This window comes from Pigmentiphaga sp. GD03639 (genome assembly GCF_029845405.1).
GTDB lineage: Bacteria > Pseudomonadota > Gammaproteobacteria > Burkholderiales > Burkholderiaceae_B > Pigmentiphaga > Pigmentiphaga daeguensis.
In genome coordinates this window covers 1-45,663 of sequence record NZ_JAOCLR010000039.1, presented here as the reverse complement: position 1 = coordinate 45,663, position 45,663 = coordinate 1, and the positions used below count along the sequence as shown (strand labels likewise).

Genomic DNA, 45,663 nt, shown 5'->3' with positions numbered 1-45,663 from the left:
ACTACCGTTGCCAGCACACCGGCCAAACTCCATCGTGTGAATTTACACACCTCCAGGCGCTTTACCTCTGCAAGCAGCACCACGCAGCGTTTCGAATAGACAAGAACGAGAAACGCCGGCAATTTTGCGACGAAGCAGAGCCACTCCAGAATGCTGCAGACGTTACAAGAACGGCACCCTACGAATCCCCTTGATGAGGCTCCTCGCGATCCGCGCGAAGTTATGGAATAGCAGCTATTCACGAGCCAGCACTTCTCCAAGCGCTATTGATCCGTTCAAGGCAGGTGGTGATTGCAGACTTTGCATGCCCGAGCAGTGTGTAGGAGCCTTTGAAATCCGCGAGAGCGTTGCCGTGCCCGAAGCAGCTAGCAGCAGCAACTCGACGACCTGTTTGTTCATCTACTGCCTCGAACTCCAAACTGGCTCCGCCGGTTGTCACTGGCCCAACAAGCAACGTCGTTAGGGTATTGACTGCTCGATTAGGTGTCTCAATGGCCGTAATTGCCACACGCACACGTATGCGGCCTGACGAGGAGGGAGCTTCGGACTTGGTTTGGAGGTGTCGCAGTTCACTGTTGACATGATCGAGAAGCTCACGCACTTGCTCCGAGTCAAGACCATCAATGCGTCCAGTTCCCGTCACTATCTGAGCACCCTCGACTACTATTTCCCGGTAATGACGGGGCTCAAAGCCAGGCGCTTTAAAGAGTAAAACGTTCTCGTACTTCGTTTTTTCCAATGCATCGTAATTACCAAGAAACGCAGATCTCGTCATTCCGTTTGATGCACAGCCAGACAAGGTCGCAGCAAGGCTTAGCACCAGAAGGAGCCGGGCCGGTGAAATAGAGGTATTCATAGAAAGTTTCGCTTATCCCATTTTCAAACAGACAATTCCGGAGACAACAAGCGCAATGCCGGCCCAACGTATCAAGGAAGCCGTGTCACCGAACACATACACACCCACAAGAAATGCACCTAGTGAACCGATGCCGGTCCAGACCGCATAGGCTGTTCCCATGGGAATATGCTTGAGTGATAGCCATAGGAAAAATCCACTGGCTGCCATACAGGCAACCGCAATGGCCGGCCCCACGTAGCGCATCGCCACATTGATTGCACCCAGCTTGAGGCCGAGTGGCCAACCTATTTCGAAAAGTCCAGCAAGCAGAAGCACTAGCCATGGATTCCACATCAGCGGGTTCATGTATTTCTCCAAATCTATTCAGAAAAACTTAGCCATCCAACCATCGACAAAATCGGCAGGTTGGCGACAGTTAGTTTTATTCCTAGAGTCTTTCCAATAACGCTGAATCAGCCCCCTGCGTTGCCCCAGCTACGGGACATGACGGGGCCTAACACGTTGATCAGATGGTTTAAATCGGCTGCGTCGGATGTCGCGTCGCTTCTTGACGCTGCTTTCTGCCGGGCCACTTCATCCCAAACAGCACTTCGTAGAGCAGCGGGATCAATCCCAGCGTCACGAGAGTGCCAAGCGCTAAGCCACCAATCATGGCGATGGCCATGCCCTTCCACAGCGGACCTGCAAACAACATCAGTGGCACCAGACCGGCGATACAGGTCACCTTCGTCATCACGATCGGACGCAGCCGCTGCATCGCCGCCCCCACCAGGGCCTCATGCCGCGCGAGCCCTTCCGCGAGGCCCTGTTCAATGCGTTCGAGCAGCAGAACAGCGTTGTTGACGATGATTCCAAAAAGCGCGAGCACACCAAAGGTCGCCATGAAGCTGAAAGGCGTCCCTGTCGCCTTCAATGCAATCACGACACCAATCAACGTGAACGGAATGGTTGCTAGGATGACGATCAGCTTGCGGAACGAGTTGAACTGCCAGATGAACAGCAGCAGCATCGCCAGAAGAGCAAACGGCATGTAGTGCGAAAGCGAAGCATTCGATTCAGCTGATTCTTCAATTTCTCCACCAAGCTCTATGGCATAGCCTGCAGGTAGTTCGATTGCAGCGATCCTAGGTGCGAGATGATCCACGATCTCTTGCGCGGTGTATGCCGTGTTCTGCCCCTGAACCGTAACCGTACGAATGAGATTGCGGCGTTGAATAACGGACGGCTCGCTGGACAGCGTGACATCGGCCACTTGAGCAAGAGAAACGGGTTGTCCACCCGACGCAGGATAGATGGTCGTCGCACCTACGTCTGCAGTACTGCGCCGATCACTGGACGTCCCACGCATCACGATTGGCACGCTGGTATCACCATCGCGGATCACCGAGATCGACTGGCCGATGTAACGGGTGCCAAGCCAGGCGGCGATGTCGTCGGTGGTAACGCCAGCACGTCGCGCACGGTCTTGATCGACTCGAACATCGAGACGGCCGACACGAGTGTCCCAGTTGTTCTTGATGTTGGCAGTTCCAGGCAAATCCCGAAGTGCGGACTCGATCTTTGCCGCTGCATTCATGAGCACCTCATGATCCGGCCCGCTGACCCGGTAGACGGCTGTGCCAGCTTCGGTAGTACCTAACGAGAACCGCTGAGGCTCTGCGCGTACCTCTCCATGATGCTGGGCGAAATAAGCCCGCGTCCGGGCAATCACCGCATCAATGTTGGTGCCTGTCTTGACCGTCACGACGAAGTACGCAATGTTCGATGCTGGGAACGGTGGATTCAATCCGAGGATGAAGCGCGGTCCACCGTCAGCCACGTAGCCAATGTGATCCGTAATTTCGGGGTTGATTTCTTGATCGCCGAGCCAGCCACTGACCTCCTTCACTTTCGCAAGCGTGAGGCGTGAATCCGTTCCTGGTGCGAGTTGAACAAGTATCTGGAATTGCACACGGTCGGACTTCGGCAAGAAGTCGTATGGCAGTGTCGTAAATCCGTACAGAGCGACGGCCAATGCGCCCGTCATCACACCGACGTAGATCGCCTTGTGGCCGAGTACCCACTCAAGCACCTTGCGATAGCCGCGATAGAAGCGTGTGTTGTAGGTCTGCGCGTCGTCTGCTGGCTGATGGTGCACTTTGGCGAAGTGGTAGCACAGCAGAGGTGTGACGGTCAGGCAGAGCAGCCAAGATCCGAGCAAGGTGAGCGCAAGGACGATGACCAGAGAGCGCAGATATTCACTCGTCGCACTCTGTCCAAAAAAGAACGGTGAAAAAGCGATGACGATGACCAAGGAGGACGTCAGCAGTGGCAGTGCAAGCGTGCGGCCAGCTTCGAGACAAGCCTGTTTGCGGTCTTCCCCAGCAGCCAGGCGCCGTTCAATGTCTTCGGCAATCACGATGCCGTTGTCTACCAAAAGACCCAGCGCGATGATGATGGCGGCCATCGAAACGCTCTGCAGTTCGATGTTCAACGCGCGCATCACGATCAGTGCCCCCAGAATGGTAAGCGGCACGATCATCCCGACGATGAATCCTGTGCGCCATCCCAGGAAAAGGACGACGACGCCGAGCACGATGACAATCGTTTCGATCATCACCTGGTTCATCTTGCCCATTTCACGTTTGACGACGTCTGCCTGGAATGTCACATAGGAGAGCTCGAAACCTGCGGGCAGAAGTTTCTCAAGCTCGGCCACACGGGATTTGAGGGCTACGCCGAATTGCTCCACGTTCTGGCCCGAGGTCATGGACACTGCCATCACTACGGCAGGCTGGCCCTTATAGACTGCAGCAGACTCGGGAGGATCTGCAGGTTGAACCTGCACCTGCGCAAGTTCTCCCAGTGAAATTGAAGGAGCAGGAGAAGCACCGCGCACACCCTGAGCTTGCGCCATCATGATCGGCAATGCGCGCAGCGATGCAGCGTCGCGAACCTCTCCACTAACGGCCAGCGAAGCGTTGATGCCACCGATGGCGATTTGCCCGCCTGAAAGAACGACGTTTTGTTTAACGAGTTGATCGATCACCCCTTGAGGGGTCAATCCAAGCTGGGCTAGCTTGGGCCGGTCAAATTCAAGATAGACGCGCTCTTCCTGCAGACCATAGAAGCTGATGCGATCAACGCCAGGAAGCGCGTACAGGCGGTCGCGCATCTCTTTCAGCGAAACCCGCATCTCGCTCATGGAGTAGCCTGGAGCAGTCACAGCAATGGACGCCACGGCAACACGGCCAAAGTCGTCGTTGACAAACGGCCCCAACGTTCCCTGGGGGAGCATCGGTTGAGCATCGGCAACCTTTGCACGCACGCGCTGCCAAATGGGGGCTAGGTCGGTGTACCGCTCCCAGATCGTGACTTGTATGACGGCCCCGCCCGCGCGAACGGTCGTGGTTACGCGCTTGACCTCGGCCAGCTCCCGCAAGCGCTCCTCGATCGGGCGCGCAATCAATTGTTCGACGCGTTCAGCCGGCATGCCAGGGTTCAGAACGGCGACAACCGCATCTCGAATCGTGACCGATGGCTCTTCCTGCGAAGGGAAATTGAGGAACGTGGCAATGCCGGCAACAAGAATGATGACCGCGGCAAGGTAGGTGAGTCTGCTGGCGCGCAGCGCCATTTCTGTGATCTTCATAGCGACGTCTTCCTATAGCGCGTCAGCGTCCGGCCAATTGAGTCGTGGCTTTGAGTGGAGTGACTTGTTGTCCGTTCGTCAGCCAGCCCGCGCCAGCCGCGACCACCATCTCGCCCCGCTTCAGGCCACCCACGACGCGAACGTTGTCGCCGCCTGGCTCGCTCTGGAACTGCACTTCCCTGCGGTGCACCTTCTTTCCGGTCACGTCATACACAAACACTGCGGCTTGTCCCGCTTTCTCACTGAGCACCAGTGCCGAATAGGGAAGCATCAGGCGGTCTGGTGAGGCATCCTTCGCTTCCGGCGCCTTCAGCAATACTTGAACGGCTGACCCGGGTCGAAGACTGCGCGCCTGAGTGGCATCTTGAGGAACGAGCACGACAGGCAAAAGTGAGCCATTTTCTGCACGCAAGCCAATGCGTTGTACCGAAGCACGAACGGGACTTGCTGACTCGCTCAGACGCAGTTCTGCGACTTGCCCAACTTTGATGTGCACTGCTTGGGTCGTCGATGCAGTCGCAAGGACTTCTACGCCGCTGCGCAGTCCATCCACTTGAAGCACGGGCGCTCCGGCTGCAATATCAGTGAAAGGCAGAGCGAGCTTCTCCGCGACGACGCCGTCAAATGGCGCATGAATGGCGGTACCCCGTCTCGCACGCTCGGCGAGGCCCAATGTGGCCTTTGCATTGCGTACCTGGCCTTCAGCAGCAACCAACTGTGCTTTCACACTCTCGAATGCCGCGGGGGATATCACGTTGCCCTCAAGCAGCCCCCGTTGCTGCGTTGTTTGAACGATTCTGTCTGCCAATGCGGCTTCCGCTGCAGCGAGTGCCGCCCGAGCCTGTTCTAGGCGGAGTTGCGCGGGCTGAACATCCAACTCAGCCAGAAGCTGTCCGCGAGAGAAGCGGTCTCCCACGTCCACATGAAGCTTACTGATCCGCCCGCCAGTCTCGAAGCCTAAGGTACTCCGCTCACTGGAACGAGTTAGGCCACTCAGTTCAATGCGATTGGCTACAGAAGCTACATCACCCACGGTAAGCAGCTTGACCGCTCGCGGTGGATCGGAAGCAGGCTCCTTCTGACTACCACAGCCGGCAAGCGATGCGAGCAGAACAAACGCGAGGCCGACTTTCTGCATTTGCCAGGACTGGGATTTAAAGGGAGTGCAAGACACGGGAAGGCCTTTCATCAGCGTTTATCAATAGGGGTGAGTTCCAGTTCGCCGCGGGCGAGCGCCTGGAGGGTGTGCATGAGTCGAGAAAGGTCTTCGGCAGCAAACGTCGGAAAACCCATCATTTCGGCGAGGAAGACTCCGTCCAAGGCAAATAGAACGATTCCGGCGATATCGGTGCCGCGTGGAGATTTGCTCGCGTTCTCGTACTGCCTGCGGTACCAGCCGCGCACAGGCTCAAGCAGCGTGGGGTCTTCAGCCACGGCCGCCAGCAATGCAGCGCTCATCTTTTGCATCCCGCCGTCAGGCATAGCCGAGACCTGGCTGGATAGCCAAGGGTCTGGATTGCCGACGAATGGCAGCTCTCGCTCTTCCTGCCCGCCATCAAACGCCGAGACCTGGTCATCAATCATCGTGAGGAGCAGATCGCGCTTGGTCTTGAAGTGGTACAGGAACGCACCTTTGCTCATTCCTGCCCGTGCAACGACCGCGTCAAGCGTTAGGTGCCCGGCACCTCCCTCCATGACTACGTCACGCGCAGCTTGAAGGATGCGCTCCCGTGTTTGTTGCGCTTTCTTAGAGATGGAGGGGGCTTCAGCGCCGTTGTCCGCCGAATGCGACTCCTCTGGGCTTGATTTCATACGAGTTGCCATGGTGAAACTCCAAAGATGCTTGATTTTTGAATCGTCTGGACGGTATAGTACACGCCATGAACTATGCCCGTCAAGACGGCCTCCTCAATTCACAACCTAGTGGCTCAACATGTCCGATCCCTACGCCCGCCGCGGCCTTACTGCTGTTGCATTCCTATCGATCACGCTTCTCGCCGCGTGCAGCCACTCGCCTCACAGGGTGGAGACATCACGCGTTGAGGTTCCGGCCAAATTCATGAACGAAGCGGGTCTGGCTGTGCAGCAGGTGCCAGCACAAGCACTCCCGGCCGAGTGGTGGACGGCGTACGGTGATCCGCTGATTGACGCGCTGGTGCGCAACGCGCTGGAGCACAACACCGATCTCGCTATTGCAAGAGCGCGGATTGATGAAGCTGTGGCGATCACCCGACGTACACGCGCTTCAATGTTCCCTAGCTTGGCGCTCACGCCCCAAGCAACGCGCGCGCGCGACTTTTCTTTGGCACCGACCATCAGCAGCGATGCCAGGCTTCCGCTGTCGGCTTCATGGGAAGTTGATCTAGCGGGCCGCCTCTCGCATGCCGCTGATGGCGCACGGATGGACGCAGTTGCTGTCGAACAGAACTGGTTCGCGACACGTTGGCAGATCGCCTTTGAGACAGTGTCCGCTGCACTGCAGCAGCGGCAGGCGGCAGAGCTGGAAGATCTGGCAAAAGAGCGACTTCAAGTCGCCGAGCGCCTTGAGCGTCTGACAGAGCAGAAGTTCAAGGCAGGTCAAGCTACGGGCTTTGACATTGAACGCACGCGTTCCGAGGTCATCGCCCTCCGGGTGGAGCAAGAGCAGTTGCGACGCGTACGCGGCGAAGCAACGCATGCCTTGGATGTGCTCGTTGGCCGGATTCCGGGGGCGCTTGGCAGCGGTCCTGCGCTTGCCTCTCTCACCATGCCCGATTGGACTCCCCGAAGCGTGCCTGGCGAGTTGCTGCAGCAGCGCCCCGACGTCCGAGCCGCGCAGGCGCGCCTTGCGGCGGCGACGGCGCGATGGAACGCTGCAGAAGGCGAGCGGTTCCCCAAACTTGTGCTCGATTTGAGTGGTGGTCGCCAACGCTTCGAGAACAACGGAACCCGTGTGGCGGGGAACATTTTCTCTTTGGGCTTGGGTGTGACGCTCCCGATTCTTGACGGTGGCGCAATACAAGCGGGAATCGACGAGGGCTCCGCACGCAGTCGCGGCGCACAAGCTGACCTGGACCGCACGGTGTTGCTCGCACTTCAGGATGTGGAGAACGCTTATCTGGGCTGGCAGACCCAGCGGACCTCCCTGCAGCATCAGGTCGATGGTCTTGCCGTCGCTGATCGACTCCTTGACCGCAGCCGACGCCTATTTGAAGCGGGACAGGTGGACGCGACCGTTGTCGCAGAAGCGGAGCGTGGCACCTTGTCTCAGCGAGCGGCTCTGGTCCGTGCTCGCGCCGAAGCAGCAGTGCAATGGGGTGTTCTCGCTAAGGCGCTTTCTGGTTCGCCAGAGCATGTGAATTTGCAGTCTTCACCCTGACTCCTTGAGTTGGAAGAACGCAGCAAGGCAGCGCATCTTGAATACTGAATAGATTAACGATTGGCAGGGGCGCATGGAAATCCGACATCTACGTTGTTTTATGGCGCTCGCCGAGGAACTTCACTTCGCTCGCGCCGCTGCGAAACTGCATATTGAGCAGTCCCCACTGTCTCGCACGATCAAAGAACTCGAAGAGGAGTTAGGAGCACAGCTCTTTATTCGGAACACGAGAAGCACGCGTTTGACACGAGCTGGGTTGATGCTCATGGAGCACGCACCTCGGGTGTTCGCATCCTTGCAACAGGCGCGGGACTGCGTGAAGGCAGCAAAAAATGGCTTTCATGGACAACTCCGCGTCGCCTTGTCAGACGGCGCAACACTACTGTGCTTACCAGCCCTATTGGCGTTGTGTCGCGAGGAGGAGCCCGAGGTTGAGATTCGCTTTTTTGAGGTGCCACTATCCCAACAAATCAAAGGATTGCACGACGACCTGTATGACGTCGGCTTTGCACAGTCCGACGACGTAGGTGATGGAATCGTCGCACTTCCCGCGTGGACTGACACGCTTATGGTGGCGCTGCCAGCTCGGCATCCGTTGCTGGCTCTTAAGCGAATTCCATTGGATGAACTGCTGCGCTACCCGCTAGCAGGCTGGTGAGAAACCCTTGAATCCTTCCGGATCATGTCCTTCCGATCATTTTTTCCGGCACCGGAAGTGCGCCGTGGCGTGTGATTCAGGGTTCTCTCACCCTCGCATTCCGCTGTTCGCCGGGCAGCGGACGCATCTATCCCTGCTACGCGGCAGCCGACCGCATCAGGCTCAGCATTCGGGTCAGGTTGTACGCCGCGAACGCGAACAGCGCCTGACCCGAGAGCTTTTCCAGCCCCTTGTGCCGCGTCTTGCGCAGACCACCCACCGTCTTGATCCAGCCGAAGGCCTCTTCGATCATCTTTCGCCTGCGCAGACTCATCGCGTAGCCCTTGCCACGCGCGGTGCGTCCATCGACGGCGCTGCCGCTGACCTTGCGCGCCACGTGCGCCCTGATACCGCGCCGTTCGAGCGCAGCCACGAATTCCGCCGTGTCATAGCCCTTGTCCGCACCCACCGTCGCGCCCGGCTTGCGCACACTGCGGTCGATCATCCGGATCGCCGCTTCCCACTCCGCGCGACCCGTGGCCTGCGTGCTCTCGACATCGACGACGAGCCCGTTGCGGTTCTCCGACAGCGCGTGCGCCATGTAGCGCAGCTTCGCCTCAGTGAATTCGCCCTTCTTGTACAGCCGCGCCTGCGGGTCGGTCGTGCTCTGGTGGGTCGCGTTGCTGCGCTTGTTGCCTTTGAAGTCAGTTTCCGGATTGCGCCCGGCAGGCTTGTCCGGACCACTGCCGTCCTTGGGCACAAAGCTCTTGTGGCTGGCCCAGGCCTCGATCATCGTGCCGTCGACGCTGAAGTGCTCGTCGGACACGAAACCCTGCCACTCGGCAAGATGCAGTACGCGACGGAAGAACTGGCGTGCGACGTCGGTGCCGAGCAGACGGTCGCGATTGATGCTGAAGACGGTGCGGTCCCACACCGCGTCATCCATGCCCAGGCCAACGAACCATCGGAACAGCAGGTTGTAGTCGAGCTGCTCGACGAGCTGGCGCTCGCTGCGGATCGTGAAGAGGATCTGCACGAGCAGCGCACGCAGCAGCTGCTCGGGCGGAATCGACGGGCGCCCGGTGTGCGAGTAACGCTCATCGAACAGCGCACTCATGTTGGCGAGAATGCCGTCGACCAGCGCACGCAGAGTGCGCAGCGGGTGGTCCTTCGGCACGCGTTGTTCCAAGCTCACGTAGCTGAACATCGACGCCTGGGGATTCTCTTGGCCGCGCATGGGAAATCGGGAAAAGCAGAAAGACGATTCGAGGCAGGAGTCTGCCTCAAAATCCGCGCCACGAGCAGCGAGCGGGGTTTCTCACCAGCCTGCTAGTGCTATCTGATCCTCAAGTGTGCGAGGGCCACGCCAAGCACATTGAGCGAGTACTTAGCCGGGCTGAAATGCAGCCTCTAGTTGCCGAGCGGGTTACCACTTTCGACCTGATGATGGCGTTGGTATCTGCCGGTTTTGCACTCGGACTTACAGGGGCTGCACACATTGCAGCCTCCCGAGAGCCAGGAGTCGTGGCGAGGCCGCTTTCGACACGCGTACCACCTTTGACGACCTATCTACTCAGACTTGAAGGCGATCCGTTTGACGAGCTTGCGCGCTTCATTCAGCGAGTACAGGCCATCGAATTGCCAGAGTTTCTCAGGTCAACAAAAAGCCGAAATCCCGATCTTCCGGAGGAATTGATGCCATGAGACTCGCCATCACGCTCGTCGCTGCAATGCTAGTCGCATGCGGTCAATCTGATAAACCGCACAAAGCCACTAGTGCAGAAAAGAAAACCCCGACAGTAGAAGAGCTGGTGGCAGACCCGGAACAGCTCAAGAAGTTGCGCCAGCAATGCAAGACGGATCGGCCTACTTTGGGCGAACTGCTTTGCAACCGGGTAGCGGAGGCAACACGTAAGCGGTTCTACGGTGACGGAAAAACGCCATACACACCGCCCAAAGAATCCCCCAAATTCTGAAATTCAGCAATTCAGCAATTCAGCAATTCAGCAATTCAGCAATTCAGCAATTCAGCAATTCAGCAATTCGCTAGTCTGCCTGAATCTTCTGTTCGGCACGCTGATATTCGCCGGCGCTTACGGAGTCACTCCCTGGCTAGACACAGCGCGAATTCATTCTTTCTTATCGACCTTTCTGCCCCAAACGGTCTTTGACCGGCACTAAGCCAGCACCGATCCTGACGCCTGCGGCACATTTCTAAGCCGCGTTTCCCAAGGGAATCAGCGTAGGAGAGATTGGAGGCGGGGCTATGCAAGGTACGAATGTGCTGTTCGGTCAGATAGCCGTGGTATTCGGCATCGTGATCGCGGGTGTGTGGGGCGCCACACAATGGACGGCAGCAGCCCTTGGCTATCAGGTACGCCTTGGCTCCCCCTGGTTTGATTTCCTCGGCACACCGATCTACCTCCCGTGGAAGCTGTTTGAGTGGTGGTTCTTCTTCGATGCCTACGCGCCACGCGTTTTCGACACGGGCGGTGCCATAGCGGGTGGCAGTGGCTTGCTGGCGGTGGTGGTCGCAGTCTGCATGTCGATCTGGCGCTCTCGTCAATCACGCCTAGTCACGACCTATGGCTCGGCACGCTGGGCAAGTACGGAGGACATTCGCAAAGCCGGCCTTACGCAGCCGATCGGCGTGTTCCTCGGTCAGCACGATGGCAAGTACCTTCGGCATGAAGGCCCGGAACACATCCTCACTTTCGCGCCCACGCGCTCAGGCAAAGGCGTCGGCCTTGTGGTGCCGACGCTGCTTTCTTGGCCTGCATCCGCCGTAGTCCACGACATCAAGGGCGAGAATTGGCAGATCACCGCAGGTTGGCGCTCACGCTACTCACACTGCCTGCTGTTCAATCCGACCGATGCGAAGTCGGCGGCCTACAACCCGCTGCTAGAAGTTCGGCGCGGCGCACATGAAGTGCGTGACGTACAGAACATAGCCGACATTCTGGTCGATCCAGAAGGCGCGCTTGAGAAGCGCAACCATTGGGAGAAGACTTCGCACGCGCTGCTGGTCGGGGCCATCCTGCATGTGCTCTACGCGGGCGAGGACAAGACGCTGCGCGGCGTCGCCAATTTCCTCTCCGATCCGGCCAGCCCCTTCGAGCTGACCTTGCACCGGATGATGACCACACAGCACCTCGTGAACGTGGAAGGTGGTGGCCCGCATCCAGTCGTCGCTTCGGCGGCGCGCGAAGTGCTCAACAAGTCGGACAACGAGCGTTCCGGCGTGTTGAGCACCGCCATGTCGTTCCTGGGCCTCTACCGCGACCCCACGGTGGCCGAAGTCACCTCGCGCTGCGACTGGCGTATCGCCGACCTGATCGCGTCCGAGCATCCGGTGTCGCTTTATCTGGTAGTGCCACCTTCGGATATTTCGCGGACGAAACCGCTCATTCGCCTGATCCTCAACCAGATCGGCCGACGGCTCACCGAATCGCTCGACGGCAGCGACGGCATCGAACGCCGCCACAAGCTGCTGCTGATGCTCGATGAGTTCCCGGCGCTGGGCCGCCTGGACTTCTTCGAGACGGCGCTTGCCTTCATGGCGGGCTACGGCATCCGCAGCTTCCTCATTGCGCAGTCGCTCAACCAGATCGACAAGGCGTATGGGCAGAACCACTCCATCCTCGACAACTGCCATGTGCGCGTGACGTTCGCCACGAACGACGAGCGCACCGCCAAACGGATTTCCGAGACGCTGGGCACCGCCACCGAGCTGCGCGCGCAGCGCAACTACGCGGGCCACCGGCTCGCGCCGTGGCTGGGCCACCTCATGGTGTCGCGCCAGGAAACCGCGCGTCCGCTGCTGACGCCGGGCGAAGTCATGCAGCTTCCGCCTGATGAGGCCGTGGTAATGGTGTCCAGCGTGGCGCCCATCAAGGCGAAGAAGCTGCGCTACTACGCGGACGCCAATTTCAAGCGCCGCGTGCTGCCGCCGCCCACGCTGGCGGACGGGCAGTACGCCGACGCGCCGCCGGCCCGCGCCGATGACTGGAGCGGGCTGGCAATTCCTGCGGTGCCGGCACCTCTCGTCGCGGAGACCGTTGGCGACCTTGGCAGCGCCGATGACGGCGGCCCGCGTCGCCAGCCCGAACTCTCCGAAATCGCCGCCTACGACCCCGAGCTGGCCGCGCCTGCGGCCGACCTTGGGTTGCTCGATGACGACGACCTGCCGCTTCCCCTTCCTCGCCAGCTCGACCCTGCCCTGCAACGCACGGCCCGGCTGGCATCCCTCGACCCTGATGACGGAATCGACCTATGACCCAACACCGCCTCAACGTGTTCATCCAGCCGGAGCATGGCAAGCGGCTCGACGAACTGGCCGCCAAGAAAGGCGTATCCAAGTCCAGCATCGTCGCTGCCGCCTTGGCATCGTGGCTGTCGCCCGATGCCGCCGACCAGCGCGAGGCGGCGATTGCCAAGCGCCTGGATCGCCTGTCGCGCCACGCCGAGCGCATGGAGCGCGACCAGAACATCCAGATCGAGACGCTGGCACTGTTCATCCGCTACTTCCTCACGGTGAGCACGCCCGTGCCCGAAGCGCATCAGGACGCAGCGCGCGCCCAGGGCAAGGCGCGCTTCGAGCAGTTCGTCGAACAACTCGGGCGGCATTTGCTGCGCGGTCGCAGTCTGGTGCGAGACGTGGTGGAAGAACTGCATCCAGACCCGGCACGCATGGACGACGCGCAGGAGCGCGCGTCATGAGCGCCGTTCCTTCCTTCACCGCCGTTTCACTGGATCGCCGCATCCAGATGCTGCGCACGGCGATGGGGCCACTGATCGCCGCCGCGCTGGAAGACCCCGACGTAGTGGAAGTCATGCTGAACCCGGATCGCACCTTGTGGATCGACCGGCTTTCGTCGGGCCGCGCGCCGATGGGTGTGGAGCTGTCCGAGGCCGACGGCGAACGAATCATCCGGCTGGTCGCGGCCCACGTCGGCGCCGAGGTGCATCGCGGCCAGCCGCTCCTGACGGCGGAGCTGCCCGAGACGGGCGAGCGCTTCGAGGGCATCCTGCCGCCCGCTGCGCCGGGGCCGGCCTTCGCTTTGCGCAAGCGCGCCTTTGGCGTGATCCCGCTGTCGCGCTACATCGAGGACGAAATGATGACCGCCGCGCAGGCGGGCTTGCTGGTGCGCGCCGTGCGCGAGCGCCAGAACATCCTGATTGCCGGTGGCACCAGCACGGGCAAGACCACGCTCGCCAATGCCTTGCTCGCCGAGATCGCCGCCACTGGCGACCGCGTGCTGGTGCTCGAAGACACGGTGGAGCTGCAATGCGCGGCGCGTGACCACGTGCCACTGCGCACGCGCGCAGGCGTGGTGTCCATGACCGAGCTGGTGCGCTCATCCATGCGCCTGCGCCCGGATCGTGTCGTCGTCGGCGAGGTGCGCGGCGCCGAGGCGCTGGATCTCATCAAGGTGTGGGGCACCGGCCATCCGGGCGGTATCGCCACCGTCCACGCCGGCTCCGCGCTGGGCGCGCTGCTGCGCCTGGAGCAACTGATTCTCGAAGTGGCGGTGAACCCGCCGCGTGCGCTGATCGCCGAAGCGGTCAACGTGGTCATCCACATCGCCGGACGCGGGCGCAAGCGCCGCATCGAGAGCATCGCCCGCGTCGTCGGCTTCGACGGCGTGGGCTACCAACTGGCGGACGCGATGGAAGCCTCGTTTCCCGAGCTGCTGCCGCAGTCCGACCTTTCCTCCCTGTCCCCTGACCACTCTGGAGAACTTCCATGACGCACGTTGATGCTTTCCGTATTTCTGTAAATCCGCTTCCTCGGCCCGCACGGCTGGATGGCCTGGCTCGCCCGGCCATGCAAGGCTTGATGCTCGCTGCCTTCATGCTGCTGCTTGGAGGCACCGCCCAGGCCGCGGGTTCCTCGATGCCCTGGGAAGGGCCGCTGCAATCCATCCTGGAGTCGATCCAAGGCCCGGTGGCCCGGATCGTCGCGGTCATCATCATCATCGCCACGGGCCTCGCGCTCGCGTTCGGCGACACGTCCGGCGGATTCCGCAAGCTGATCCAGATCGTCTTTGGTCTGTCCATCGCCTTCGCGGCTTCAAGCTTCTTCCTGTCGTTCTTCAGCTTCTCGGGCGGGGCCGTCGTATGAACGCGGCCCACGATGGCGTACAGGGTTTCGCTCCAGGCTTCGAGGTGCCGCTGCATCGCTCGCTGACGGAGCCGATCCTGCTGGGCGGTGCGCCGCGTACCGTGGCGATTGCCAACGGCACGCTGGCCGCTGCCGTGGGGCTGGGCCTGCAACTGTGGATTCCTGGCGTCGTGCTCTGGATCGCCGGCCATGCGCTGGCGGTCTGGGGCGCGCGCGTCGATCCGCAGTTCATGGCCGTGTTCGCGCGGCACATCAAGCACCGCCCGCTGTTGGACGTGTGAGGTGATGCCATGCTGAACCTTGCCGAATACCGCCAGCGTCCGGCCTTGCTCGCCGACTGGCTGCCGTGGGCCGGGCTGGTGGCGCCGGGCGTCGTCTTGAACAAGGACGGCAGTTTCCAGCGCACAGCCCGGTTTCGTGGCCCCGATCTCGACAGCGCGACGCAGGGCGAGCTGATCGCCACATCAGCTCGATTGAACAATGCACTGCGGCGCCTGGGTTCCGGCTGGGCGCTGTTCGTGGAAGCCGAGCGCCGGGCCGCTGCTGACTATCCGCACTCGGATTTCCCCGAAGCGCTGTCCTGGCTGGTCGATGAGGAGCGCCGCGCCGCCTTCGAGGACTCGGGCAACCACTTCGAGAGCGGCTACCACTTGACACTGGCGTACCTGCCGCCAGAGGAGGCCCGCGCCCGCGCGGCGGGATTGTTGTACGAGAACCGGCCCACCGAAGGCGTGGATTGGCGCGAGCGGCTGCAAGCCTTCGTCGCGGAAACCGATCGCATCTTCGACTTGCTCGACGGCGTGATGCCGGAGATCGGCTGGCTCGATGACAGCCAGATGCTGACCCACCTGCACGCGACCATCTCGACTCGGCGCTACCGGGTTGGCGTGCCCGAGGTGTCATTCCACATCGACGCGCTGCTGGCCGATTCCGCGTTGGTCGGCGGCCTGGCGCCGATGCTGGGCGACCAGCACCTGCGCGTGGCAACGGTGCGAGGCTTCCCGACCTCGACATGGCCGGGGATTCTGGACGACCTCAACCGCCTGGGCTTCGCGTATCGCTGGAGCACGCGCTTTCTCTGCCTCGACAAAGCCGAGGCGGAACGGGAACTCTCACGCTTGCGCCGCCAATGGTTCGCCAAGCGCAAGAACGTCATCGCGCTGCTGCGCGAAACCATCTTCCAGCAGGAAAGCCCGCTGGTCGATACCGACGCCAACAACAAGGCCACCGACGCCGATGCCGCCTTGCAGGAGCTGGGCAGCGATCAAGTCGCCTTCGGCTATCTCACCGCCACGGTTACAGTGCTCGATGCCGACCCGGCCGTGGCCGACGAGAAGTTGCGGATGGTGGAGCGGGCCATCCAAGGGCGCGGGTTCGTGACGATCCCTGAAACCTTGAACGCCGTGGATGCGTGGCTGTCCTCGCTCCCCGGCAATGCCTACGCCAATGTGCGCCAGCCCATCGTCTCGACGCTGAACCTGGCGCACATGATGCCGGTGTCGGCGGTATGGGCCGGCCCCGAACGCAATGCCCATCTTGACGGCCCGCCGCTGATCGTCACGCGCACCGATGGCGCCACGCCGTTCCGGCTGGTGACGCACATCGGCGACGTGGGCCACACGTTGGTCGCAGGCCCGACCGGCATGGGCAAGTCGGTCTTGCTCGCCACCCTGGCGATGCAATTCCGTCGCTATCGCGGCTCGCGCATCTTCGCCTTCGACATGGGCCGCTCGATGCGCGCCACCATCCTGGGCCTGGGCGGCGAGCACTACGACCTCGGGATGGATGGCGAAATCGCTTTCCAGCCCTTGGCTCGTATCGACCGCGAGGGCTACCGCACCTGGGTGGTAGAGTGGATCGAAGGCCGCTTGCGGCATGAGGGCGTGGTCGTCGGCCCCGAAGAGAAGGCCGCCATCTGGTCGGCGCTCGGCAGCCTCGCCGGTGCGCCGGTGGAGCAGCGCACGATGACGGGGCTGTCCGTGCTGCTGCAATCGAACACGCTGCGGCAGGCGTTGTCGCCTTATGTGCTGGGCGGTGCCCACGGCAAGCTGCTGGACGCCGACCATGACCGGCTCGGCATGGCCGACGTGCAGTGCTTCGAGATGGAGGAGCTGATGCACAGCAAGGCCGCCGTCATGGCGGTGCTGCATTACCTCTTTGCGCGCTTCGATGAACGCTTCGACGGGGCGCCCACGCTGCTGATCCTCGATGAAGCGTGGCTGTTCCTCGATGACCCGGTGTTTGCCGCGCGTATCCGCCAGTGGCTCAAGACGCTCAGGAAAAAGAACGTCAGCGTCATCTTCGCCACGCAGAGCCTTGCCGACATCAAGGATTCGAGCATCGCGCCCGCGATCATCGAGAGCTGCGCGAGTCGCATCTTCCTGCCGAACCCGCAGGCCACCGAGCCGCAGATTCGCACGATCTACGAGGGCTTCGGCCTCAACAGGCGGCAGATCGAGATCGTCGCCACCGCGCAGCCCAAGCGCGACTACTACTACCAATCGCGCCTCGGCAATCGCCTGTTCGACCTCGACCTGGGCGCGGCGGCGCTGGCCTTCGCGGGCGCGTCCACGCCGCAAGACCAGCGCGACATGGACGCGGTGCTGGCCGACGCCGGCGTGCCCGGCTTCGCGGGCGCCTGGCTGCGCCATCGCGGCCTCGATTGGGCGGCCGACCTGCTGCCCTCGTTCCCCGGCCTCGCGCCGGGTTCCCTCGCTGACCAACCCCTGGAGAACCAGCCATGAAGAAACGTCTCATCGCCGCCGCCATCGCGGCCATGCTTTGCACCGCCACCGCCCATGCGCAATGGGTCGTGATCGACCCCACGAACCTCGTGCAGAACACGCTGACCGCGATCCGCACGCTGGAGCAGATCAACAACCAGATCCAGCAGCTCCAGAACGAAGCGCAGATGCTGATGAACCAGGCGCGCAACCTCGCCAGCCTGCCGTCCAGCGTGGTCGGCCAGTTGCGCGCCAATCTGGCGACCACACAGCGGCTGATCGCCCAGGCCAGAGGACTGGCCTACGACGTGACGAATCTGGATCGGGAGTTCCAGCGCCTGTATCCCGAGCAATATGCCGCCACCGTCAGCGGCAACCAGATGTACCGCGACGCGCAGGAGCGCTGGAAGAACACGCTCAACGGCTTGCAGACCACCATGCAGATGCAGGCCCAGGCGTCGCAGAACCTGAGCGACGACGAAGGCGTGCTGGCCGACCTCGTGGGCAAGAGCCAATCGGCCGTGGGCGCTTTGCAGGCGATGCAGGCCATGAATCAGTTACTGGCCCTGCAAGCCAAGCAGTCCATCCAGACGCAGCGCCTGAGCATCACCCAGGATCGTGCCGCTTCGCTGGAGCTGGCGCGGCAGGCTGCTGCCGTGGAACGTGGCCGCGAGGTGAACCGGCGTTTCCTGGGTGAAGGTACGCCGTACACGCCGCAGACCGTCGATTTCTACGGCCGGTGACAGGTGTTGCCATGACCCGCGCGCCTGCTTTCTGCGGTCTCGTGCTCTTGCTGGCCGGTTGCGGCCAGCAGGAGGTGCCTTCGGTCGATGCACTCTCGGCCCATCCGGCGCGGCTGCGCTTGCTCAAGGAGCAATGCCGCGCGGGTCAGCTCGACGGCGCGTTATGCGCGCGGGGGGCCCAGGCCGACCTGCGCCGCTTTTTCTCCGGCAAGGCCGGGCCGGACGAGTACCGGACGCTGGCCGATCTGCCGGCGATTCCGCCCAGCTTCGATGAACCCGCCGAAGACAGCGAGGCGGTGACAGCGGCCTTGTCTGGACAGGAGGACTCGCCATGAATGACATTTCGGTCATTGACCATTTCCTCGATGTTTTCTCGCGCTACATCGACTCGGGCTTCGGTCTGCTGCACGGCGAGGTGGCATTTCTCACGGCCACGCTGATCGTCATCGACATGACGCTCGCCGGGCTGTTCTGGGCGATGGGTCACGCCACCGGTCAGGGCGAGGACGTGATCGCCAAGCTGATCCGCAAGGTGCTGTACGTCGGTGCCTTCGCCTACATCATCGGCAACTTCAACATGCTGGCCAGCGTGGTGTTCCGCTCCTTCGCGGGCCTGGGCCTGACGGCCAGCGGCTCGACTCTGAGCATGGGCAACTTCCTGCAGCCGGGACGGTTGGCCAAGGCCGGCATCGACGCAGCGGCGCCGATCCTCGACCAGATCAAGGAGCTTTCGGGCTTCCCCGAGGTGTTCATCCACCTCGCGCCCATCGTCGTGCTGTTCTTTGCGTGGCTGGTGGTCATCGTCAGCTTCTTCGTGCTGGCGGTGCAGCTCTTCGTCACGCTGATCGAGTTCAAGCTGACCACGCTGGCGGGCTTCGTGCTGGTGCCGTTCGCCCTCTGGAACAAGACGGCGTTCCTGGCCGAGAAAGTCTTGGGCAACGTGGTGTCATCGGGCATCAAGGTGCTGGTGCTGGCCGTCATCGTGGGCATCGGCTCGGGGTTGTTCTCCGAGTTCAACATACCGGCAGGTTCGGAGCCTTCGATCGACCGGGCGCTGGTCATCATGCTGGTCTCGCTGTCCATGCTGGCCCTGGGCATCTTCGGGCCGGGCATTGCGACCGGGCTGGTGTCCGGCGGCCCGCAGCTTGGCGCGGGCGCGATGGCCGGTGCTGCCATCGGCGCAGCCGGAACCGCCGTTGCGGTCGGCGCTGCTGCTACGGGTGTCGGCGGCGCCGTGGCGGCCGGAGCGCGTATGGCGCCCGCAGCCGCCAAAGCAGGGGTCAGTGGCGCCCGTTCGATGGCATCGACCGCCAGCAGCGCCAAGTCGGCCTATCAGGCGGGCTCCGCTTCGGCCGGTGGCGGCCTCCAGGGCGCCGCCGCCGGTGTGGGCAATGTCGCCAAGACTGGCGCGCAGGCAGCCGGGCAGAAGGTGGCCCAAGGCGCACGCTCGATGAAGGAGCGCGTCGCCGCCGCCTTCCGGCCTGATGACGCCGGATCGGCGTCGGGGGACAGTGCCGCACGGGCTGCGAGCGAATCTCCCGTCACAGCCCCATCCACCGCACAACCCGCTTGGGCCAAGCGCCTGCACCGCAGGCAGCAGCTCACCCATGCCGCCACGACCGCCGCCCACACGCTGCGCGGCGGCGACGGCGGCAGCTCCAGCCAGGGGCCAAGCCTGCGTGATTCCGATTCCTGATCTTCAAGGAGAACCCTCATGCGATTCAAAAGACCGCAGGTGCGCTACGCCGATACGCCGCAGCCTGCCACCCCCTACCAATCCGCCGCGCAGGTCTGGGACGACCGTATCGGCTCGGCCCGCGTGCAGGCCAAGAACTGGCGCTTCATGGCCTTTGGCTGCCTCACGTTGGCCGTGCTGATGGCGGGCGGGCTGGTCTGGCGCTCGGCGCAGTCCATCGTCACGCCCTACGTTATCGAGGTGGACAACGCGGGCCAGGTGCGCGCGGTCGGTGAAGCCGCTACGCCGTATCGGCCCAGCGATGCCCAGGTGGCCTATCACCTGGGCCGCTTCATCGGCCTGGTGCGCTCGCTGTCCATCGACCCCATCGTGGTGCGGCAGAACTGGCTGGATGCCTACGACTACACCACTGACAAGGGCGCCGTGGTGCTCAACGAGTACGCCCGCGTGAACGATCCGTTCGCGCGCATCGGCAAGGAGTCGGTGACGGTGCAGATCACCAGCGTGACCCGCGCCAGCGACACGTCTTTCAACGTGCGCTGGACGGAGACGCGCTTTGTCAATGGCGCGCTGGATCGCACCGAACGCTGGAACGCCGTGGTTTCCATCGTGCAGCAGACGCCGCGCACCGAGCAGCGCGTGCGCAAGAACCCTCTGGGTATCTACGTCAACGGGCTGTCGTGGAGCCGCGAACTGGAAGGAAACGAAGGAGCAAAGCCATGAATGATCTTTTCCGTAAATCCGCCTTGCCGATCATGTTGCTTGCCCTCGCGGGCTGCGCCACGCAGGGCAAGCCGCCGCCGTCCATTTCGCTCGATGAGCCGGCGCAGGCGCAGCCGCTGCCGGAGCCGCCTGCGCCTGTGGAAGTGGTGGCCGTGCCGCAGGTGCTGCCGATGCCGGCGCAGATGAAACCTGTGCCGGATGCCAAGCCCACGCCGGAACCCGCCGATGAAACCGTGCGTGTGTCCCGCGCCAACGCCGAGGCGCGCATTGCGCCCACGCGCGAGGGCTACGTCAACGCGATCCAGGTCTGGCCCTTCACCGATGGCGCGCTGTATCAGGTCTATGCGGCCGTGGGCCGCGTGACGGTGATCGCGCTCCAGCCCGGCGAGGAACTGGTGACGGTGGCCGCTGGCGATACCGTGCGCTGGATCGTCGGAGACGCATCGAGCGGCAGCGGTGATGCCTTGCGCGTCAATGTGATGGTCAAGCCGATCCGCTCGGGCCTCAAGACCAATCTGGTCATCACGACCAGCCGCAGGACGTACCTGCTGGAATTGACCTCGACCGAGAAGACCTGGATGGCATCGGTGTCCTGGGAGTACCCGAAGGACAAGATGCTGGCTTTGCAGCGCCAGTCGCAGGCGGCCAGTGCCGCCGCGCCGGTCGATGCGGGCCTGTCGCTGGAGAAGATCCGCTTTCGCTACGCGGTCAGCGGCAGCAATCCACCGTGGAAGCCGCTGCGCGCTTTCGACGATGGCGAGAAGGTCTACATCCAGTTTCCGCCGGGCATCGCCCAGGGCGAGCTGCCGCCACTGTTCGTGATCGGTGTGCAGGGCGACGGGCAACTGGTGAACTACCGTTTTCGCTCGCCGTACTACATCGTGGATCGGCTGTTCGGCGCGGCCGAGCTGCGCCTGGGCGGGGACAAGGGCGACGTGGTGCGGATCGAGCGCACGGACGGCACGCGAAGGAACTGACCATGAGCCAGGACGATTCCCCTGATCTTGCACCGCAGACGGGCAAGGTGGCGCCCGAAGCGGTGGCGCTGCGCGCCCAGCCGCGCCCGGTCACGCGCCTGAATCGGCGCACCTTGGCCATCCTCACGGGCGGCCTGTCGGTCGCCGTGCTCGGGGCCACGATCTGGTCGTTGCAGCCGCATCGGCGCGGAGCGGGCGAGCAGACCGAGCTGTACAACGTGGATCGCGTCTCGAAGTCCGAAGGGCTGGACGGCCTGCCTTCGGACTATTCCAAGCTGCCGCCGAAGGTGCCCGAGCTGGGGCCACCGCTGCCGGGCGATCTCGGCCCGGCCATCGTGAAGTCGCAGCAGCCGGTGACGCCGACGTATGCGCCACCGGGCCACGACCCGGAGGATGCGCGACGCAAGGAGGCTGACGCGGCGGCGGGTTCATCGGTGTTCTTCCGCTCGGGCAACCAAGGCAAGGCCACCGCGCCGGTCACGGCGCAAGCCGCTGCGGCTGCACCTGGCAGCGCCTTGGCCGGCTTCGACCCGCTGGCCGCCGGGCCGGCCTCGACAGCAGCGCAGCCCGCCGACCCGACCGCTGTGCAGAATCGACAAGACCAGAAAGAGGCGTTCCTGAAAGGCGGCTCTACGGAAACCCGCAATTCCGGGAATCTGAAAATGCCGTCCTCGCCGTATCAGGTGATGGCCGGGACGGTGATCGCTGGCGCGCTGGTGACAGGCATCAAGTCCGATCTTCCGGGCGACGTGATCGCCACGGTGACGGAGCCGGTCTACGACACGGCCACGGGCAAGTTCCTGCTGATTCCGCAGGGCTCGCGCATCCTGGGCCGCTACAACAGCCAGGTCAGCTATGGACAGAGCCGGGTGCAGGTGGTTTGGAACCGCATCATCCTGCCGGACACGTCCTCGCTGACGCTGGACAACCTCGTCGGCACCGATCCGGCCGGCTATTCGGGCCTGGAAGACGGTGTGGACTACCACTGGAGCCGCATCGTCGCCGGTGCGGCGCTGACGACGCTGCTGGGCATCGGCGCCGAGTTGGCCGCGCCGGAGAACCGGCAGGACGGCAACCGCATCGTGATCGCCGGGCGCGACAGCGCACAGGACAGCATCAACCAGGTCGGGCAGGAGATGACCCGGCGCAACATGAACATCCAGCCGACGCTGACCGAGCGGCCCGGCCTGCCGGTGCGGATCATCGCCAACCGCGATCTGGTGCTGCGTCCGTACCAGCCAATGTTCTTCCAGCGGGGAGCGATGCAATGAGCACGACCAAGAAACTGCGGCTCGGGCCACTGCCCAAGACCGAGAGCGTCAAGCTGACCTTCGCTTGCCCGGCCAGCCTGAGGGCCACCCTCGACCGCTATGCCGCGCTGCACGCGCAGGCATATGGCGAGACCGTCGATGCAACGACGCTTATCCCGCACATGCTGGAGGCGTTCATGGCGGGGGATCGGGGATTCAGGAAGGGCACGGCGACACGGAGCGCGCCAACGAAGCCGACATGATGGCGTCGCGTACCAATGGCATCCGTCGAACGCGCAGCCCCAGGCTGCGCGTTCTTCATTCTCTGGATGCCGCACGCAAAGCCTCTTGGGCTATGATGGTGCGACAGGCCCGCCGTTCCTCGGCAATCCCGCACGCTCCAGCGCGATCCGGCTTTCCCTCCCGACGCTCCTATGTGGCTCCTAGCCCACAAGGCCGCACTTCCGCAAAGTGGCCTGAAAACGAGCTAACCTACTGTCCCATATACGGTTTCAAGCTCTGCGTGATTTGCACGAAGGACTTGACACCAGAACTTTTTTGTGGCCGCGGTCGTGCCGGTGGTGCCGGCGCTCGTCGCGCAGTACACCCCAGAATCGATTCGCGCCAGGCGCTTTGCATGGCTGGGTGCGATGTCGCTGCTCGGGTTCCTGTTCGGCCCCGGCCTGAACGCCGCTGCAGAACGGCTTGTCGGCCTGGGCTTCTTGAGCGTGCTGGTACAGGGCTCATCGACCACGCTCGTGATCGCACTCTCGGCCGCGCTCGGCGCGCTGATGATGCTGGGCCTGGCCGCAACGCTTCCCGCACCTTCCTCCCTTGGAGAGGCGGACGCAGCCGATCACGACGGAGCACCCCGGAGCCGCTCCCTGGCGCTCTGGATTCTCAACGGTGTGGTCATGTTCGTGCTTGCCGGCTTTGAACTCGGCATCGTGCTGCAGGGCCAGCGCCACCCCGATCTCTCCTCCCGAGAGGTGTCGTTGATGTTCGCCGAGTGCAGTCTGGTGATGCTGGGCGTCAACGCGGTGCTGTTCTTCACCGGCCTGCTGGAGCGCGCCGACCCACGCCGCGTACTGGCCTGCGGCATGGTCCTGGGCATCGCCGGGCTCCTGATGCTGGCCCGCCATGGCAGCGAGATGTGGCTGTACGTCGGCGTGAGTTTCATGGCTGCGGGCACGGGTCTTGTGCTCCCCACCCTGGCCTACCTCGCTGCCGGCACCTCGGCGCGGCGGCTCGGTATCGCGATGGGAGGGCTCGCCGCGGCAGCCGGCCTCGGACAAACACTGGGATCGGCCGCCACCGGATGGCTATTCGGCGCTGTGATGCAGAGCACCTTTGCGTGGCTGTCGATTCCACTGGCCGCCACACTCGCGCTGCTGCTCATTCCGCGGCATTGGTGGCCAGCCAACCCCGTCCTGGTGAGCGCTTCACCGTCCCGCACTTTTCTCACTTCCACGGAAACCGAACCATGAGACTGATCCTGATGTCCCTGCTCGCAGCGCTTGCCCTGTCGCTGAGCGGATGCGGCTACAACGACTTCCAGCGGCTGGACGAGCAGACCAAGTCCGCCTGGTCCGAGGTGCTGAACCAGTACCAGCGGCGCGCCGACCTGATCCCGAACATCGTCGCGACCGTCAAGGGCGAGACCAACTTCGAGCAGGAGACGCTGACCCGGGTGGTCGAGGCCCGCGCGAAGGCGACCTCGATCCAGGCCACGCCGGAACTCGTCAACAACCCCGAGGCCTTCCAGAAGTTCCAGGCGGCACAGGGCGAACTGTCCGGCGCGCTGAGCCGGCTGCTGGTGGTGAGCGAGAACTACCCGCAACTCAAGGCAAACCAGGCTTTTCAAGACCTGCGTGCCCAACTTGAGGGCACGGAGAACCGCATCACCGTGGCGCGTGGGCGCTACGTGAAGGCGGTGCAGGATTACAACGTGCTCACGCGCAGCTTCCCGACCAACATCACGGCCAAGCTGTTCAGCTACGACGTCAAGCCCAATTTCTCGGTCGCCGACGAGAAGGCCATGGCGGCGCCGCCACAGGTCGATTTCGGCGCCTCGGCGCCGGCGGCGCGCCCCTGACATGAGAACGCCCAGAACAGCGGTGCTCTCTCCGGCGGCCCCTCTTCGGCTGGCCCACGCTCTGGCCTGGCTGCTGCTGAGCCTGTTCCTTTCGGTCGCGTCCGCGCAGGAGTTGGTCGCCGTTCCCCCGCTGCAGGCGCGCGTCACCGATCTCACGGGAACGCTCGCCGCCGATCGTGTCGCCGCGCTGGATGCGCAGCTTCGGGCCTTCGAGCAACGCAAGGGCGTGCAGATCGCCGTGCTGATGGTCCGCTCGACGCGGCCCGAACCCGTCGAGCAGTACGCCCTGCGGGTGGTAGAGCAATGGAAGCTCGGCCGTCGCAAGGTGGACGACGGCGCGTTGCTCCTGGTGGCGAAGGACGACCGCACCGTGCGCATCGAAGTCGGATACGGCATCGAGGGTGCGCTGAGCGACGTGGTGTCGCGGCGCATCATCGACGAGGTGATCACGCCGCGCTTTCGCCAGGGCGATTTCGACGGCGGCATCGCCGCAGGCGCCGAACAGATCATGCGGGTGGTCGATGGCGAGGCCCTGCCTGCGGCGGACCCACGGCGGCGGGGGCAGACCAACGACATCGGGCGGGCCTGGCCCTTCCTGTTCGTCGCGGCCCTGATGCTGGGCGGAGTGCTGCGCAACGCCCTCGGCCGCCTTCCAGGCTCCCTGGTCACGGCTGGCGTGCTGGGTGCCGCTGCGTGGCTGTTGGTGGGCACCCTCGCGGTGGCCGCGGTGGCTGGACTGGCGGGATTCCTCGTCACGCTGCTGGGCATCGGCATGGGTGGCCACGGCGGCATGCACGGGCGCCACCGGGGAGGCGGCTGGCCGGGCGGAGGATTGGGCGGTGGTGGCGGTGGATTCCGCGGCGGCGGCGGCGGCTTCGGTGGCGGCGGCGCGTCAGGACGGTGGTGAGATGAACATGCAACGACTTCTTCGCCACCTTGCGACCACGGATCGCGCAGTCCGCCGCGCCTTCCCCCCGCGCGCGCTAGATGCGATCGAGCAGGCCATCCGCACGGGAGAGTTCCAGCATGGGGGCCAGCTGCGCTTCGTGGTCGAGGGTGCGCTGGACGGATCGCCACTGTGGCGCAATCAATCGCCGGGTGAGCGGGCGCTGGACCTGTTCGCACGCCTGGGTGTGTGGGATACGGCGCACAACAGCGGCGTCCTGATCTACGTGCTGCTGGCCGACCGGGCCGTGGAGATCGTGGCCGATCGCGGCATCCATGCCTGTTGCGGTGCCGAAAGGTGGTCGGCTGTGTGCCAGCGCATGGAAGCCCAGTTTGCGCAGGGACGCTTCGAGGCCGGAGCCCTGGAAGGCATCGTGGCCGTCAGCCACCTGCTGGTGCAGCACTTTCCGCGGGGCGCGGACCACGGCAACGAGTTGCCGGATCGGCCGGTCCTTCTTTGAACGACAACATCCTTGGAGACCTACCATGCAACTTCAATTTCTGGGTGCCACCGGCACCGTGACCGGTTCCAAATACCTGCTGCGCCATGGCGACGCGACCATTCTGGTGGACTGCGGCCTGTTCCAGGGATTCAAGCAGCTGCGCCTGCGCAACTGGGAGCCGCTGCCGGTCGCGCCCAAGACCGTCGACGCGGTCGTGCTCACCCACGCCCACATCGACCATAGCGGCTACCTGCCACTGCTGGCGCGACAAGGCTTTCGCGGCCGGGTTTACTGCACGTCCGCGACGCACGAGCTGTGCAAGATCCTGCTCACCGACAGCGGCCATCTGCAGGAGGAAGAGGCGAAGTTCGCCAACCGGCACGGTTTCTCCAAACACCAGCCCGCGCTGCCGCTGTACACCCGTGAGGACGCCGAGCGCTGCCTGAAGCTGTTCGCGCCACGTCCGTTCTCTCAGGACTTCGAGGCGCTGCCCGGACTCACCGCGCGGTTGACGCCTTCCGGGCACATGCTCGGCTCGGCCTTCGTGCACCTCAACGATGGCCGGCGATCCGTGCTCTTCTCCGGCGACATCGGCCGGCCTAACGACCCGGTGCTGCGCCCGCCGGTGCAGGTCCCCGGCGCCGACTACCTGCTGGTGGAATCCACCTACGGCAACCGCAAGCATGAAGCGTCCGACGCACTGGCGCAGCTGGAGACTGTCATCAACAAGACGGCCGCCCGTGGAGGGGTCGTGGTGATCCCAGCGTTCGCTGTCGGCCGAGCGCAGAGCCTGATGTACGGCATCTACCAACTCAAGAAGCAAGGGCGCATCCACCAGCACCTGCCCGTGTACCTGGACAGCCCGATGGCCATCGATGCCACACGGCTGTACCACGCCCATCGCGACGAGCACCGGCTCTCGCCCGAGGAATGCGAGGGCATGTGCCATGCCGCGAAGATCGTCAACAAGGTCGAGGAGTCCAAGGCGCTCAGCGCCGGTCGTGGACCGATGGTCATCATCTCCGCCAGTGGCATGGCCACGGGAGGCCGCGTGGTGCACCACCTCAAGTCATTCGCGCCCGACCATCGCAACACCATCCTGTTCGCCGGCTACCAGGCGGGCGGCACCCGTGGCGCCGCGATCGTGCACGGCGCGTCCACCGTCCGCATCCATGGCCAGGACGTGCCGATCGGCGCCGAGGTGGCCTCGCTCGACAACCTTTCCGCCCACGCCGATGCCGACGAGATCCTCGCGTGGATGCGCGGCTTCACGCAAACACCGCGCCGAACCTTCGTGACCCACGGCGAGCCGGAGGCGGCCGATGCGCTGCGCGCGCGGATCGACCATGAACTGGGCTGGTCGGTTGCCGTGCCCGAGTACCTGCAGACGGTGGATCTGGTATGACGGCGCACCTGCACGAGACCGGCACCGGCACCGGAGAGGATGGCGTGAACACGCTGCAGGCGTGGCGCACCGGCATCGACACCCATCAGGAGCCGGTGGTCTACATGCGGCGCGACTGCCCTGTCTGCCGGTCGGAGGGTTTCACGACCCAGGCGCGCGTGCAGCTGACGGCCGGCCGCCGCAGCATCGTGGCGACGCTCAGCGTCGTCGATGGGGATTGGCTGGCCGAGAACGTCGCTGGCCTGTCCGAATCGGCATGGGCGTCGCTGGGGGCGCAGCCGGGCCAGCTGGTCACGGTGACCCATGCACCGCCGCTGGATTCGCTCAGCCATGTCCGGGCCAAGGTCTACGGCAATGCCCTGGGCGATGCCGAGTTCAGCGCCATCATCTCCGACGTCGCGGCGGGCCATTACTCGGACCTGCATCTGGCCACCTTCATCACCGCCTGCGCCAGCGATCGCCTGGACCTCGCGGAGACCGTCTCGCTCACGAACGCCATGATTGGCGTCGGTGACCGCATCGATTGGGGGCGCCCGCTGGTGGTGGACAAGCATTGCGTCGGCGGCCTGCCCGGCAACCGCACGACCCTGCTCGTGGTGCCCATCGTGGCCGCCTGCGGCCTCACGATGCCCAAGACCTCCTCGCGCGCCATCACCTCGCCGGCCGGGACGGCCGACACGATGGAGGTGCTGGCGCCGGTGAACCTGGATGTGCCGAGCATGCGGCGCGTGGTCGAACGCACGGGCGGCTGCATCGTCTGGGGCGGCTCGGTACGGCTCAGCCCCGCCGACGACATCCTCATCCGCGTCGAGCGGCCGCTGGACCTGGACAGCGAGGGCCAGCTCGTCGCCTCGGTCCTGTCCAAGAAGGCCGCCGCGGGCTCGACCCATGTGCTGATCGACCTGCCCGTGGGTGCCACCGCCAAAGTGCGCAGCGCGCAGGCCGCGGCGGCGCTCGGTCGGCGCCTGCAGGAGGTGGGCAGCGCCATCGGCCTGCACGTGGCCTTGCGCGTCACCGATGGTGAGCAGCCGGTCGGCCGCGGGATCGGCCCGGCACTGGAGGCCCGCGACGTGCTGGCCGTCCTGCAAGGGACGCCCGAGGCCCCGGCCGACCTGCGGGAGCGAGCGTTGCGGCTGGCGGCGGACATCCTCGAAATGGGCGGTGCAGCGCCCGCCGGCGGCGGCCTGACGCTCGCCACGCAGGTGCTGGCCGACGGCCGCGCCTGGGCCACGTTCCAGGCGATCTGCGCTGAGCAGGGCGGCCTGCGCAGCATCCCGGTGGCAACGCATCGGCACACCGTCGCATCGCCGTCCACGGGACGGGTCTCCCGAATCGACAACCGGCTGCTCGCGCGGGCGGCCAGGTCGAAGCGGGACAGCCGCTCTTCACGCTGCACGCCCAGGCGCCGGGCGAGCTGGCCTATGCGCTGCAGTTCGTCCGCTCGCGCCCACCGATCTTCCAGATTTTGGAGAACCTATGAAACCTCTCGTTTTTCACCTGCCGGGCGACGAAGACTTCGCCGATGGACTGATCCGGGCGTTGGGCGCGCAGCGGGCTGCCCTGCAACTGCACCGGTTCCCGGACGGCGAGTCGCTGGTGCGGCTGGACGCCGACGTGACCGGCCGCACCGTCGTGATCGTGGCCAGCCTGGCACAGCCGGACGCCAAGGCGCTGCCCTTGTTGTTCGCCGCGGACGCAGCGCGCGACCTCGGCGCCACCCGCGTGTTGCTGGCTGCCCCGTACCTGGCGTACCTGCGTCAGGACCGGCGCTTCAACACGGGCGAAGCCATCACGTCCCGCACGTTCGCTGCGCTGGTGTCGACGGTGTTCGACGGTATCGTCACCGTCGATCCCCATCTGCACCGCTACCGCTCGCTCGGCGAGGTCTACCGGGTGCCGACCCGTGTGGTCCAGTCCGCGCCCGCCATCGCGGCCTGGGTCGCAGCCCATGTGGACCGTCCCGTGTTGATCGGACCCGATGCGGAAAGCGAGCAATGGGTCCAGGAAGTCGCGCGCTTGGCTGGCGCGCCGTTCACGGTGTTGCAGAAGATCCGCCGGGGCGACAAGGACGTGGAGGTCAGCCTTCCCGACACCGCGGCCCTGGCAGACCGCCAGCCCGTGCTCATCGATGACATCGTGTCCAGCGCGCGCACGATGATCCAGGCAATCGCCAGTGTGCGCAGCGTGGGATTGCCGCCACCGGTGTGCATCGGGGTGCACGCCCTGTTCGCCGCCGACGCGTACCACGCACTTCTTGCGGCAGGGCCCCAGCGGGTGGTGACCTGCGACACCGTGCCGCATGTCTCCAACGGCATCAGCGTGGTGGCACCGCTGGCGACAGCGGTGCAGGAACTGATGGAAGCCGGCGCGCCATGAGCCGCTGCGCCGCGCTCGCCATGACGCTCACGATCGAGGGGAGATGACTGCCCATGTGCTTTTCCGCACCCGCCAGTTTCACGGCCGCAGCGGTTCTGCTGGGCCTGGGGACCGTCACCATGCGCCGGGCCCGCTCACGGCGCGAACTGCCGTATGCCGCCATCCCGCTGCTGTTCGGGGTCCAGCAACTGCTCGAAGGCATGCTGTGGCTGACGTTCCCCGACCGCGCGCCCTTGCTGAACGTGGCGCTGACGCATCTCTACTCGTTCTTCTCGCACGTCCTGTGGCCGATCTACGTCCCGCTGGCTGCGCTGGCGCTGGAGAGCGTCCGTTGGCGCCGTCGGGTTCTGGTGGCCATTGCAGTCGCGGGCGCGCTCGTCGGTCTGTACCTGCTGGCGATGCTGGTGAAGCTGCCCATCACGGCCCGCGTGGTCGGCCAGCACATCCTCTACGACTCTCCGCACTTCTACGTGATGACCACGATGGCCCTGTATCTGATCGGCACCTGCGCAAGCCTGATGGTTTCTAGCCACCGGCGCGTGGCGGCTTTTGGGGTGGCCGCCTTTGTCTCCGCAATCGCCGCCTACATGTTCTATGCAACCTGGTTCATCTCGGTGTGGTGCTTCTTTGCCGCTGTGCTCAGCTTCATCGTGCTGTGGCAGTTCCGTGAGCCCCGAGCGAGGCTGGCCGTGCCATGACGAATCCTCCGGCCAGATTCAAGCCCGCACTGGCCTACGCGGACTGCGGCCGCACGCAGGGCCCGATGCGCCGCGCGGCGTTCTTCACGGTTCAGTTGCTCGACGGATTCGAGACCATGCGCGATGCGGTCGCCGGCCGGCTGCCGACGGTATTCGCGCAAGCGGAACTCGCGCAAGGCACCAAGACCGGGCACTTCATCGCCGCGTTCTGCATCCTGTCCCTGCACCGGGTAATCGAGGAGGGCTCATGACCGCACAAAACCGTCTGTCCGTTCTGTTCTCCGACATCGCACCGGCGGACCATGCCGCGCTGCAGCAACGGCTTCCGACCCACTGGCACGCGCACTTCGTCCAGAACGAACGCCTGGTGGTATCCGATGTCGGCGATGAAGACACCGAGGTGCTGTGCGTCTTCGTGCGCACGCGCGTTGACGAATCGGTGCTCCGGTTGCTGCCGCGCGTGCGGCTCGTGGCAACGCGCTCCGCGGGCTTCGATCACATCGACCTGCAGGCTTGCCGCCGACGCGGCATTGCCGTGTGCCACGTGCCGGACTATGGGTCTGCCAGCGTCGCCGAACATGCCTTCGCGCTGCTGCTGGGCGAGGCTCGCCATCTGACACAAGCCCACGAGCGGGCGCGCCAAGGTTCTTTCGCTTACCGCGGCCTCACCGGCTTCGAGCTGGAAGGAAAGACGCTGGGCATCGTCGGGCTGGGCCGGATCGGGCGCCACGTGGCCCGTATCGCCCTGGGCTTCGGCATGGAAGTTCTCGCGTACGACCCGGCCCTCGCCCCATCGCTCGACATCACGGCAGCACCCATCGCCGGCGTCCGCGTGGTGACGTGGGAGCAGATCCTGCAAAGCAGCGATGTTCTGAGCCTTCATGTTCCGGCCACGCAGGCCACGCACCACCTTCTCGATGGGCAGGCCTTCGCGCGCATGAAACCGGGCATGGTACTGATCAACACGGCACGGGGTGCGCTCATCGACGAGGCCGCCCTGCTGCACGCACTGGAGGCAGGTACCGTCGCCGCAGCAGGACTGGACGTGCTGGAACAGGAAGGGGATCTGTCTCCCGAAGTGCCCACGGGCTGCGGCGGACTGGGTTGCGATACCGGCTGGTCGGCATCCAGCCCACTGCTGACGCATCCGCGTGTGCTCGTGACACCGCATGTCGGGTTCAATACGTCGGAGGCGATCGCGCGCATCCTCGACGAGACCATCTCGAACATCGCAGCCTGGCATGCGGGCCGCCTGCGCAACAGGTTGGATGAGCTATGACGCGACCGAACCGCCCCGTTTCCACCGTGCGTCTTGCGGGCCGCCCAACGCAACGCTCGGCGATGCGCCGGGCCACGCAGATCGCTATGGCCCTGAGCGGGTTCCTGCTCTGGGTGGCCTGGCACCGGGGCCTGATGCGCTGCGATACCCACCGGGCGGCCGACCGCTTCGCCGAAGTGCTGCAGCGATTGGGCACGACCTTCGTGAAGCTGGGCCAGCATCTCAGCCTGCGGGCCGACATTCTGGCGCCCGATGCGCAAGAGGCTCTGGCCAGCCTGCAGGCCAATGTGGTGCCGTTTCCTCCCGAGCAGGCGGTCCAGGAGGTCGAGGCGGCGCTCGGCCGCCCATGGCAGCAGGTCTTCGCACGCTTCGACATGCACGCGCTCGCCGCGGCCTCGATCGCCCAGATTCATCGTGCAGCCCTGCCGGACGGGACGGAAGTGGTGGTGAAGATCCGCCGCCCTGGCGCGGCCGAGCAGGCCGAGACCGACATGCGCATCCTGCGCCGCATCGTCCTGGTCATGCAGGGGCTCGTGCCCTCGCTGCGTCGCTGGGGGCTGGCAGCCATCGTGGACGAGGTTGCGGCCAACTTCCGCTACGAGATGGATTTGTCGCGCGAGGCAGCTTCCGTGCGACGTTTCGCCGACGCCTGGCGCGGCTCTGCCGACATCGTGATCCCCGACGTGGTGGACGGCCTGTGCACGCCGAGCGTCATGGTCCAGCAGTTCAGCCACGGAGCTCACCTGCACGGTCTGCCTTCGTCCACCGCGGTGGCGGCCGCGGGCAAACTCGTGGACAGCTACGTCGCCCAGATCTTCCGCGATGGCTTCTTCCACGGCGACCCCCATCCCGGCAACGTCTTCGTGATGGACGATGGCCGCATATGCCTGCACGACTTCGGCATCGTGGGCCGGGTCGACGGCAACATGCGGCGGGCGCTGGTGGCGTTCGCCCTGGCCTTCGTCGAGCAGGATGCCGAATGGGTGGTCGATGCCTGGCTCGACCTGGGCCTGCTCGGCGACGGCACCGATCGGGCCGTGTTCGTGCCTGTCGTGCGTGCCTTGGTCGCAGACTGCGCACAGAGGCCGCTGAAGGACTGGTCGCTCTCAGGTGCTCTCGCGCAGCTCGTGGCGGCGGGCCGGACCCAGGAAGTCCGGCTGCCCAGGGACCTCCTCGTGCTCACGCGTACCCTGTTGTTGCTCGAAGGGACGGTGCGCCTGCTGGCACCCGAGTTTTCCATCATCGAAGCCATCTCTCGCCACACGACCACGGGCGTCTTCGACGAGCCCAAGTCTGCGGCATCGCAGCGTCTGCCCTATGAACTGGGGAACGCGGCCCACGCCCTGCCCTCCCTGATGGCGCGGCGTCTGCACAGCGTCTTGCGGCAGGGTGACCTGCTGCAACTGTCGATCAAGCCGGATGCCAGGATGCTGAGCGGGATCGACCGCCTCGGCCGTCGCGTCGCGCTGGCGCTCGTGACGCTCGGCCTGTACATCGCATCGAGCTTGTTGATGCAGCACGGCGTGGGCCCGCGCTGGGGCGACATGCCGGTACTCGCGCTGCTGGGCTATGCGCTGGCGATCCGGTTCACGTTTTCCATCGCGCGCAGCCGCGGCTGAGGCGCCTCATCAAGCAAGGAGTCAGGCATGAACAAGGTCAGAGTGGCGGTGAACGGATACGGTGTGATCGGCAAGCGGGTGGCGGATGCGGTCGCACTCCAGGAGGACATGGCGCTGGCCGGCGTCGCGGACGTGGTGCACGACTATCGCCTGCAGGTGGCCGCGCAGCGCGCTTTCCCGATTTACGCGGCGACCGCTGAAGCCGCACAATCGATGCGTGCTGCGGGGCTTCCCGTCGCGGGCGATCTGGCCGACCTGCTCGCCAACGCGGACGTCGTGGTCGATTGCACACCCAAGAAGGTCGCCGCGGTCAACAAGAGGGCGTACGACGCTGCCGGTGTGAAGTCCATCTTCCATGGCGGCGAGTCCCACGCGTTGACCGGTCATTCGTTCGTCGCGCAGGAGAACTACGCAACCGCGATCGGCCGCACCTCCACCCGGGTGGTGTCCTGCAACACGACGTCGATCGTGCGCACCCTGGGGGCGCTTCGGACAGCGGGCCTGCTCAAGCGAGCCCGCGGGACGCTGATCCGCCGGGCTTCCGACCCGTGGGAGGCGCATGCGGAGGGCATCATCAACACGCTCGTGCCGGAGAAGACGATCCCCAGCCATCAGGGACCGGACGCGCGCACTGTGATCCCGGACCTGGACGTCGTTACGATCGCGGTCAAGGCACCGCACAACAGCAGCCACCTGCACACTTGGTGGGTCGAACTGACGAGGCCGGCCACGCGCGACGAGGTGCTGGCGGCCTTTCGCGCTGCGCCACGGATCGCGTTCGTGCGATCCTCGGATGGTCTCGTGGCCCTCAACAGCACGGTGGAACTGATGGCCGATCTCGGCCGCCCGCGCGGCGACCTGTGGGAGGTCGCGTTGTGGGAGGACGTGCTTTCGGTCGATGGCGATCAGGCGTACTACACCTACCAGGTCTTCAACCAGGCGATCGTAATCCCCGAGACCATCGATGCCATTCGCGCCTTGAGCGGCATCGAGACCGATCCCCAGGTGTCGATGGCGCGCACCGATGCTTCGCTGGGACTGCAGCGTGATTTCATCCGCGACCGCGTCCAGGTTCGACGATGAGTGAATTCGATGATCCCGCGCTGGTCGGGCTCGGGCTGGCACTCGCTTCGGGACTTCTGATCGGCCTGGAACGGGGATGGCAGCAACGCGAGCGGCCCGAGGGACATCGCGTCGCGGGCGTTCGCACCTTTGCGCTGATCGGCCTGCTCGGCGGCCTTGGCGGGCTGCTGGCCCAGCGCTGGGGAGCCGGCATGCTCATCGCGCTGCTCGTACTCGTCGGGGTGTATCTGGTGGTGGGCTACCTGGTGACGGCGCATATGCATGCGGTGATGGGACTGACCACGTCCGTCGCCGCCCTGGCGACTTTCGCCATCGGGGCGCTGGCGACCAGTGGCGCTTGGCGCGTTTCGGCGGTCGCCGCCGTGGTCGTGCTGGCGCTGCTGCGTTTCAAGCAGCTCTTGCACGCCGGCGTCGGCAAGCTGTCCGAGGCGGAGATCAGCAGCGGCACGCAGTTGCTGTTGATCAGCGTGGTCGTACTGCCCGTACTCCCTGATCGTGGCTTTGGCCCCTATGAGGCGTTGAATCCCTATCGCCTTTGGTGGGCCGTTGTCCTGCTGGCAGTGCTGTCGTTCGCTGGGTTCGTCCTAATGCGCTCGCTCGGCAGGAAGCGAGGGCTAGTATTCACAGCGCTGCTCGGGGGAATCGTGTCGAGCACCGCCACCACGGCCACGTTGGCTCGGTGGGCCGGGCAGACGCCAGGGTGGCGTCCACTGGCAGCGGCGGGTGCGGCGCTCGCGTGCGCAGCCATGTTTGCCCGCATGGCGGCCCTCGTCGCCATCGCGGCCCCCGGCATCGGCTGGGGCCCGGTGGTCATCTTTGTGGCCATGGCCGCAGTTGGCGGTGTTGTGGGGACGTTCCTGGCGGCGTGGTCGTCAGCCGAAGACTTGCCCGAACTGCAACTTGGAAACCCGTTGCAACTGCGCTCCGCGCTACAGTTCGCGGCGTTCTTGGCCACGGTGATGCTGGCAGGCCGCTTTCTTGCCGATCGCTTCGGGGATGCCGGAGTCATGCTCACCGCCGCCGCCTCGGGTCTTGTGGACGTCGATGCGATCACGCTCTCGATTGGCCGTCTGGTAGACGAAGGCGCCGTCACCGCCGCATCGGCCACCCTGGCGTTGTTCATCGCGGCGTCCGTCAATCAAGCCACCAAACTTGTCCTGTTAACGTCGTTGGACGGAAAATCGCTTGCGTGGAGAGTGTTCCCGTCGTATGCGGCAATGGCTGCGGTTGGCTTCGCAGTCGCCTTGGCCCTGACCTGACGGAATGCCAGGGGCAACGGGACAATGGCGGTCTTGCGACTCCAGCATGGGCCGCCGCGACATCCGACCACACCCATTCCACAAGACGGCGACCCGCGGCAGGGCGGTCTGTCGCTGCAGACCGCCGATAAATCCGGTCGCGCCATGTGACCGAAAGGGGTTCAAGCCGGGGCCATCACCACGCGCGGGTCGCCATGCCCCTGCACGGCCGCCAACTCCTCGGCGCTCAGCAAGCTCTGCGGATCGACACCGAGCCCTTGAGCGGCCTCCGCCGCGACGTGCACCCACGTGCAACGGTTCGCGAACAGCATGCCGGCCACATCGAGTGTCCCGCCGCGCGCCTGGTAGCCCAAGGCACGGGTCTGCCGCGCCCCCGTATCGATCCGGCGCATCAGGCCCAGCGTCGGCTCGGGTCGCATGTGCGAGACGATGACGCGCACGGCGGCAGTCTCCGGGAACAGGGCGCGCAAGGCCTGGTCGCCGGCCACAAAGTCCTGCTCGCGTTCGTCGCGGGGTGCTCTGAAGCGGCCCGGCTCGATGACGCAGGTCACTGCGGTCCGATGTCCAGCGGCTTCGAGGCGCCGCGCCGCAAGCAGGGCCTGCTGTAGCTGGTATGCGCCGATGGCAACCAGCAACACGTCGGGGGCGTCGCAGGGCTTCACCACCCAACCACCCTGATCGACCAAGCGTTCGGCCTGCTCGGCACTCAACTGGCTGGCGACGGCCCGCTTGGGAACGACCAGCGTCCAGAACTGGCCATGCGAGGCGTAGGCCGCGCGCAGCGCCGCAACGGCACTGTTGGCATCGACCGGGAACAACACGCGCGAGGTGTCGGACATTTCGCCCAACAGCGCTTCGGCCAGCGTCGGATCCTGGTGCGACTGCTCGTTCTTGCCGTTCTCCCAGGTGTGGGACGTCGCAACCGTGACCACCGACAGCCATCCGGGTGGTGTGCCTGCCTGCGCCTGATGTCGCGCGAACAGGATTTCCTGGCGCAGCGCGCCCAGCATCTTGACGGCAAATGCCTCGTAAGAGACGACCAAGTTGATGCCGCCCTTGTTGCCCAGCGCCGCGCTGACCACCGCTTCTTCGTTGAGCGCCGTGATCACGGCGCCATCGACGGCCTCCGCCAAGCCCGGTTCGGGCGTGAAGACGCGGTGTTTGAGCAGGTCCAATGTCTGGCCCATGCGGTTGCTGCGCAGCTCGTCCGGATTGCCCACCCGCGGACGCAGCTGTGGGTTGGCTTGGACGAGGGCCGCGAAGGCTCCGTCGAGTGCCGCCATTGGCGAGACCTCGCCCTGGCCCGCAACATGCCACTGCGGAACCGGAAGTCTGGGGGCCGCCACCTGGCGGTGCGCCAGGGCATGGTCCCGCTCCAGGGGACGATGCTGCACTTCGTGCCGGCACAGTAGTGCCACCGCTTCGTCGAGTTCGTGCGACGGCACGAAGAGAGCGCAAGCACCCTCGTTGAATTGCTGAAGCGCTATCTGGTCGACCCGGGGGTTCCCCTCCAGCGGCAGGTTGTGCGCGGCATTGGTTCCAGCACCGGGGAAGCCGAATCCCTTGGGCGCTTCGGCGATGGTGTAGTGGAGGGGTACCGGGTACTGAACGGTGCCCTGCGAAACTCCAGCCGCGCAGGCCGACAACCGCTCCTCCATCGCGTGAACGGCCCAGGCGAACGCGGCGGGGTCGGTGCCGTCGATCTCCATCGGGTCGAAGCCGTTCAGCCGCAGATGCTGGTGGAACCATTCTCGGCCCCCCTGCTGCTGCATGGTGCTGCGCTGTTCGATGCGGCGACCGTTGAGGATCATGAACGGAGCCACGAAGCCGCTGTCTTCTGCCCGCCACCAGCGCGGCGCCCAGTCACTGCCACGCTGCTCCTCGAAAGCGCCGTCGCTGAGGAACACCACCAGCCGCTCGCCGGGCAAGGGCATGTGCACGTACTGCAGTTCGGCAAAGCCGAGATAGCCGCCCTCGGACAGACCGCCTGCCGTATTCGGGCCGACGTGGCTGCCCAGCGGCGAGGCGGGACGCCCCTGTGCGTCGATCGCGTAGCTATAGAAATCCCGGGCAAAGCGCGTGAGGCCGCTTTCGCTGCGGTCGTATCTCTCGGCGTGGCGCGGCGTCATGTTGCCCACCAGAAGGTTGCAGGCATCGATGCCCGCGACGCAATGGCCCTGGCCCATCAACCAGCCACGCGTCAACCCACTGAGCGCGTTCGCGGCCAGGTAGCCGACATAGGCCGGCACGATGTTCAGCGACCCACCGGTATGCCCCTCCGGCGTCTCCTTGAAATCCTCGGCTCTCATCCCCCGGCCATCGGGATAGACCCGGTCGGCATAGGTCATGTGAACCGTCAACCACATGCCTGCCACGGCCAGGCGGTCCGCCGCCCACAGCGTGCGATACACCGCGGTTGTGTCGCTCGCCTTGCCTTCGGCAACCAGCACCTGTGCGAGATCGTGGACTCGCAGTTGCGTGAGATCGTTGTGGGTGATGGGGCCGTGGCCGCGCGCCCAGCGGGCGAACTCGGGATCAGACTCGCGGAACACGCGGACGCGCTCGGCGACCCAGGGAAGCTCGTGGTTCATGTGGAAAGTCCTTGAGAGCCGGCACGCAGGTAAGCGCGACGGCGAGATTGGGAAGGCTGGCGTCTGCGATCGTCTTTCGCGCGCCAGCGGCACGGCCATCTAGCGTTCATGGCTGGTGTTCTCCATAAAGATCAGAGCGGGTCAAGGGCACGGGCCAGCTTCCGCCGTCGCGTTTGGACGCGACGATCTGGTAGATCCCAGTTCCCCCGGCCTCGAATTCCAGTGCACACGCCGCCATGTACAAGCGCCAGATGCGGAAGGTCACCTCATCGACCTCCCGCAAGGCCTCCTCCCGGCGCGCTTCGAGCCGCTGGACCCAATGACGCAAGGTCAGCGCGTAGTGGGGTCGAAGACCTTCGACGTCATGGATCTCGAAGCCGGAGCGCTCCATCCCTAGCTGGATATTGCTGACGCAGTCCAATTCGCCGTCGGGGAAGACGTAGCGGTTGATGAACTCGGTCGCGACGGTTCGGTTCCAGCCCTCCTCGTCATGGGTGATCCCATGGTTGAGGAAGAGTCCTCCTGGCAGCAAAACCCGCTGGACCACGGCGTAGTAGGCCGCTAGGTTCGCGAGTCCCACGTGCTCGAACATGCCAATGCTTGACACCTTGTCGAAAACGGCCGTGCCTTCGAGGTCACGGTAGTCGCGCAGTTAAACAGTGACGAGATCCTGCAGGCCCTCCGAGCGGATGCGCTCGCGCGCGTATTCAAGTTGCTGTTGGCTGAGCGTGATGCCGTGCGCACGGACGCCATGTTCTCTTGCCGCCCAGCATACGAGCGCGCCCCAGCCGCAGCCGATGTCGAGCAGGCGTTCGCCTCGCTGCAAACGCAGCTTGCGGCAGATGTGCTCCAGCTTGTTGCACTGAGCCTGGTCCAGCGTGTCATCCGTCGCCTTGAAATAGCCACATGAGTAGACCCTCTCGGCATCGAGCCAGAGGCCATAGAACGCGTTGGACACATCGTAGTGAAAGGAGATCGCGGCCTGATCGGTTTGACGCGAATGGCGATGGGAGAAGCGACGTGCGACGCGCGAGGCCAGACTCCGCGAGGGCTTCAACCCGTCCTGGTCGGACACACGCAGCAGCAGTGCGTCGCGCAACAGGGCCAGTTTGTCGCGCCAAGAGAGCGAAAACTTCTCGAAATGCGCCTTGAGCCCGAGCGCGGTGTACAGGTCTCCCTCAATGTCGATGGTGCCGCGGAAATAGGCTTCCGCCAGCAGCAGCGGATCCGGGCGCAGGACCAAGCGACGCAGCAGTCCCGGGTCACGGATGATCAGGGTGTATTCCGGGTGCGATGCGAGCTCGTGCAAGAGCATATCGCCCAGACGCAACGCCGGCGGGCGCTCGATGCCGGCCAGCAGCCGGCGCAAGATCCGTAGCGCGGCGGCATATCCGTCGGGCGATACGGTTCGATCCCGTGTCGTGAGGTGGCTCATCGGGGGCGCCTCGCTCGCTCGTGTGCAGCGGATGCTGCGAAGTGGATAGACGACTCACACTTGGCGCTGGCGTGATCGGCACGACCACAACCGCTGCACCGCATGTACGTAGAGCGTCGTGATGCCGGGGAATGTCGACGATGATCAGAGCGATTCATGCGCGTACACGACGGGACTTCGCGCGCACCGAATTGCGCTGAACGTCCGCATCCGCTCCTTCGATCAAGCCGCAGACGGAATGGCCATCCGGGACGCCGTCCGGCAACCGCTTCCAGTCGCGCTCTGCCTGCTGCATGCGGCGATGCAAATCCGTCGCCTCCTTCAGCCGCCGGGCCTGCTCGTCAAGCCGTTCGCTCAGCAGCGCCCGCGCGCGCGGACAAGGCGATGCACCGCGCTGGCTCATCTCGACAAACTCTGCAGCGTCCTTGAGCGTGAAGCCGAGGGCCAATGCATTGCGTATGAAACGCACCCGGGCGACGCTTCGATCCGAGAATGCGCGGTAGCCGTTCGTGCCCCGGCCATCGGGCACCACAAGCCCCACCCGAAGGTAGTGACGCAACGTGTCCGGTGTGACGCCTGCCGCCTTGGCGCATTCAATGAGTTGCATCACCATCCTCCAGCAAGGTTGTCTTGAATCCCTTCACTTTCGAGCGAGTTTGAACCCAGGTGCTGCACATGGGTCAAGGGCCCGGTGTCTGAACCGCTCCGTTTCTTCCTTCAACGTGCGGTTGGATGGGCAACTGGACCATCTTCGGAGCGAGCATCAACGGGCGTGGCTCCCGGCCCGGAGGACGACTTATCGTGGTCTTGTCCCAGTTCATTGCCTATACCAAACCACTTGCCTGGTCATTCAGCGCTCGGAACGTCTCACGCGCGATCGCTAACTGCTCGCGTGCTTGAACCACCAGCACGGCGACGGCGGATCGGGATGACTGCAACTGGGCGACTTCAGTGTTGGGCGAGTAGGCGCGATTGCGCTCTTCGTCTAGTTCCAGGCCGATGAACTCCAGGCCATCAACGATGCGCCGACGCAACGCGGCCGAATTTTCTCCAGCTCCGCCAGTGAAGGCCACAGCATCGCAACCGCCCATCGCGGCGGCGTAGGCGCCGATGTACTTGCGCACGCGGTACGCGTGTACCTGCAATGCCAGTTGGGCGGCTGCGACTCCTTCTCCCGCGCGCTTCTCCACAATCCGCAGGTCCGAACTCTCACCCGACAATCCTTTGAGTCCACTGTCGCTGTAAAGCGCCGCCTCGATCTGCGCCAACGTCAAACCCAGTGCGCGTGCGACGAAGCCGGGTACGCCAGGGTCGAGGTCTCCACAGCGCGTGCCCATCACAAGACCTTCAAGCGCGGTCATTCCCATCGATGTATCGATCGACCTTCCTCGATCGATCGCGCAGACGCTGGCGCCGCTTCCAATGTGGCAGCTCACGATACGAAGTTCTGACGGCGGCCGTTTCAGCTCGGTGCTGACGGCTGCCAGTACACCCTGGTGGGACAGGCCATGGAAGCCGTATCTCCGTACCCCTGCCGCGCGCCACGATGGCGGAACAGCATAGGAATGGGCGTATTCGGGCATGTCGTCATGGAAAGCGGTGTCGAAGACCGCGACGTGGCGCACGCCGGGCCAACGCTCACGGGTCAGGCGTATGCCGGCCAATGCGCCAGGATTGTGATGCGGCGCCAGAGCCGAAGCCTTGCCGATCTCGCGTTCGACTTCTTCATCCACGAGCACCGCGTTGCTCAACAGTGGGCCACCGTGTGCGACGCGGTGACCAATGCCATCGAGCGTTGTGACACCCGCCCTGTGCAAGTGCCGCTCGATCTCCTCGAAGGTCGCAGCATCCACCGCAGGATGATCAATCGCCGAGTCGATCAATGGCAAGGTACGAGCCGACTCGAAAACTCCGAACTTCAGGGTCGCACTGCCGGCATTGATGGCGAGGACGCGCATGTCGGAGCTCCGTCAGCGCCGGTCAGTGCCGACGTCGCCGCCATTGGCAACGTTCATCAGATCGAATTGCCAAGTTTCGCTCGGCGCTAGCAGCACGCGAGGCCGCCGATCAGGCCCATGCTTCCGATGCTGTAGCGCCGTTGCTGGCGTGGTGATACGGGAGAATCCAACTTTGATCCGTGCCTGGACGACGCTGAAAAGCGGAATCGGCCGTGGCAGGCGCATCGCCTCCGACAAGGAGCGTGCTGCTTGCGACCCGTGAGCGTCTCTTTTTGCAGCCACAGCGGAGGGTCGTTCAGTTGGCATAGGCCTGCTCGAACACAAGCTCAGCCCACAGGTCCCGGCTCTTGCGCCATGATTCCATGGCCTGCCCAATCGCGTCTGCACCAGTTCGCTCAAGCTGATACCAAGGATTTTCGACCCGATGGGGATCCTGCGCACTCCACTGCTCAAGCCATCGTTGCACCCACGGCAGCAGCGCCAGGGCCGGGGTCACCTGCTCGGACCAGACCTTGCGACTGACGCGCATGGGGTGCAGCGCGCGAAGTTCACGAGCCGAGTCGGGGGTGACGGCGAAGCGGACCCACGGCGACACCAACTGCGAATAGAAGCGCTCGGTGATCTCCGAGAGTGCTTCGACCTTGTCGAACCCCGCCGGGTTTGCGTCGTAAGGCAGGTCTTCCAGCCGCCGCGGCTGGAACTGCGCAGCGGCGGCCGACTCCGAAGAGGCGCTGTCCTCCAGAACCATCTCGTAGAGTCCAGGCTTGAGTGCCTGGATCGATTCGGCATGATGCAAGATGGCGCGGTGCTCGCGTCGCGCCACCCCCGCGGAGACGAAGATGCCAAGGTGGCCAACATGTTGGTGCAGCAGGTACACCACGCGCTGGCCTGCCGCCACCAGGTCTGCGGTCGTCGGATATACCGCTTTGAGCCAGCCGAGCGCCTGGTGGGGCGGTGTGATGTTGTCGCCGTTGGAGCAAAATACCACCAGCGGTGCGCCAATGCGGCTGAGATCCGCGCGGCAGTGGCCATCGACCACGACCTCGCCGCTCTCCAGGTGATTGCCTACGAAAAGATCGCCTGCGATCGACAACATTTCCTCGCGTGCAAGCTGGTAGAAGCCATTCCACCAACGCTCGAACTCCAGGAAGCGATCGCGCTCAGTCTCCGGCTGCGCGAAGAGCGTGTCGTATTTCTTGAACACGCCCTCGGGCCGCAACGCCTCGAAGTTCTGGACCAGCCAGGCACCGTCGAATCGTCCGGCGCCGAGGTCCGACGCCCAGTGCGCCGGCCAGATGCCGCCCGTGAACCCACCGAGCAGCCGCATGGGGTTGATGCCTCTCTCGCCTGCCCAGTACGACAGCGGCGAGCCATTGAGCACTGCCAAGGCGGCACGGTGCTCGCAGTGCGACAGCGCCAGCGTGATCGCCCAACCGCCTTGGCAGTTGCCGTAGACGATCGGGGCCTTGCCTCGGTGGCGCTTGGCCACCATGTCGATGAATGTGGCCAGGGTCTGGACGACTGCGCCCATGGTCTGGCCCTCGACGGGCTCCGGATCGAACACTGCGAAGTACACGGGATGGCCTTCGAGCAGTGCCATGCCAACTTCAGAATCGCGTTTGAAGCCGCCGATGCCAGGGCCATGGCCGGCGCGTGGATCGACCACCAGCACCGGCGCGGCGCCTTTGCGCACATGCTTCTCCAAGGCGTCGGTGCCACAGCGAGTGACACGCAGGAGCCGGTAGTTGCTCGCCGGTTGCAAGTCGTGGCCGTCAGCCACCTGCTCTGACTCGAAGTGGAGCAGCGGCGGCATACCCGCCGCTTCGTGTTCGGTCATGTTGTTGGCGCGCTGTCTCAGCGCTTCGCCGGACGCGACGGTCCGCCACAGCATGTCGCCCCAGTAGGCAGCAAAGAGCCCAAGCGGTGCGGCGGCGATACCCTGGGAGTTCGTGCGTGCGTCCATGGCGTCGATCAGCGGCAGCAGCAGCCGCCATGCCCCTTTGAACGGGCAGCGGCCGGCGCATGGGAGGCACCGGCACCCGCCGCAATGCCCGGCGAGGAATCAGCGGATGCCTCGTAGCCCGCGGCAGCTAAGGCCGCGATCAGCTCAGGCGTCTTCTGGGCCGTCTGGTCGCCGGTGACACTCGCTGCGCCGCGAGCGAGATCGACATGCACGTCTTGCACACCAGCTACGCGCTTGAGCGCCTTGCTGACCGAGTTCGCGCAGGAGGCGCAGGTCATGCCGGCAACCTTGAGTTCGATGGTTTCCATGATGATGCTCCGGTGGTTTCAGTGGTGGTGCCCGGACTGGCCGACGGATTTCGGGCGGCTCCGGTCGTCTGATTGGCGCGCAGGCGAACCCTCTTCATCGCCCCGAGGCGGCTGATCTTGATGGTCATGACCGCCATGTGCGCCGTGACTGCCATGGCCGAAGATGTGCATCAACGGACAGGCGAGGATGAAGAGGAAGGGAGGCAGTTGCAGAAGATGGGCGTTGTGGCGGTAGAACATCCAGGCAACGGCGGCGGCGAGGCCGAGCCACAGCAGCCACTGGTTGATGCGAGACCAGTTCGGGCCGTTTCCTGTGCTCTTACTTCGATCGGGCGGAATATTCATGGCAATGCTCCTTCGTGAAGTTGACCCTTGTCGATTGGCGAGATTCCCGCATTCGAGTGCCGTGCAGGGCGCTGATCAGGCCCATCCATAAAACAGGTATGCCAGAAAAATGGGGCTGAACACCGGAGATTTCCATGGCCCCGGGCTAAAAAGTCCTCGATATTTCTGAGCATGATCGACCCGTGCCAAATGTGGCTTGTTAAGCTCAGCATAGAGCTGAGGTAAAGGCAGTACCTTGATCTTGATCAAAAAGATTCTCTGTACCCAGCTACGGGGTACATACCCCGCGCAGCGAACCAGCAGACCAGCTCACCTCAGGGGCTCAGCGCACACCGCCAAGTGAGCGCGCGACAGATGTGCCGAGCAGGCAGACGTTCGGCACCGATCGGAGGCTATCTACGAACGGTGACCGGAACTGTGACCGGATCGCGGCCGAGCAAAGGCCCTCGCGCGCGGTGTGGACGTAGCGATGGGCTACACAAGCGCATGATGTCGGCGCCTGCCGCTAGGACTGGGCACGTGGCAGTCACGGAGAAAAAATGTCCCGCTCGCGTAGCAACGTGGCCGGCCGGGTAGATCCCAGAATCAGGCAAAGAGATACGTGTCGGGTCCCGGATGATTCCTCACTGACTTCTGAAACAGATGAGGATGTGATTGCTGCCAGCGTTTCATCGCCTGGATCGGCGCCTCATGGTTGAGGGCTTTCTGTGGCAGGTGCTGGTTGTACAACCACACGTAGCGCAGCAGCGTTTTCTCCAGGTCCTCTGCGCTGTTGAAATGATGCGAACGCAGCACCTGCTCAATCCGGCCGTTGAAGCGTTCGACCATTCCGTTGGTCTGCGGCGTACGAGGCCGTGTCAGGCGGTGTTCAATGCCCAGAGCCTGACACAGCGCGTCGAACTCATGCTGACCACTTGCTTCCTTTACTCGCTTGCCAAACAGCCGGTCGGTGAATTCCTTGCCGTTATCGGTCAGAAGCGTGCGAATCCGGAACGGCGCAGCGCGCGTCAGCGCGTTCAGGAAGGACTGTGCAGCGGCTGCCGTCTTGCGGTGCTTGATTGCCACGAACACCCAGCGCGTAGCGCGGTCGATGGCCACGAAGACGTAGCGCCGTGCGCTCTCGTCAGCCATCTGCGGCAG

The 45,663-nt window shown here is 64.4% G+C and carries 39 protein-coding genes and 5 pseudogenes; 30 read left to right on the top strand and 14 right to left on the bottom strand.

Annotated elements, in window-relative coordinates:
* Positions 1-238 precede the first annotated feature (238 nt).
* The 5 genes from N5K27_RS26065 to N5K27_RS26045 all read right to left on the bottom strand — a co-directional run bounded on the left by N5K27_RS26065 (position 239) and on the right by N5K27_RS26045 (position 6,314).
* Positions 239-856 carry a DUF3313 domain-containing protein gene (locus N5K27_RS26065; RefSeq protein WP_261237956.1) on the bottom strand — a complete coding sequence of 206 codons (618 nt, stop codon included), beginning with the start codon at positions 854-856 and terminating at the stop codon, positions 239-241.
* A 12-nt stretch (positions 857-868) separates the two neighbouring features.
* Complete coding sequence (locus tag N5K27_RS26060) at positions 869-1,204, bottom strand: multidrug efflux SMR transporter (RefSeq protein WP_080750184.1); 336 nt, start codon at positions 1,202-1,204, stop codon at positions 869-871.
* Positions 1,205-1,373: 169 nt separating this feature from the next.
* Positions 1,374-4,490, bottom strand: a complete 3,117-nt coding sequence (locus N5K27_RS26055) for an efflux RND transporter permease subunit (protein WP_279820309.1) — start codon at positions 4,488-4,490, stop codon at positions 1,374-1,376.
* A gap of 22 nt (positions 4,491-4,512) precedes the next feature.
* Positions 4,513-5,679 carry an efflux RND transporter periplasmic adaptor subunit gene (locus N5K27_RS26050; RefSeq protein WP_279820306.1) on the bottom strand — a complete coding sequence of 389 codons (1,167 nt, stop codon included), beginning with the start codon at positions 5,677-5,679 and terminating at the stop codon, positions 4,513-4,515.
* On the bottom strand, positions 5,679-6,314 hold the full coding sequence (locus N5K27_RS26045) for a TetR/AcrR family transcriptional regulator (RefSeq protein ID WP_279820303.1): 636 nt from the start codon (positions 6,312-6,314) through the stop codon (positions 5,679-5,681). The genes N5K27_RS26050 and N5K27_RS26045 overlap by 1 nt, the downstream gene beginning before the upstream one ends.
* 109 nt (positions 6,315-6,423) lie before the next feature.
* On the opposite strand from N5K27_RS26045, the gene N5K27_RS26040 reads away from it, so the two are divergent.
* Positions 6,424-7,848 carry a TolC family protein gene (locus tag N5K27_RS26040; RefSeq protein ID WP_069455572.1) on the top strand — a complete coding sequence of 475 codons (1,425 nt, stop codon included), beginning with the start codon at positions 6,424-6,426 and terminating at the stop codon, positions 7,846-7,848.
* Positions 7,849-7,921: 73 nt separating this feature from the next.
* A pseudogene (locus N5K27_RS26035) lies at positions 7,922-8,494 on the top strand (LysR family transcriptional regulator); the annotation flags it as partial.
* 148 nt (positions 8,495-8,642) lie between these two features.
* On the opposite strand, the gene N5K27_RS26030 reads toward N5K27_RS26035, so the two are convergent.
* The gene (locus N5K27_RS26030) at positions 8,643-9,722 is read right to left on the bottom strand and encodes an IS5 family transposase (RefSeq protein WP_279820298.1); all 1,080 of its coding nucleotides are present in this window, start codon (positions 9,720-9,722) and stop codon (positions 8,643-8,645) included.
* Between the two features lie 92 nt (positions 9,723-9,814).
* Between N5K27_RS26030 and N5K27_RS26025 the strand changes: the two are divergent.
* The 28 genes and pseudogenes from N5K27_RS26025 to N5K27_RS25890 all read left to right on the top strand — a co-directional run.
* A pseudogene (locus tag N5K27_RS26025) lies at positions 9,815-10,189 on the top strand (LysR substrate-binding domain-containing protein); the annotation flags it as partial.
* Positions 10,186-10,461 carry an EexN family lipoprotein gene (locus tag N5K27_RS26020; RefSeq protein WP_004883082.1) on the top strand — a complete coding sequence of 92 codons (276 nt, stop codon included), beginning with the start codon at positions 10,186-10,188 and terminating at the stop codon, positions 10,459-10,461. The pseudogene N5K27_RS26025 and the gene N5K27_RS26020, both read left to right, overlap by 4 nt.
* 290 nt (positions 10,462-10,751) lie before the next feature.
* Entirely contained in the window at positions 10,752-12,761 is a 2,010-nt protein-coding gene (locus N5K27_RS26015) for a conjugal transfer protein TraG (RefSeq protein WP_279820296.1), read from the top strand.
* On the top strand, positions 12,758-13,204 hold the full coding sequence (locus tag N5K27_RS26010) for a CopG family transcriptional regulator (protein WP_011806064.1): 447 nt from the start codon (positions 12,758-12,760) through the stop codon (positions 13,202-13,204). The genes N5K27_RS26015 and N5K27_RS26010 overlap by 4 nt, the downstream gene beginning before the upstream one ends.
* Positions 13,201-14,235 (top strand): P-type conjugative transfer ATPase TrbB, encoded by a 1,035-nt coding sequence (gene trbB, locus N5K27_RS26005; protein WP_279820294.1) that lies wholly within the window; start codon positions 13,201-13,203, stop codon positions 14,233-14,235. The genes N5K27_RS26010 and trbB overlap by 4 nt, the downstream gene beginning before the upstream one ends.
* The gene (locus N5K27_RS26000; protein ID WP_279820292.1) at positions 14,232-14,609 is read left to right on the top strand and encodes a TrbC/VirB2 family protein; all 378 of its coding nucleotides are present in this window, start codon (positions 14,232-14,234) and stop codon (positions 14,607-14,609) included. The genes trbB and N5K27_RS26000 overlap by 4 nt, the downstream gene beginning before the upstream one ends.
* Positions 14,606-14,890: a VirB3 family type IV secretion system protein gene (locus N5K27_RS25995; protein WP_279820290.1), complete on the top strand. Its 285-nt coding sequence runs from the start codon at positions 14,606-14,608 to the stop codon at positions 14,888-14,890. The genes N5K27_RS26000 and N5K27_RS25995 overlap by 4 nt, the downstream gene beginning before the upstream one ends.
* Before the next feature lie 9 nt (positions 14,891-14,899).
* Positions 14,900-17,353, top strand: coding sequence for a conjugal transfer protein TrbE (trbE, locus tag N5K27_RS25990; RefSeq protein WP_279820288.1), 2,454 nt, complete (start codon positions 14,900-14,902; stop codon positions 17,351-17,353).
* Positions 17,350-18,075, top strand: a complete 726-nt coding sequence (gene trbJ / locus N5K27_RS25985) for a P-type conjugative transfer protein TrbJ (RefSeq protein WP_279820286.1) — start codon at positions 17,350-17,352, stop codon at positions 18,073-18,075. The genes trbE and trbJ overlap by 4 nt, the downstream gene beginning before the upstream one ends.
* A gap of 11 nt (positions 18,076-18,086) precedes the next feature.
* Complete coding sequence (locus tag N5K27_RS25980; RefSeq protein ID WP_279820283.1) at positions 18,087-18,410, top strand: hypothetical protein; 324 nt, start codon at positions 18,087-18,089, stop codon at positions 18,408-18,410.
* On the top strand, positions 18,407-19,771 hold the full coding sequence (gene trbL / locus N5K27_RS25975) for a P-type conjugative transfer protein TrbL (RefSeq protein WP_279820280.1): 1,365 nt from the start codon (positions 18,407-18,409) through the stop codon (positions 19,769-19,771). Before N5K27_RS25980 ends, trbL begins: the two co-directional genes overlap by 4 nt.
* An 18-nt stretch (positions 19,772-19,789) precedes the next feature.
* On the top strand, positions 19,790-20,494 hold the full coding sequence (gene trbF, locus N5K27_RS25970; protein WP_024537618.1) for a conjugal transfer protein TrbF: 705 nt from the start codon (positions 19,790-19,792) through the stop codon (positions 20,492-20,494).
* Positions 20,491-21,471: a P-type conjugative transfer protein TrbG gene (trbG, locus tag N5K27_RS25965; RefSeq protein ID WP_270174188.1), complete on the top strand. Its 981-nt coding sequence runs from the start codon at positions 20,491-20,493 to the stop codon at positions 21,469-21,471. The genes trbF and trbG overlap by 4 nt, the downstream gene beginning before the upstream one ends.
* Before the next feature lie 2 nt (positions 21,472-21,473).
* The gene (locus N5K27_RS25960; RefSeq protein ID WP_270174189.1) at positions 21,474-22,742 is read left to right on the top strand and encodes a TrbI/VirB10 family protein; all 1,269 of its coding nucleotides are present in this window, start codon (positions 21,474-21,476) and stop codon (positions 22,740-22,742) included.
* Complete coding sequence (locus tag N5K27_RS25955) at positions 22,739-22,984, top strand: DUF2274 domain-containing protein (protein ID WP_024537615.1); 246 nt, start codon at positions 22,739-22,741, stop codon at positions 22,982-22,984. The genes N5K27_RS25960 and N5K27_RS25955 overlap by 4 nt, the downstream gene beginning before the upstream one ends.
* Positions 22,985-23,278: 294 nt before the next feature.
* Positions 23,279-24,208, top strand: a pseudogene (locus tag N5K27_RS25950) (MFS transporter); the annotation flags it as partial.
* The gene (locus tag N5K27_RS25945; protein WP_023087277.1) at positions 24,205-24,816 is read left to right on the top strand and encodes a LemA family protein; all 612 of its coding nucleotides are present in this window, start codon (positions 24,205-24,207) and stop codon (positions 24,814-24,816) included. The pseudogene N5K27_RS25950 and the gene N5K27_RS25945, both read left to right, overlap by 4 nt.
* A gap of 1 nt (position 24,817) precedes the next feature.
* On the top strand, positions 24,818-25,723 hold the full coding sequence (locus tag N5K27_RS25940) for a TPM domain-containing protein (RefSeq protein WP_031633938.1): 906 nt from the start codon (positions 24,818-24,820) through the stop codon (positions 25,721-25,723).
* Between the two features lies 1 nt (position 25,724).
* Positions 25,725-26,222, top strand: a complete 498-nt coding sequence (locus N5K27_RS25935) for a TPM domain-containing protein (RefSeq protein WP_003121538.1) — start codon at positions 25,725-25,727, stop codon at positions 26,220-26,222.
* Positions 26,223-26,247: 25 nt separating this feature from the next.
* Positions 26,248-27,609, top strand: coding sequence for an MBL fold metallo-hydrolase (locus N5K27_RS25930; RefSeq protein WP_023087275.1), 1,362 nt, complete (start codon positions 26,248-26,250; stop codon positions 27,607-27,609).
* A pseudogene (locus N5K27_RS25925) lies at positions 27,606-29,089 on the top strand (thymidine phosphorylase family protein). The gene N5K27_RS25930 and the pseudogene N5K27_RS25925 overlap by 4 nt, the downstream one beginning before the upstream one ends.
* On the top strand, positions 29,086-29,985 hold the full coding sequence (locus tag N5K27_RS25920) for a ribose-phosphate pyrophosphokinase (protein ID WP_003090267.1): 900 nt from the start codon (positions 29,086-29,088) through the stop codon (positions 29,983-29,985). The pseudogene N5K27_RS25925 and the gene N5K27_RS25920 overlap by 4 nt, the downstream one beginning before the upstream one ends.
* A gap of 53 nt (positions 29,986-30,038) precedes the next feature.
* Positions 30,039-30,683 carry a DUF6629 family protein gene (locus N5K27_RS25915; RefSeq protein ID WP_003121541.1) on the top strand — a complete coding sequence of 215 codons (645 nt, stop codon included), beginning with the start codon at positions 30,039-30,041 and terminating at the stop codon, positions 30,681-30,683.
* The gene (locus N5K27_RS25910) at positions 30,680-30,934 is read left to right on the top strand and encodes a hypothetical protein (RefSeq protein ID WP_009516033.1); all 255 of its coding nucleotides are present in this window, start codon (positions 30,680-30,682) and stop codon (positions 30,932-30,934) included. Before N5K27_RS25915 ends, N5K27_RS25910 begins: the two co-directional genes overlap by 4 nt.
* Positions 30,931-31,962, top strand: coding sequence for a hydroxyacid dehydrogenase (locus N5K27_RS25905; RefSeq protein WP_279820259.1), 1,032 nt, complete (start codon positions 30,931-30,933; stop codon positions 31,960-31,962). The genes N5K27_RS25910 and N5K27_RS25905 overlap by 4 nt, the downstream gene beginning before the upstream one ends.
* An 86-nt stretch (positions 31,963-32,048) precedes the next feature.
* Complete coding sequence (locus tag N5K27_RS25900) at positions 32,049-33,581, top strand: AarF/UbiB family protein (RefSeq protein ID WP_213155071.1); 1,533 nt, start codon at positions 32,049-32,051, stop codon at positions 33,579-33,581.
* 27 nt (positions 33,582-33,608) lie between these two features.
* Positions 33,609-34,664 (top strand): type II glyceraldehyde-3-phosphate dehydrogenase, encoded by a 1,056-nt coding sequence (locus N5K27_RS25895; protein ID WP_003121545.1) that lies wholly within the window; start codon positions 33,609-33,611, stop codon positions 34,662-34,664.
* Positions 34,661-35,923: an MgtC/SapB family protein gene (locus N5K27_RS25890; RefSeq protein WP_213155056.1), complete on the top strand. Its 1,263-nt coding sequence runs from the start codon at positions 34,661-34,663 to the stop codon at positions 35,921-35,923. Before N5K27_RS25895 ends, N5K27_RS25890 begins: the two co-directional genes overlap by 4 nt.
* Before the next feature lie 161 nt (positions 35,924-36,084).
* On the opposite strand, the gene N5K27_RS25885 is transcribed toward N5K27_RS25890, so the two are convergent.
* The 8 genes and pseudogenes from N5K27_RS25885 to N5K27_RS25850 all read right to left on the bottom strand — a co-directional run.
* Positions 36,085-38,514: a xylulose 5-phosphate 3-epimerase gene (locus N5K27_RS25885; protein WP_213155057.1), complete on the bottom strand. Its 2,430-nt coding sequence runs from the start codon at positions 38,512-38,514 to the stop codon at positions 36,085-36,087.
* Between the two features lie 106 nt (positions 38,515-38,620).
* A pseudogene (locus tag N5K27_RS25880) lies at positions 38,621-39,949 on the bottom strand (cyclopropane-fatty-acyl-phospholipid synthase family protein).
* Positions 39,950-40,103: 154 nt separating this feature from the next.
* Complete coding sequence (locus N5K27_RS25875; RefSeq protein WP_009516039.1) at positions 40,104-40,556, bottom strand: MerR family transcriptional regulator; 453 nt, start codon at positions 40,554-40,556, stop codon at positions 40,104-40,106.
* 217 nt (positions 40,557-40,773) lie between these two features.
* Entirely contained in the window at positions 40,774-41,907 is a 1,134-nt protein-coding gene (locus tag N5K27_RS25870; protein ID WP_213155058.1) for an acetate/propionate family kinase, read from the bottom strand.
* 295 nt (positions 41,908-42,202) lie between these two features.
* On the bottom strand, positions 42,203-43,870 hold the full coding sequence (locus N5K27_RS25865) for a DUF3141 domain-containing protein (RefSeq protein WP_279820251.1): 1,668 nt from the start codon (positions 43,868-43,870) through the stop codon (positions 42,203-42,205).
* An 8-nt stretch (positions 43,871-43,878) separates the two neighbouring features.
* Positions 43,879-44,178 (bottom strand): heavy-metal-associated domain-containing protein, encoded by a 300-nt coding sequence (locus tag N5K27_RS25860; protein WP_003090284.1) that lies wholly within the window; start codon positions 44,176-44,178, stop codon positions 43,879-43,881.
* Positions 44,179-44,196: 18 nt separating this feature from the next.
* The gene (locus tag N5K27_RS25855) at positions 44,197-44,523 is read right to left on the bottom strand and encodes a DUF2933 domain-containing protein (RefSeq protein WP_279820248.1); all 327 of its coding nucleotides are present in this window, start codon (positions 44,521-44,523) and stop codon (positions 44,197-44,199) included.
* A 585-nt stretch (positions 44,524-45,108) separates the two neighbouring features.
* Positions 45,109-45,663: DDE-type integrase/transposase/recombinase (locus N5K27_RS25850; protein ID WP_279820246.1), on the bottom strand; the 555-nt coding region annotated here is incomplete at its 5' end.

Excerpts from the sequence above, each read along its gene's own strand:
- N5K27_RS26000 (WP_279820292.1), top strand. The coding sequence starts at position 14,232 with ATGACGCACGTTGATGCTTTCCGTATTTCTGTAAATCCGCTTCCTCGG.
- N5K27_RS25895 (WP_003121545.1), top strand. The coding sequence starts at position 33,609 with ATGAACAAGGTCAGAGTGGCGGTGAACGGATACGGTGTGATCGGCAAG.
- trbB (WP_279820294.1), top strand. The coding sequence starts at position 13,201 with ATGAGCGCCGTTCCTTCCTTCACCGCCGTTTCACTGGATCGCCGCATC.
- trbG (WP_270174188.1), top strand. The coding sequence starts at position 20,491 with ATGAATGATCTTTTCCGTAAATCCGCCTTGCCGATCATGTTGCTTGCC.
- N5K27_RS25865 (WP_279820251.1), bottom strand. The coding sequence starts at position 43,870 with ATGGACGCACGCACGAACTCCCAGGGTATCGCCGCCGCACCGCTTGGG.
- N5K27_RS25940 (WP_031633938.1), top strand. The coding sequence starts at position 24,818 with ATGAGAACGCCCAGAACAGCGGTGCTCTCTCCGGCGGCCCCTCTTCGG.
- N5K27_RS26015 (WP_279820296.1), top strand. The coding sequence starts at position 10,752 with ATGCAAGGTACGAATGTGCTGTTCGGTCAGATAGCCGTGGTATTCGGC.
- N5K27_RS26050 (WP_279820306.1), bottom strand. The coding sequence starts at position 5,679 with ATGAAAGGCCTTCCCGTGTCTTGCACTCCCTTTAAATCCCAGTCCTGG.
- N5K27_RS25960 (WP_270174189.1), top strand. The coding sequence starts at position 21,474 with ATGAGCCAGGACGATTCCCCTGATCTTGCACCGCAGACGGGCAAGGTG.
- N5K27_RS26040 (WP_069455572.1), top strand. The coding sequence starts at position 6,424 with ATGTCCGATCCCTACGCCCGCCGCGGCCTTACTGCTGTTGCATTCCTA.
- N5K27_RS26045 (WP_279820303.1), bottom strand. The coding sequence starts at position 6,314 with ATGGCAACTCGTATGAAATCAAGCCCAGAGGAGTCGCATTCGGCGGAC.
- N5K27_RS25930 (WP_023087275.1), top strand. The coding sequence starts at position 26,248 with ATGCAACTTCAATTTCTGGGTGCCACCGGCACCGTGACCGGTTCCAAA.
- N5K27_RS25920 (WP_003090267.1), top strand. The coding sequence starts at position 29,086 with ATGAAACCTCTCGTTTTTCACCTGCCGGGCGACGAAGACTTCGCCGAT.
- trbE (WP_279820288.1), top strand. The coding sequence starts at position 14,900 with ATGCTGAACCTTGCCGAATACCGCCAGCGTCCGGCCTTGCTCGCCGAC.
- N5K27_RS26055 (WP_279820309.1), bottom strand. The coding sequence starts at position 4,490 with ATGAAGATCACAGAAATGGCGCTGCGCGCCAGCAGACTCACCTACCTT.
- N5K27_RS25995 (WP_279820290.1), top strand. The coding sequence starts at position 14,606 with ATGAACGCGGCCCACGATGGCGTACAGGGTTTCGCTCCAGGCTTCGAG.
- N5K27_RS26060 (WP_080750184.1), bottom strand. The coding sequence starts at position 1,204 with ATGAACCCGCTGATGTGGAATCCATGGCTAGTGCTTCTGCTTGCTGGA.
- N5K27_RS25955 (WP_024537615.1), top strand. The coding sequence starts at position 22,739 with ATGAGCACGACCAAGAAACTGCGGCTCGGGCCACTGCCCAAGACCGAG.
- N5K27_RS25900 (WP_213155071.1), top strand. The coding sequence starts at position 32,049 with ATGGCCCTGAGCGGGTTCCTGCTCTGGGTGGCCTGGCACCGGGGCCTG.
- N5K27_RS25915 (WP_003121541.1), top strand. The coding sequence starts at position 30,039 with ATGTGCTTTTCCGCACCCGCCAGTTTCACGGCCGCAGCGGTTCTGCTG.
- N5K27_RS25935 (WP_003121538.1), top strand. The coding sequence starts at position 25,725 with ATGAACATGCAACGACTTCTTCGCCACCTTGCGACCACGGATCGCGCA.
- N5K27_RS25875 (WP_009516039.1), bottom strand. The coding sequence starts at position 40,556 with ATGCAACTCATTGAATGCGCCAAGGCGGCAGGCGTCACACCGGACACG.
- N5K27_RS26065 (WP_261237956.1), bottom strand. The coding sequence starts at position 856 with ATGAATACCTCTATTTCACCGGCCCGGCTCCTTCTGGTGCTAAGCCTT.
- trbL (WP_279820280.1), top strand. The coding sequence starts at position 18,407 with ATGAATGACATTTCGGTCATTGACCATTTCCTCGATGTTTTCTCGCGC.
- N5K27_RS25945 (WP_023087277.1), top strand. The coding sequence starts at position 24,205 with ATGAGACTGATCCTGATGTCCCTGCTCGCAGCGCTTGCCCTGTCGCTG.
- N5K27_RS26020 (WP_004883082.1), top strand. The coding sequence starts at position 10,186 with ATGAGACTCGCCATCACGCTCGTCGCTGCAATGCTAGTCGCATGCGGT.
- N5K27_RS25855 (WP_279820248.1), bottom strand. The coding sequence starts at position 44,523 with ATGAATATTCCGCCCGATCGAAGTAAGAGCACAGGAAACGGCCCGAAC.
- N5K27_RS25870 (WP_213155058.1), bottom strand. The coding sequence starts at position 41,907 with ATGCGCGTCCTCGCCATCAATGCCGGCAGTGCGACCCTGAAGTTCGGA.
- N5K27_RS25905 (WP_279820259.1), top strand. The coding sequence starts at position 30,931 with ATGACCGCACAAAACCGTCTGTCCGTTCTGTTCTCCGACATCGCACCG.
- N5K27_RS25890 (WP_213155056.1), top strand. The coding sequence starts at position 34,661 with ATGAGTGAATTCGATGATCCCGCGCTGGTCGGGCTCGGGCTGGCACTC.
- trbJ (WP_279820286.1), top strand. The coding sequence starts at position 17,350 with ATGAAGAAACGTCTCATCGCCGCCGCCATCGCGGCCATGCTTTGCACC.
- N5K27_RS25860 (WP_003090284.1), bottom strand. The coding sequence starts at position 44,178 with ATGGAAACCATCGAACTCAAGGTTGCCGGCATGACCTGCGCCTCCTGC.
- N5K27_RS25885 (WP_213155057.1), bottom strand. The coding sequence starts at position 38,514 with ATGAACCACGAGCTTCCCTGGGTCGCCGAGCGCGTCCGCGTGTTCCGC.
- trbF (WP_024537618.1), top strand. The coding sequence starts at position 19,790 with ATGCGATTCAAAAGACCGCAGGTGCGCTACGCCGATACGCCGCAGCCT.
- N5K27_RS26030 (WP_279820298.1), bottom strand. The coding sequence starts at position 9,722 with ATGCGCGGCCAAGAGAATCCCCAGGCGTCGATGTTCAGCTACGTGAGC.
- N5K27_RS25910 (WP_009516033.1), top strand. The coding sequence starts at position 30,680 with ATGACGAATCCTCCGGCCAGATTCAAGCCCGCACTGGCCTACGCGGAC.
- N5K27_RS25980 (WP_279820283.1), top strand. The coding sequence starts at position 18,087 with ATGACCCGCGCGCCTGCTTTCTGCGGTCTCGTGCTCTTGCTGGCCGGT.
- N5K27_RS26010 (WP_011806064.1), top strand. The coding sequence starts at position 12,758 with ATGACCCAACACCGCCTCAACGTGTTCATCCAGCCGGAGCATGGCAAG.